Consider the following 56,934-nt stretch of genomic DNA (forward strand, 5'->3'; position numbering starts at 1 on the left):
TATCATGCATTTTCAGCATGTAAATATACATCCACTCAAAAGTTCCGGGCGGATATTTTGTATTTAAATGGAACATTGGTCATAATGAATAAAAGAAAAACTAGCACTTGGCCCTGTCATTCATTCGAAAACGGAGTCCACGTGGCATTAAAGGAGAGATACCATTGGAAAATTTCACATATAAAAATCCTACTAAAATAATTTTCGGGAAAGGTCAGCTTGAAAGCTTAAAAACTGAAATTCCTGCCTATGGCGATAAAGTTTTACTTGTATATGGTGGAGGAAGCATAAAGAAAAATGGCTTATATGAAAAAGTGATCAATGCCTTGAAAGAGATCGATGCAGAGGTGCACGAACTTTCCGGAGTTGAACCGAACCCACGCATCTCAACAGTCCGGAAGGGTGTTGACCTTTGTAAAGAACATGGGATCGACTTTGTCCTTGCGGTTGGAGGGGGAAGTGTTATAGACGCTACAAAGGCCATCGTTGCAGGTGCTAAATATGAGGGGGATCCATGGGATCTTGTCATTAAGAAGGCACCAGTCGAAGAGGCCCTTCCATTCGGAACGGTGCTGACTTTAGCTGCAACAGGCTCTGAGGCGAATTCGGGATCTGTCATAACAAACTGGGAAACGAAAGAGAAATATGGATGGGGAAGTCCATTGGTATTTCCGCAATTCTCCATTTTGGACCCTGAAAATACTTTTTCAGTACCAAAAGACCAGACGGTATACGGAATGGTCGATATGATGTCACATGTATTCGAAACGTACTTCCACCCGGAAACGCATGCACCGCTGCAAGACCGTTTTTGTGAATCGCTGTTATCGACGGTGATTGAAACGGCACCTAAACTATTGGAAGACCTGGAAGATTATGAGCATCGGACCACTATCCTGTATGCCGGAAACCTAGCCTTGAATGGGTCGCTTGGGGTTGGTTACAGCGGTGATTGGGCAACGCATAACATTGAACATGCCGTTTCAGCTGTTTATGATATCCCGCATGCTGGAGGATTGGCCATCTTATTCCCAAATTGGATGAAGCATGTGCTCCATGAAAATGTCGCACGCTTTAAACAAGTTGCAGTCCGTGTATTCCATGTAGATCCGGAAGGTAAAACGGATGAGGAAGCGGCCCTTGAAGGCATTGAAAGACTTAGGTCATTTTGGAGCAGCTTAGGGGCGCCGACCAATCTTTCGGATTATGGCATCGATGACTCACAATTGGAAGTCATGGCTGATAAAGCGATGAGCAGAGGGGAATTTGGACGATTCAAAGTCCTCAACCGTGAAGATGTCCTTGCCATTTTACGGGCTTCCTTATAAACAAGTGATATGATCCGCTCTCCCGCCCTTGCCAGGTGGGAGATTGCTTTATATGCATAATTCGTTATTTACTTGATCGATTTCTTGATTATGAGAATTACATCAGATAAAGTGAAAGGGAAACTAAAGAATTCAAGGAGGAATTTGAATGGCCCATATTCGTTTCGATTATTCAAAAGCCCTGCCGTTTTTCGGGGAGCATGAAATTACCTATCTACAGGATGCTGTAAAAGTGGCACACCATTCCCTGCATGAGCAGACAGGGGCAGGCAATGAATATCTTGGCTGGCTTGATTTACCCGCCAATTATGATAAAGAAGAGTTCTCAAGAATCAAAAAAGCGGCCGCGAAAATAAAAGAAGATTCAGAAGTGCTGCTGGTTATCGGAATCGGTGGATCATATCTTGGAGCACGGGCAGCAGTTGAGATGCTTCAACATAGTTTTTATAACATTCTACCTTCGGATAAAAGGAAAGCACCGCAAATTTTATTTGTCGGTAATAATATAAGCTCTACATATATGCAGGACGTGATGGACCTATTGGAAAATAGGGATTTCTCGATCAACGTCATCTCTAAATCCGGTACGACCACGGAGCCTGCACTGGCCTTCAGGATTTTCAGGAAACTGCTTGAACAAAAATACGGCGTTGAAGAAGCTAAGAGCCGCATTTATGCTACGACTGATAAAGAGAAGGGCGCATTAAAAACGGTAGCAACGGAGGAAGGTTTCCAAACTTTCGTCATTCCTGATGATGTTGGCGGACGTTACTCGGTCTTAACGGCTGTAGGGCTGCTTCCGATTGCTGTCAGCGGGGCGGATATCGATCAAATCATGGAGGGAGCCGAGCGTGCCAGGGCCGACTTCAGTTCTTCCGAGCTAGGGGAGAATCAGGCATACCAATATGCGGCGGTTCGGAATATCCTTTACAATAAAGGGAAAACGATTGAAATGCTGATAAACTATGAGCCTGGACTTCAATACTTCTCTGAGTGGTGGAAACAGTTATTTGGAGAAAGTGAAGGAAAGGATCAAAAAGGGATATTCCCTTCATCGGCTAACTTCTCGACTGACCTGCATTCATTAGGGCAGTATGTCCAGGAAGGACGGCGTGATCTTTTTGAAACGGTCATCAAAGTGGATAAGGCCCGTCATGAAATCGTGATTGAAGAAGCGGCCAATGACTTGGACGGCCTGAATTACCTAGCAGGTGAAACGGTGCAATTCGTGAATAATAAAGCATTTGAGGGTACGCTGTTAGCCCATACGGACGGCGGCGTTCCCAACCTGATCGTAACGGTTCCTCAGCTCGATGCTTATACTTTTGGCTACCTTGTATATTTCTTCGAGAAAGCTTGTGCAATGAGCGGTTACTTACTGGGTGTAAATCCATTTGATCAGCCTGGAGTGGAAGCCTATAAGGTGAACATGTTTGCTCTTTTAGGCAAGCCGGGTTATGAAAAGAAAAAAGCGGAGCTCGAACAGCGCTTATAATATAAAAGGCATCAAGCTGGAATAACATCCGGCTTGATGCCTTTTTTTGTTAAAGAAGGAAACGACGGCTTGGAAGCCAAGTTCCTTATGCCTTTCGAGGGGACAATAGAGTCATTCCAGGTTTTTTTTTAAGCGCTTTGGTTAAGCTAATAGAAAATTAGCGAAAGAGGTTTTATACAATGATTAAAATTTCTTCTCAGTTGGAAGGGAAAACATTCGGGTTGTTCGATCTGGAGACGAAGTTAAAACCGGAAGGATATGCGATAGGCGGAGGATGGGATTATGACCACGGGTCTTTTGATTATAAGATTGATGACAGTGATGGCTACCAATTCTTGCGGGTCCCTTTCAAGGCTGTTGATGGTTCACTCGATCAGGACGGGGTAATGGTCGAACTCTTACAACCGTTTTTGTTATCTCATAAGTACGAGGACGGGATTGACGATGAAGGAAATATCGGAAACCTCTCCGCTTCCTTCAATCAGTTTGCCGAGCCTGAAAATCCGGATGCCGAATTTCCGGAAAACTATATCTCATTAGGAAAAACGCTTGTCCGGGATTTGGAAAAGCTTTTATTACATTAATCATCAATGATGAGTAGAGTGTCATCACGATGGATGACTACATCTCCGGGGGGCTTGATTAAGGTCTTGCCTCCTGAAATGATGCCGACCAATAAAATGTCTTGATCGAATAGCTTAACGTTCAGCTGTTTGAACGTCAATTCCACCCAGTCATCCTGGATGGGCAGCTGTTTGAGGCTCAATCCATCCCGCTCATTTTGTTCCCTGGCTTCCGTTATGATCCCCTTCGATAAGCAATCCTGCATATATTCACTCGCGAATTTATTCGTTTCGACTATACCGTCCGCCCCAGCCCGTAACGCATTTTCCTTTTGTTCATGCGTCAATATTTCCACAAGACAATACACATGCGGATTCAGCCCTTTGACGGCCAGTAACGTTAAAATCGAGAACATATCCGTTTGCAGCTCGTCCTGCTTAAGTTCAGCCGTAATAAGGACGCGTATGGCTTGTTTAATATTGGCTTTCTGCAAAACGGAATCCAATGTAGCTTTTCCTTGGATAAAGTGGATATTCGTTCGTGGAAGCGGGTGCTTTTGCAGTGTATCATCGATAAGGACAATGGATTGATGGTGCTTGCGATCATGAATGTTTTGGATGATTCTCTTGGAACGGCCATTCCAGCCCACAATGATAATATGTCCGCCGCCGCCGAATACTTTCTTTCCTGTTAGAAATTGCTGTTCATTGGATATGGAAATTTTAGCGATGTACGCAAAATAAGAAGTAATCAGGCCGGCCCCTGACAAAATGAGGACCATCCCAATGATTTTGCCAAGATTGGTCACGGGAGTGAAATCTCCATAGCCGACCGTTGACATCGTCACGATTGCCCACCAGATACCATCAAGTAAGGTGGGGAATCTCTCCGGCTCCACAATGTGTATCAAGACCCCGAATGAAAGTAAAAATAATGCGATGATGGAAAGCAATCTGATGAAACGCGGAAATCTGGGAACGATACTGATGTATGGACCGATTCTAATCATTTTTTCACACCCTTTGAGCTGTTCCTTATAGTATGGTCAAAAAAGGCATGGCTCATAAGGGTCCGGACTGACAAACTTTGAATGATGAATATTGGCATATTGCCTGATCGAATTTCGGTAAATGATAAAAGCCCTCCGGAAGATGTCGGAAGGCTTTTAGTGCTGAGTCACGTATCCTGAATGGACTTCATGCTCGATGGTTGATTATATGCCCATTTCAGCTTGGGTATTCCTATATCTTTTGTTAAACCCTTCTCCGTACGTTGAAGTTATCACTGATGAGCAGCCAGTTTTGGGGGAAGGCTAAGCCGAGCTTCCAATAACTCATTCCCCTTAAGTTCAATTCTTTGAGTAAATCGAATTTTGCCTGAATCGATCTGGCATCTTCAAACCACACCTCATGCTGCCTATCCTCAATATCGGTATAATTGAAGTGAGGGGCCTGTGCGGTTTCGTCATACTCGATGGAAACATCATTGTCCGCCGCAATTTGGATGGCCTGCTGCGGACTCACGGCCCTGGCAGTGGTTCCCTGTACAAAAGGCAGGGTCCAATCATAGCCATATAGGTTTTGCCCCATCAGGATCTTGTTGGAAGGAATATCGGTGACGGCATATTCGAGAACTTCCCGAACAGGTCCGATAGGTGACACTGCCATTGGCGGTCCGCCGCTATATCCCCATTCATAAGTCATGATGATGACGAAGTCGACGATTTCACCATGTGCTTTATAGTCATGGGCCTCATACCAACGGCCTTTTTGCTCAGCACTTGTTTTAGGGGCCAGTGCCGTGGAAATGAACCATCCTTCCTTCTTGAAGCGATCCCTGGCTTTTCGGAGAAATTGATTATAGGCTTCTCTGTCGGCCGGCCGTAAATACTCAAAGTCAAAGTGGATATCCCGGAAACCATATTTCTTTGCCGTTGTAACGATATTGTTCAGGAACTTATTCTGAACGGAAGTATTCGTTAAGATGATTCGCCCGAGCTCATCGCTGAATTGGTCATTCTCCTGATTTGTGATCACCATCATCAGGACATTTTTATTTTCCCTGGCGATGGCAGGGAAGTCATTGAGCAATGGCTCTTTTAAGGAGCCGTCTCGCAGCGCCTGGAAGCTGAAAGGGGCTAAGTAGGTTAAATAGGGCGCAGCTTCCCTGGCGGCCGTCTCAAGGGCCGGTGCAACCGTCGTGCCCCTCGGCTCGACATAGCCGTTGAATTCGGCAGTCCTTTTCCTCCGTGCCGGAATATAAAGCCGGTATCCAACGGATAGGATTTGATTTTCGGAAATGCCATTTATATTTGCCAATTCTTGAACAGGGACATCAACCCTTTGGGAAATGGAATAAAGACTATCACCTGGTTGAACGAAATAATAACTGCCGACGATTGGAATGACAAGGGCCTGCCCCGAAACAAGATTATTTGGGTTAGGGATCTTATTGGATTCAACGAGCCTGTCGACGGTTACGCTGTACGTCTGGGCGATGCCATATAACGTCTGGCCTGGCCTAACCACATGTATTTGCAATTCTTTTCCCTCCTACTGAAAGTTTCCTAACAGTTTATGAGCATAAAAAGAATTTCATGATAAAGAGCTTAGGATTGAGAGAAACGCAAACAAAAAAATACAATAAATTGGCAATAATAATTTAAGCTTAAAATGCTAATTAATATTAGTAGGAGGTGAAAACACATGGCAAACAACAATAACAGCAATCAACTTCTAGTATCTGGTGCAGAACAAGCTCTACAACAAATGAAAAATGAAATCGCTAGTGAATTTGGTGTAAACCTAGGTGCTGACACTACTTCTCGCGCTAACGGATCTGTTGGTGGGGAAATCACAAAACGTTTGGTTCAAATGGCTGAACAACAACTAGGCGGTTCAAACTTTTCTCGTTAATTAATTGAATAAATATGGATTTGAAAGAGAAGGAGCATTGCTCCTTCTCTTTCGCATGGTTTAGCCATGTGACTGCCAAGCTTTTAAAATCTTGATTGCCCTTTCAGGAAAATCGGTCATGATGACGTCGACTCCCAACTCTGCCAGCCTGACGATGTCGGCTTCATCATTGGCGACCCAAGGCCGGATTTTATATCCAAGTTTTTTCGCTTTTTCTTTAACCGCAGGAGTCAGGCTGCTTTTATCTGGATGAAAACCCAATTCTTTTTTATCACGTAAGATTTCTTCGAAGTTTTCAGGAAGCCCCTCGAACAATAATGCCCGTTCAAGATCTGGGGCAAGCATCTTCACTTTTTCAATGGATTGATGGTTGAAGGAAGAGAGGATCACCCGGTTTTCCATTCCATATTGACGAATTGAATCAATGATCTTCTGTTCGATTCCTTCATAAGCGAGTTTATCCGTCTTGATTTCGACATTCATCAATAAAGCATTTCCCTTAGCCCAGTCGAAAACATCCACTAAAAAAGGAATCCGCTCCCCAAGGAATTCATTGGAAAATTTGCTCCCGGCATCAGCTGTTTTCAGTTTTTGTGCCGAATGATCTTTTACATAACCGGTAAGGGTGGTCGTTCGATCAAGTGTTTCGTCATGGATGATGACCAGTTCCCCGTCAGAACTGAGGTGGACATCGAACTCGATTCCCTCGGCCCCGATTTCTGCCGCCTTTTGAAAGGCTGCCATGGTATTTTCAGGATGCGTCCCCTTGGACCCTCTATGGGCGAAAATCAGTATGTTTTGCAAAATCATCACTTCCCCTTTAAACTTTATCTTGAACCCTATCATACATGTACGCTTGAATTGTTTCAGCAATGTTTAATAGACAATATTTTAAACAACGAGTAAAATACATATGATATTTCCATAAATAGGTGTTCGAAATATGAGGTGAATAAAATGAATATGTGGGAAATTTTTGTTGCAGTTATCCTTGGTCTTGTAGAAGGATTAACTGAATTTGCTCCTGTATCGTCAACAGGGCATATGATTATCGTTGATGATTTATGGCTGAATTCGAAAGAACTTTTCGGGAGTGAAGTGGCTAATGCCTTCAAGGTGGTCATCCAGCTTGGATCGATACTCGCCGTTGTCGTGCTCTTCTGGGGGCGATTCATGGACTTGCTTGGTTTAAGGAAGCTGAAAGGCACATCCGCTGTGAACGGCCAAAAGCTTAACCTATTGCAGATCATTGTCGGATTGTTGCCGGCGGGCGTTTTAGGTCTATTATTCGAAGATTACATTGATGATCATCTATTTACGATGAAGACGGTTATCGTCGGATTGTTCCTTGGCGCGTTTTTGATGATTGCTGCGGATAAATTCCGTCCAAAGCTGACTGCAGAGACGGTTGACCAAATCACTTATAAACAGGCCTTTGGTGTAGGGTTAATTCAATGTTTGTCACTATGGCCGGGATTTTCCCGTTCAGGTTCAACGATATCAGGCGGTGTGCTATTAGGGATGAGCTACCGGGCTGCTTCCGATTTCACGTTCATCATGGCAGTGCCGATCATGGCTGGTGCCAGTTTGTTAAAAATCGTGAAGTACTGGGATAGCTTCACGCCTGAAGTTCTGCCATTCTTTATTGCAGGTTTCATCAGCGCATTTATCTTTGCGTTATTCTGTATCCGCTTTTTCTTGATTTTAATCAATAAAGTTAAATTGACTCCCTTTGCCATTTACCGGATCGTCTTGGCGGTTGTGCTTCTATTCATTATTTGGTAATACGAAATGAAGCTTGAAAGAGGAGATGGACCACCCCGTTAATTCGGGGTGGTTTTTTTGTGTGTCCGAAAATAAGCGGGATTCCCATAAAATTCTTTACGAATGATAATTGAGTTTAGGTGTTTTTAATTCGTTATTATTGAGTAAAAACTCAATAAATCTTTTTATAATAAAAAAATATTCGGTTTTTAGTGCAGTTCCAGTCATAATTAGTAAAAAAAATATAAATTAAATAAAGCTGCCTGAGCGTAATGATACCAACGTGTTTGGGTATTTTACGGAATATTCAAATGATTACATAAACTATTTCCATATAATTTATATGATATAATTTTAGTATAAATAAAGTACATGTGTACACCTGGGGAGGACAACATGGGAAATGACCAATTGAAGAAAACGATTGGCTTTTGGGTAGGAACATCTATTGTAGTTGGTACAGTTATCGGTTCTGGTATTTTCATGAGACCTGGTGACGTGCTTGAATTGAGCGGTAATTCAACCATGGCCTTGTTAGCTTGGCTGATAGGCGGTCTCATTACCCTTGCAAGCGGGTTGACGATTGCGGAAGTGAGTACACGGATTCCTAAAACGGGCGGCTTATATGTCTATATGGAAGAAGTGTACGGTAAAGCATGGGGATTCCTATGCGGCTGGGTTCAGACATTGGTATACGGACCTGCAGTCATGGGCGCCCTCAGTTTATACTTCGGGTTATTAGTTGCAGGAATATTTAAGATCGCTTCAAGCTACGCTTTGGCGATAGGGATTCTTACGATTGTATTCATAGCAGGCATGAATTTGCTGGGGACAAAATACGGCGGTATCATCCAAACCTTATCGACCGTTGCTAAATTGATCCCGATCATTTTCATAGCGGTGTTCGGTATCGCACAAGGTGATATGCCTGTATTCAATATCGATAGCGAAAGTTCAATGAAAATCAGTATGGCCGGTGCGATTTTGGCTACGCTCTGGGCGTATGATGGCTGGATGAATGTCGGCTTCATGGCAGGGGAAATGAAAAATCCGCAGAAAACGCTGCCGCGGGCAATCATAACGGGATTGGTCGTGGTCATGGTCGCTTACTTGGGTGTGAATCTTGCCATGCTTCATGTATTGGGGGCGGAGGGAGTCATAGCCCATGGTACGAATGCAGCGAATGTTGCAGCAACGCTTCTATTCGGAGAGTTGGGCGGGAAATTGATATCGATCGGAATTGCGATTTCTATCTTCGGTTGCTTGAACGGAAAGCTTTTGACCTTTCCGCGCATTACCTTGGCGATGGCGACTGATAAAATGATGCCAGGCCATAAACAAATCGGAAAAATATCGCCCAAGTTCAAAACGCCTATAAATGCCACGGTATTGCAAGTGATCATTGCAATCATCATGATGGTTGCAACAGACCCTGACAAACTTACCAATATGGCTGTATTCTCTGTCTTCTGTTTTTATGGATTAGCCTTCTTTGCGGTCTTCATCTTACGCAGAAAAGATCCGGATGCACAAACGTATAAAGTGCCGTTTTACCCATTCATCCCCATTGTGGCGATTGCTGGTGCAATATATATTGTTTTAAGCACATTAATCCAAACACCTTTAAATGCCTTGTACTCAGTGATCATCCTTATTATCGGTATGCCAGTGTACTGGTTCCTTAAGAAAAATGAGCGGGATGGTAAACGTTCAAATTAATGAAAAAACCTTCACTGCATGCAGTGAAGGTTTTTTTTAGTTGCTGGAATGAAATTTTCCCGTTTGACAAAAGTGGTGAAATAGACAACTCGGGAAGTTCGTATTAACATAGGGGGAAAGTTAAATAGTGAAGGGTCTGAACAAAAGTGAATTATATCGAGCCTGCTGGTAAATCATTCAGGAAAACGATCTTGGCTTTATTTCTTGGTAGCTTTGTAACGTTTGCGGATCTGTATAGTACCCAACCGGTCATTCCGGTTTTCGCCAAGCAATTCGGAGTCTCTCCTGCAATGGCAAGCCTTACATTATCTTTCGCAACTGGAACGCTTGCACTCTGTTTATTGCTTGTTTCTTTTTTCTCAGAAAATATCGATAGGAAAAAAATAATGGGGACGGCGCTCACTCTGTCTGCATTGTTATCCATATGTGTCAGCTTCATCCAGGATGATCTATACATCCTGATTGCAATACGGGCGATTCAAGGTGCGGTGCTTGCAGGTTTCCCGGCCATTGCGATGGCCTATATCAATGAAGAGTTTCATCCGAAAAGCCTTGGCTATGTGATGGGGATCTATGTGAGTGGTTCGAGTATCGGCGGATTGGCTGGCAGGCTGATTGTCGGGGTGCTGACCGACCATTTCTCATGGAACATAGCGATTGGAAGCCTTGGAGCTTTAAGTTTGATCATCAGTCTGGCTTTTTGGTGGATGCTTCCGCCCTCGCAGCATGCTGTCCGCGTACGGGTCTCATTATCAAGGATCAAAACATCCCTTATCAATAACTTAAGGAATAACAGACTAGTACTCTTATTCGGCATGGCCTTCCTATTAATGGGCTCGTTCGTTACCGTTTATAACTTTGTGGGTATACCTTTAATGGGACCGCCATATCATTTATCACAGACATTGATTGGCTTCATATTCATAATCTATCTTGTGGGGACGTTTAGTTCAACATGGATGGGGAAGCTTGCCGATCAATATAGTCGGAGGGGTGTACTTCTTATCGGAATCGCAATCATGCTGATGGGCGCCCTGTTAACCTTATTGGACTCGCTTTTGCTGAAAATAATGGGGCTTGCCCTGTTTACATTTGGCTTTTTTGGAGCTCATTCCATTGCGAGCAGCTGGGTCGGCAGTTTGGCAGATAAGAGTGAAAAGGCACAAGCATCCGCATTATATCTCCTGTTTTACTATGCAGGATCAAGTATAGTGGGGGCATCTGGCGGTTTATTCCTGATGAAGTTCGGCTGGGGAGGGGTCATCTCGGCTGTATCCATTCTGATCCTCCTTGCTGCCGCTTGTGCGATGATGGTTGAAATGAAAATCGTTAAATAAAATGATCTTTTCTATCATGTTTTTCCGGAATCCTGAATATAATCTAGTGAAATTGGATATTGAATAATAGATTGATAAGAGAAGAGGGTATTAGATAGAGTGAAACGAAAAGCAGTAATTCTCATTGGGTTAATAGCCGTTTTAATTATATTATTCGTTGTATACTTAACAAGTCCTGGCAGATTGCAAAAGGTGCAGATTGTTGAAAAATACTATCCGCATTTCTCCGATGGCAAGGCAGTCGGTTTTAAGACGAACGAAGTCATTGATGTGACGGAAACCGAAGAGGGATCCAATTGCGCAATGAAATTCGACAATGGGAAAACGTTTGAAATTGATTGTGACCGTTATTTAACATACAAAATTGGTGAAACAGTCTATATTACTACTGAAGGGAACCATGTTGAGGAGATCCGGAGAAAAAGGTAGTGGCTTATCGACTTTTAATGACGAAAGAGCTGGGTTTGCTTAATGAACAGCTCAGCTCTTTTATTTGATCCCATTCAAAAAACCCAGGCCATTTTGGACTGGGCTTTTTCATTTTTTATCTTTGCCTTTACTTTTATCCTTTTTATTACGCCGAAGTACATTCAAGATTCTGCGGCTGTTATTTTTACTGTTTATGAGCTCGACTAAATCGCTCATGTTTTCAGATTCGAAGTCTTGTTGATCTTTTTTCATGTTCATCCCTCCAAGTCATATATCATAATACCCTTATCAAGAAAAGGGTAAACGTCTATTATCATATTGGTAATAGAAGGATTTTATATCCTTAACCCTCGATTATTTGCTAAAATATGATAAAAGCCCTGTATGGGAGGTCCATATGGAAGAATTAAGAATGATTGGCGAAAAAATTGAAAAATTTAAATATATCTTAGTGGAGCATATCGAGTTGTTTGAAGAAGAGGAACCGCTCTATGATTTAGAAACCAGTAAAGAGGTACGGTCAAAACTTATTCAAATTCATGCAGATGCCTTGATTCATGGAAAGGCACAAGCGATGGAAAGCATGAAAATAACGGGTATGGAAATAGGTAAGCGCATCGTGGATATGGGCATTCCTTTAGATAAGAATATTGAGGAAGCGCAGCTTGTGCGTAACCTTTTCTGGAGTTTCATTGAAGAAGAGGTGAGCAACCGATATTACTCCATTGAAATTCTGTTAAAGGCAAGCTCAATAATTGATGCAATCCTGGACCAGTTCATACACTGTGTGAGTATCAGTTACGTGAATCATTATAAAGAAATGGCGAGAATGGCAAACGATTCGTTGCAGAAGATAAAAGAAAACCAAGAAGTCATGGAAGAATTGTCCACCCCGATTGTTCAGACCGTATTAAAGGATGTGCTGCTCTTACCTTTGATCGGACGCATTGACGATTGGAGAATGGAGTCGATTCAATCGACGGTGCTGCAAAAATGTGCAGATCTGCATGCGGAAGTATTGATCATGGATTTCTCGGGAATTACCTTTACGAAGGAAAGCGATATGCTCTCCCTGCTGGATCAATTAGTGGGGGCATTGGCCTTGATGGGAACGGAAACGATGTTTGTTGGTTTTACCCCTGATGTCGTGAAAGAGATCGTCAAACTTGATTTTGCAAATCAGGTAAAAGCCTTTCTATCATTCAGGCAGGCCATGGAATATCTGTTTAACCAAAGAGGGCTGGCTCTTCAGCCAGTATGATGGAGGTATCCTTTTTTAGGGTATCTTTTTTTCTATGTCAGGCTAACACTCCTGTTGCTCCCATATTTAATCGCCCATCGATATTTCTCCATGTTATAGTGAAGTGACGTGGACGGACATGTTGTTTTTGATTTAAATTAAATAGGACATGTAAAGCGTGTAAGGAAGGTGGTTGAATAGTGTTTTTCAAGAAAAATGAAGAACCTGAACATTACGAAAAATGGTATTGTGTAGGAATCATGACGGATAATGGGCTGGAGGATGAAGAATATGATGTTTTATCCAAACGCATCCTCGACTCGGTCCAAAATGTCTCGGTCATATCGGACTTGGTAAGGGTGGAATGGGATCGGGACAAATTGCGAGCCTTGAATGAACGTTTTGGGGACCCCTCATTTTCCGACCCATGGTTTATCATTAATGAATTCATACCAGAGGATATAAAAAAGGAAAGAAAACTTCTGGAGAAAACTCATAAATGGAAGAGGATCTTTGGTCTCCTTTCCCCGATTGAATATATGGAAGCCGAGACGAAGGCGGCCCATGACTTTGATAAAGCTCTCTTTTATACAGACGATGCAGATAAAGTGATTGAATACATTATTGCAAATAGCTAGCATTCCCTGCCACATCGATACATTGTATCGGTGTTTTTGCATTTGATTTACTGTTTATCGGAGTAATTTCACGGTAAAAATTCGACCTTGAGCGAGTTGATTCGACCTTGTGTGTAATAATTCGACGTTGCTCGAAATAATCCGTACTTGGACCTTTCTTCCTTCTTGAAATAAAAAGAGAGAATGTGGGGAGGGTGGTAGGAAAGATGGAGTTAAACGCGGAATATCTTAAATAGAAAGAAAGAGAGTTTTAAGGGGAGAGGAAGATGAATCGATGGAAGTTGCCGTACCTCAGCAAAAGCCAAAACGGAAGTGGAGAAAGCGGGCGCTATGGAGTTTTGGAATCCTGATCATACTTTCGCTGTCAGTCTTGATTGCCGCAAATGTATTTCTTTCAAGATCCTTGCCGGAAACAAAGGGGGAAATATCGCTTCCAGGTCTTTTGAAACCGGTTACGGTGGTGAGGGATTTAAGTGGGGTCCCGCATATCAGCGCAGCGAGTGAACATGATTTGTATTTAGCCCAAGGATATATCCAAGCCCAGGACCGTTTATTTCAAATGGATTTAAGCAGGCGTCAGGCGTCAGGTAGATTGAGTGAAGTGATTGGTGAGAAAACCGTCAAAAATGATAAGTATTTCCGCACACTTGGTTTGAGGAGGGCGGCCGAAGCCTCTTATGCTGCATATTCAAGTGACGGAAAAGAAGCCTTGGATATGTTTGCCGAGGGTGTAAATCTTTATATCGATGAATTGAAGGAGAATGGGAAATGGCCGGCGGAGTTCACTCTGCTTGGATACGAACCGGAGCCTTGGACACCCGTCGATTCGCTGACCATCGGTAAATATATGGCCTTTGATTTAGGAGGGAACTGGGAAGATCAGGCGTTTAGGCAGTATTTGCTGCAAACGTTCCCCAAGGAAAAGGCATATGATTTATTTCCTGATTATCCAAAGAACGCTCCATATATCATCAGCAAGGAAGAACTGGATATTGAAAAAAGTTTTGCAGGGGCCGTTATTCCTTATGAATTCAACGGCAGCAATAACTGGGTCGTTTCAGGCAAGAAAACTCAATCCGGTCAGCCGTTATTGGCGGATGATCCCCATCTGGGATTGGCTACACCGTCGGTTTGGTATCAAATGCATTTGGAGGCCCCGTCAGTCAATGTGAGCGGTGTTATTTTTGCCGGGATTCCGGGAATCATACTAGGTCATAACGAAAAGGTCGCTTGGGGTGTGACCAATACCGGTCCGGATGTTCAGGATCTGTATATTGAAAGGAGAAACCCCGAAAACGAGAAAGAATTCTCCTACAAAGGTAAATGGGAAAAAGCTGAAATCTTGGACGAACCCATCAAGGTGAAGGATGGGAAAACACTTGACTATCAAGTGACGGTTACCCGCCATGGACCCGTTGTCTCCGAGTTTGCCGGAAAAAGCGGAAAAGATACCGTGCTTGCCTTAAGGTGGACGGCACTTGATCCATCTGCCGAGCTTGAAGCGGTACTGAATATGAATAAGGCGGGAAGCTGGAAAGAATTCGAAAAGGCCCTCTTGAAATTCGAAACGCCGGCACAGAATTTCGTCTTTGCCTCAGCCGATGGGACCATTGCATACAAGGCGAATGGGAAAATCCCAATCCGGAAAAAAGGTGATAGTATGCTGCCTGTACCTGGATGGACGGATGAATTTGAGTGGAAAGGCTATATTCCCTTTGATGAACTTCCAAAAACGGTGAATCCAAAAGAGGGATTCATTTCGACAGCGAATAATAAAGTCATATCAGATGATTACCCTTACCATATCAGCAATAACTGGGCACAGCCATACCGCCAGATGAGGATACAGGAGTTTTTAAAGGCGAATAAAAAGCTTACGGCTGAGGATATGCAAAGCCTGCAGATGGATAAAGTGAATTTGCAAGCTAAGGAGTTTGTTCCTCGATTCGTGGAGGTATTGAAAGGTCCATCTGGGAAACAGGAAGCCCAGGCACTGACGATTCTGAAGAAATGGAATCATATCGATTCCGCTGATGAAGCGGCACCGATGATTTTTAATGTCTGGATGCGAAATATAGGGGATGTTCTGCTAAAAGAGGAAATACCGGAAGAAACCCTCAACCTTTTTAATGGAAGGCGTTCGGCCGTTGATGAACTGCTAAGGCGGGCACTGGATGGTAAGCCGGGCCCTTGGATTGAAGATGCAGGCGGACTTGAGCAGGTGCTTGCCAAGTCGTTACAGGTGACGTTAACGGAACTGGCAGAATCACAAGGTGACGATATAGCAGATTGGGAATGGGGAGACTATCATCAGGTCAGGTTTAACCACCCGCTATCAAGTGTCGCCCCGTTACATTATTTATTTAACGGCGGCGGCGGCATTCCGGTAGGCGGCAGCAGTGTCACCGTACAGGCGGCGGCATTTTTAGATGACGGAACCGTTAATCACGGTGGCTCCTGGCGATTCGTCATCGACCTAGCCGACATGAATCAAGGATATCACCTTGTTGGTCCGGGTCAATCAGGTAACGTTAAAAGTGAGTGGTATCACGATCAGCTTGATGATTGGGCAGAGGGTACTTATCACAAAACCACGATGGACGATCCAAAAGGGGATAAGCTGACATTGAAACCATCATACTGAGATTCAAAAAAAAGTACCAAGTCCAGCATCTTTCTCTGGACTTGGTACTTTTTCATTGTTTTTGCTTAGTCAGGAATTCTGCAAGGAACTCCTCAAAATTTGGGGCTTCGATTGCTGCGATTTTTTCATATGATTCAATGATCTTGAGTTTAATTTCTTGTTCCAGATCATTCCGGTCTTGATAGTTCGTGTTTTTTAATGATTTTTTTATTTTAGGATTCAAAGAGTCGATTAGGTCCAACAATTCTTCTTTTGACAGTTTTTTATCCACAATGGCTTTTCTCCTTTCTAACATATACCTCATCCATATAGTGCTTTCGAAGTTTTTTTAGAGCTTGTTTACGGATGCTTGAGATATTCTGTGGCGACTCCTGGAAATAGGCAGCGATTTCCTTGTTGGATAGGCCGTAGGAAAAGATCATGGTCAGCACCAGGTTTTGTTTGGCTGTTAACTTCTTCAAGGCTTTTATCATTTCTTCATCACTTATGTGTGAAGCGAGTTCATTCGATTCCCCCATCTTTTCAAGTTGAACATCCAAGGTGCCGATTCGATCGATCAATCCGCCAGTATCCCTTGGTGTCGCATCAAGTACCATTCGATAGCGTTCCCGCTGCTTCCGAGCCCTTTTATCAAAATCAACAGAGAAAAAGTAAATTAAGGAGCACATGTATTTGTATACTTTAGCCCGGTAATAGAAAATTTTGAAAGTCTCGTTGAGATGATCAATGTTGTGGGAAGAAGGGGAGTCAAGAGTTTCAGTGAAAATCTTTAAATGCTCTGGGTTCTGTAGGAATAATTGAATGATCGGTTGTGCAAAGAAAGATGAGTACTGTTGCTGCAGAAACTCCAATGAATGAGAAAAAAAATGAGAAGTTAATTGGTTCATTGTTATCCCTCCTTTTATTAATAAAGTGATAGACAAGGGGAATAAATCAATTATATAGGAACATTCGTTCTTTTTTCCATAAATCAATAGTGCTAGATTGATTTTTTTTGACAAGTTTCACTTTAGATATCAGATACAAGAAAAGGGGTGAAGAGGATGATGATTGAGGATGCTACTATGTGGGTTTCATTAGTTAGCGAATTTGGCTATCCATTCGTCGTTTCTATGTTTTTGCTCTTCCGCTTCGGTAAACAATTAAAAGAACTGACAACGGACGTAGAGAACTTAAAAAAGTCCGCTCATAAAACGAAAAAACGATAACCTCAGGACGTAAGTGCCGGATGGTAAACACCGAATTTCGGATTCTATACTAAAAAGGGTCCGGAATTCGGGTATAAAGAAATGGGTACTATCTGAATTCAAGATTTTGTTAAATCCCTCCCTTAACCTAAAATAAAATAATGATAAACCATTATTTGGAATATAGCACAAAATAGGTAAAAAATAATCGTCATTTGGAATCATTTTACTGCTATAATTCATCCGTCAATGGAATTAGATAGGAAATCCTCCCCTCGTAGGATTTTAGTTTTATGGATTAAAGTGAAAATACTTTTAAAAAAACAACATTCATCAATAAACTTCTGAATAGTATGCGGCACCCAAATAAATGGGTGCTGCTTTTCTTATTTTTTGGTAATAAACTGATAATATGGAAAAGGGGTGGGAATTTGAAAAATGAACAACTGGAAGATATTCGGATCCTGCAGCAAGAATGTGAACGGGAAGGTTTTACGTTAAAACTGAATTGGGAAACGCTTCGCAGTCGAAATGGTGTTAATAAGAATGATTTTCTCCACTATGATGGATTGAAGCTTGTTGGTTTTCTTGGTCTTTACGATTTTGGAAACAAAGCGGAGATGTGCGGGATGGTGCACCCTGACTACCGGAGGCAAGGCATTTTTACTAAGCTGCTGGAAGAGGCGATAAGGAGTGCCGTGGAGCGCAACTATAAGGTGATTCTCTTGAACTCACCTGCTCAATCCCACTCAGGGACAGAATTTTTGAAACAGCTCCCATGTGAGTTTGCTTTCTCAGAGTTTCAAATGAAGTGGTCCGAAACGGAGCTTGGTGATTATGATGATGCAGTCGTTCGCCCTTCACGGAGAGATGATGAGGAAACGGAAATTCAGCTGGATATTCAATGTTTCCATTTTACGAAACAAGAGGCGAAGGATTATTATCAGCGCATCCTATATGAGGATACTCTGAAAACCATGATGATTGAAAAGGGCGGCCGCGCAGTCGGTAAGATCCGGGTTGATCACTCAGGCCGGGAAGCGTGGATTTATGGATTTTCCATTTTGCCAAAATACCAGGGAAAAGGACTTGGAAGAAAGGCATTGAAAAAGGTTGTAGCCGAACAATGCCAGCTGGGATATGATATTTTTCTCGAGGTCGAGGCGACTAATGAGCATGCGTTAAGACTCTATGAATCTTGTGGCTTCAAAACGATTCAAAGACAGGATTATTATCAATACAAAGGCTGAAGGGGATTTGACGACAAAGAGTGTTAGGGGGCTGGGATGGATGTTGACATTATTCAATTATAACTGGCAGGTGAGAAGGGAATGGTTCAAGTGGTGCCGGTCCTTACCGAATGAGGAGCTGAAACGGCAGCGTACGGGAGGGATGGGCAATATATTGCGGACACTTGCCCATATTATCGATGTCGAATGCAGCTGGATCAGGGCCATACAAGGGAGGCCTGATGTCGCGATCGATTTGGACGCTTATGATACGATCGGAAAAGTGGAAGATTTATCTAACCAATATCACTCAGAGGTCATGGATTATTTCAACTCGCATGCAATTGAAGAAGAGAATGGAATGGTTCAGCCATCCTGGATGGATGGGACATATGAAAAAGGCAGGATACTGCGCCATCTCATAGCGCACGAAATTCACCATATAGGCCAGCTGTCCATCTGGTCGAGGGAGATGGACATCGAACCGGTATCCGCCAGTTTAATAGATCGGGATATATAGGTTCACCGTTTTCAAAGGGTTTCCCTGAAAAAAGAGCGTAAGGAACGATCTTTAAAATCCATACGATGTTAGCAGGCTGGTTCATTTTCATGGGCCAGCTTTCTCTATCGGGGGGGCATTATCCCTAAGGATTCAAAGGGATTCTATGATGATTCATTTACATGATTGAAGGTATATCGAGCTAGGCGCTTTGGATGGGAATGAGTAAAAAGTACCATTTATTCAAAATTAGTAATATTAAGGTAAATTTTGGCGATAATTCGACAAAATCATGATATATTATTCTAGCATTTTACAAAACTAGAAGGGTTGTGAAGTATGTCATACAAGATTCATGTTAAGAAGATGCTCGCCCCGATTCTTGCTGTGAGTTTGATTACAGCGCCATTTACCGTACCGGGGGAGGCATCCGCCAAAGAGTCTAATAAGAAACCGGCCACGACTGAACCATTTATCATTTCAGCTCCTACTGTTCATTACTCAAAAGGCACCAAAGCGACTGTAACGGTCACACCGAAAAAGGGGAACAAAGGAAATGAAACCGTTGTCTTTCAATTAATGAATGGGACGAAGGTCATTTCACAATCAGCCGTTGAGGCGGATATTAAATCGGCCCAAAAGTTCTCGGCGTACTTCAACTCGTACAAATCGGGTTATTGGGTTAACGTATCGGTTGTCTCCAATTATAACGGCCATACGAGTGACTTCGGCAAAAGCCTGGCAGCCTCCGTTTCGGATGCCCCATTCGAACTAAGGGTCATGGAAACGACTGATATACACACTAATCTGATGAGCTATGATTATTATAAGGATGCCGTATCGGACTCCGTCGGCTTTTCCCGCACGGCATCTTTAATCAAACAGGCACGAAAAGAAGTGAAAAATAGCGTTTTAGTGGATAACGGCGACCTTATTCAAGGGACCCCCCTAGGTACGTACAAAGCAAAAATAGCGCCACTGAAAAAGGGTGAAGTCCATCCCGTTTATAAAGCGATGAACTTGCTTGACTATGATGTGGCCACATTCGGCAATCATGAATTCAATTATGGTTTATCTTATTTGGACGAGGCCATCAACGATGCGAACTTCCCTTACGTCAATGCCAATGTTTATAAAAAGGATAAAGACAATAATCCAAAGAATGATAAAAATAAATATGCTCCTTATAAAATCGTCACGAAGAAAGTGAAGGACATCAATGGAAAAGAAAAATCAGTAAAAATAGGATACATTGGATTTGCCCCTCCGCAAATCATGGATTGGGATAAAGCGAATCTAGACGGTAAGGTCATGACAAAGGAAATCGTCACGACTGCAAAAAAATATGTACCTGAAATGAAGAAAAAAGGCGCGGATGTCATCGTGGCCCTCACGCATTCCGGGTTTAATGGCGATACCAAGAATACCGAGGATGTCATCTATTCATTAAGCGAGGTATCCGGCATCGATGCCATCACGTTCTCACACACACATAAAGTCTTCCCGGCACAAGATGAGGCTTCTTTAGACAGCCTATTCAAAGATAGCCAAGGAAAAGTCCTTGAAGGCGTTGATAATAAAAAGGGTACCATCAATGGTGTACCAGCCGTTCAAGCAGGATATGGCGGCAGTAATCTCGGGATCATCGATCTTGATATCCAAAATATCAAGGGAAAATGGAAAGTCGTCAATTCCGATTCATCAACACGGGCAATCAACGACAAAATAACAGGAAAAAAAGCGGCTGAAGATGCAGCTGTCGTCAAAGCCGTGAAGAAGGATCACGAAGGAACGATCAAGTATGTTAACACGCCAATCGGAACGACTACAGCTCCAATTCATAGTTATTTCGCCCTTGTTCAAGACGATCCTTCCGTACAGGTCGTGACGAGCGCACAGAAATGGTATGTAGAAAAATACATTCAAAGCAACCGCCCTGAATACAAAGACTTGCCCATCCTCTCTGTAGGAGCCCCATTCAAAGCGGGTCGCAATGGCGTCGAGGAATTCACGGAAATCAAGGAAGGCGGACTGACCATTCGCAGCGCCGGTGATTTATATTTATACGATAATACCTTGAAGGCAATCAAGATCAAAGGGTCCGTAGTTAAAGAGTGGCTTGAGATGTCAGCCGGGAAATATAATACGATCGATCCTGCCAAGTCTGAGGAACAGGAGCTGCTTAATGGAAAGTTTGCCGTCTATAATTTTGATGTGATTGACGGTGTCACGTACCAAATCGATGTCACCAAGGCTCCGCGCTATGATGAAAAAGGGATAAAAGTGTCGGATTCAAGCAGGATTGCAGATTTGAAATATAATGGTGAACCAGTGGACCCGAACCAAGATTTCATCGTCGTGACGAATAATTACCGTGCTTCGGGCGGGGGGAACTTCCCGGGAGTCAAGGGCAGCGAATATGTGGTTGACTCTGCGGATGAAAATCGCCAGATCTTGATGGATTACATCACACAAGAGGGTGAGATCAATCCAACCGCTGATAATAACTGGTCGATAGCCCCGATTTCAGGCAAGGTGAACGTTACTTTCACCTCATCGCCAAAAGGTGCGGAATATTTAAAGGAAGATAGCCCGATTTCCTATACAGGCAAAAAGGATGATAAAGGCTTTGGCATTTACAAATACAATTTGGGCAAAGAAAACGTTAAGGTGCAACTGCTCGGGATCAATGATCTTCACGGCCAGCTTGATACCACCTCCGATTTCGGCGGCATCAAACAAGGGCGTGCCGATTATTTAGCCGCACACTTGAAGCAGCGGAAAGCTGAAAACCCTGAAAATACACTTTTACTTTCGGCAGGGGATGCCGTTGGGGCAAGTGCACCCGTTTCTTCTTTGATCCAGGATAAACCGACGCTTCAGTTTTTGAATAATATGAAATTCGATGTCGGGACTGTCGGGAACCATGAGTTCGACAAAGGGGTAGAAACCTTGATGGCTCAGATCAATGGCGGAAAGTCGCCAACATCCGATGTGGTATTCGATAAATTGAACTTTCCATATGTAGTGGCCAATGTCGTATATAAAGACACGAAAAAACCGATTTTGGACCCTTACGTCATAAAAAAGGTCGGAGGGGTTGATATTGGGTTCATAGGTGTAGTTACGAATGCCACACCTCAAAAAGTAAGTCCGGATGGCATTAAGAATGTGGAATTCATAGAACAGGCACCTGCCGTAAATAAGGCGGTAAATGAGTTGAAAGGTAAAGGCGTCAAATCGATCGTGATCATCTCACATGACCCAGGCACGGAAAAGGAAGGGGTCATCACAGGCGAAGTGGCTGATCTTGCTAATGCCGTGGATGATGAAGTGGATGTGATCTTAGCAGGAGATAATCATGCAAAGGTCAATAACTATGTCGATAATAAATTGATCGTACAAGCTTACTCTTATGGAACGGCTTTTGAAGATGTGGATTTGGAAATCGATCCAAGCACAAAGGATATTGTTAAAAAGTCAGCTGAGATTGTTACGGTTACACAAGATGGCATCACACCGGATGCCGGGACGACGAAATTCATCAACGACTACCTGGACATGTTCCCCGAGCTGAAAGCTCCGCTTGGGACAACGGATGAGAAAATTTTAAGAACCAATGCCTATACGCAGGAAACGGGCCTTGGGAATTTAATTGCCGATTCAATGAAGGCCGATTTGAACTCCGATTTTGCCTTCATGAATCCAGGCGGAATCCGTGCAGATATTCCCAAGGGGGAAGTCACTTTTTCCGATTTAGCGAAAATCCAGCCGTTCGGAAACGTATTGGTTAAGCTGGAACTGACTGGAGCCGAAGTGAAGACGCTGCTTCAACAGCAATGGATCGTGGAAGGATCTCCGAAAACTTTGCAAATTTCTGGACTGAGCTATACAGCCGACTTCAGTAAGCCTGTCACGGAACGTGTCACCTTATTGAAGAAAGCGGACGGAACACCGATCAAGGATACCGAAACATACACGGTGGCCGTCAATGATTTCATGGCAAGCGGCGGTGATAACTATACCGTCCTGAAAGGAAAAGAGCGTGTGTTTGGACATGCAGACCTGGAAGCATTCGTTAACTATGTGAAAGAAACTTTTAAAGGCGGAAAGATCACGGCAGAAATTGAAGGCAGAATTACGAATATCAATAATTAGTTGGGTTTACTCGTGAAAATTGAGAAATTACTCGTGAGTTTTCAACTTTTACTCGTGAAACTCTAAAAGGGAGCGCTCCTTAATATAAGGGGCGCTCTTTTTTGTGATTAATTGTTTCTGAAAATGGAAAAGTTCAATCCCAATGCAAAGGTGACCCATGCGATATAGGGAATCATTGCTAAACCTGATGTACGGTCTATTTTATAAAACTCGAATGCCGTCAATGTAATCAAGGTCAGTAGTGCAGCCATTTCAATAAAGGCTGTTCCGCGCAAGCCCCATTTGAAGAATAAAAAAGACCATAAGAAATTCAACCCTAGTTGAGTATCATAGAGGAGTTCAGCGGACTTCGATTCTTTTTCTTTGGATGCAATGCGATATTTCGCTATTCCCATGATTGTATAAAGGCTGGTCCAAGCAACGGGGAAAGTCCAGGAAGGAGGAGCAAAAGCAGGTTTCTTGAGTTTGTCATAAATTTCTTTTGAATTCCTTGTGGCGAATATCCCCACAAGTGAACCTCCGACGACAGGTACCAATACACTTTTAGCCAATTTTCCGTAGTTCATAATGCAATCCTCTTCTTTCTTCATTATTTGTATGTTCTTATACCTTTACCTTCGCACCTGAAAATAAAACATCCCCTTTAATCAAGAAGTGTAACTTTCTTCCAAACTTTACGTCGGTACTAGTAAGAAAAGGGGGGGAATACCGATGAACCGTAAAACAATGATGCTCATGTTCAGTTTGTTCCTTTTACTTGCTGGATGCAGCAGTAACGAAAAAGATGATTCAGCATCGGAATCACAGGATGAAAAGGCTGAAAGTAAAATGGACGCTTCCATTTCCGGGAATAAGGTGCAGGAAGAAGCGGCGGAAAAGGAAGGGATGACGGATGAAAGAAAGGTCATCCATCAGGCCCAGCTTGAGTTGAAGGTGAAGAACCTTGAAAAGGCACAAATGAAGATTGAGAATAAGGTGGCTGAATATGGCGGATATGTTGTTGAGTCCAATGTATACAGGGAAGATGAAGAACTGGTGGAAGGAACGATCACTGTTCGGGTCCCTGAAGCCCATTTTCAGGATTTTCTAACCGATAGCGAGGGCGAGGCTTCAGAAGTGGTCGGAAGGAATGTGACAGGACAGGATGTAACGGAGCAATATGTGGATTTAAAAGCAAGGTTGAAGTCAAAGAGGGCAGTGGAGGAAAGGTTGCTTGCATTCATGAAGGATGCTGAGAAGACGGAAGATTTGCTGAAAATATCATCCGATCTTGCCGTGGTGCAAGAAGAAATAGAGCAGCTGACCGGGCAAATCAAGTATCTTGAAAACCAGACTTCGTATTCGACCGTCACCATCACGTTATCACAGGACAGGATAGTTGTGCCGGGCATTGATAATAAGGAATTGAATACATGGGAGAGGACGAAGAAACAACTTGCAACGAGTGCGAATCTATTACTTAAAGCGGGTTCAGGAATCATTGTTTTTATAATAGGAAACTTGCCGATCCTCATTATTTTAGGAGGAGCTGGTGCGGTGGTCCATTGGGTGATCAAAAGAAGGGGTAAAAGGTGAAGGAATGAAATAGAGGGTGCCAATTAGACTGGGCACCCTCTGCTATTTATCTTTTCCGTTTATGCAAGCCGGTCACATAATACAGGGCTACCAACAGTAGAATCCAAATCGGACCAACGATTAGAGCGATTCTTGTATCTGCTGAAAAACCGAGTACTATCATTACGAATACCAAAAAGGCTAAAGTGAAATAAGAAGTGAATGGGAAAAGAGGCATCTTGTAAGATAAGCCTTGTTTTTCTCCCTGACTCATTTTTCGTCTAGACATAATCTGTGTGACAAGTATCGTTCCCCATGTCCAGAGGGCGCCGAATGTAGCGACACTTGTGACGTAAGTGAAAACTTTATCGGCTTCCATGTAGTTAAGGTAAACGCCGAAAAGAAGTACGATAGCCGAAACGATAATGGCAACGCCAGGAACGCCTGACTTTGTTGTACGTTCGAAACTTTTTGGTGATTCACCTTGCTGTGCCAGGTTGAATAACATTCTTCCTGTACTGAAGATCCCGCTGTTACAAGATGAAAGGGCTGCTGTCAGTACGACAAACTGAATGATTCCGGCTGCGCCTGGTATACCGATTTTATCAAACATCATAACGAATGGGCTGTTTTCTCCATTCATTTCATCCCATGGAGTGATCGATAAAATGACCGTCAGAGCTAAAACGTAAAAAAGTAAAATCCGATAAAAAACGGTATCGATGGCTCTTTTTAAAGATTTTTCAGGGTTTTTAACTTCACCTGCGGTTACACCGAGCATTTCAATTCCCAAATAGGCGAACATGACCATTTGGAACGAGAGGATGACTCCAGAAATCCCATTAGGGAAAAATCCGCCATTTTCAACAAGGTTGCCGAAACCGACCGCGATTCCGCCGTTCCCCAAACCAAAGATGATCATTCCGAAGCCAAGGACAATCATCAGGATGATCGTTACGATTTTAATAAGGGCGAACCAGAACTCCAATTCACCGTAAGCTTTTACAGCAAGAAAGTTAATCGTTGTCATGATGGCAAGTGCGGCTAATGCCCAAGCCCATTGCGGAGTATCAGGGAACCAAAATTGCATGTAGATTCCGACTGCCGTAATTTCAGCCATACAGGTGGCGATCCAAACGAACCAGTAATTCCATCCGGTTATATATCCGGCTAGAGGACCGACAAATTCGCTTGCGTAACGGCTGAAGGAGCCTGCGACTGGATTTTTTATTGCCATTTCACCTAGTGCACGCATGATAAGATAGATCATAAGTCCGCCAATGGCATAAGAAATGATGATTGCTGGACCGGCTAATTTAATCGCAGATGCCGAGCCGAGAAATAAACCGACTCCAATGGCTGCGCCAAGAGACATTAATGCGATATGTCTTTCTTCCAAACCTCTATGTAGTTGAGATTCTTTGGAGTTTTGCATAATTTTCCCCTTTTCTATGTTGGAGTTTAATTTTCTCTATCTAGCATTTTATCACTAGTAGAGGTGAATACATATTATTTATTGATTTTTCACATAATATTACAATTAAATAATATATTTTAATAGTTAGAATGTAAAGAAAAATATGAAAACGCTTACTAAGAAAGTGTTCCTAAGATTTTTCATCGTAATATAATCTTTCGAAACTAATTATAATGCTATACAAACAAAATATAATTATGTGATTTTTCTAAAAATTTAGACATTTAAAAGTGAAAAAAAGCTGTCCCGAAGATAAGCAACAGCTTGATTCGTTTCATCATTGCCAGATGGCGGAGGCCCATTCAGGATGATCAATGAAAGGGTTGCGATTATGCTGATATTGATTATAAATGATCTCATTTCGGTTACGCTCGAAGGCATCTACAGGATCCTGTTCATTCCACTCCAGTAAGACAGCCAATTTACCATGATAAGGGGCGGTTCCATTATTCACTTGATTATTCAGCTCTAAATTGACTTCCCCTGCATCACCCTCGTAACGAACCGCCATATAAAACAGCATCCGGGCGACATCACCTTTGACGCTATCGCGAGGTTCCCACGAATCAGAATCATAGTAATTTCCTGTCGCTTCGGTATGTTCAGAACCTCCATCATCAAAGTCCAGGTTGTTTCTTGTACTGTTGACGGAGGCATCAGTAGGCCGAAGGTGATGCAGGTCGGTGCCGGGTCCTAAAGTGGTACCAAAATCACCATGTGATTTTGCCCATACATGCTCACGATTCCAATCATTAACACCTGATCCGTTCAGCGTTTTTCCTTGGGAACGCCCAGTATAAAGTAGAATGACATTATTGGCGTTATTCGGGTCCTCATCGGTTATCCGTAAAGCTTCCCAGACATTTGAATACGATATTTCCGTATGGTCATCGATGACTTCATGGAGGGCTTTCTTTAATGACGCCCCTGATTTGCCGCTGGCTGAATCATAGTATGAGCCAACCCCCGGTGTCTCCTGTTCTGGTGAATCATTCCCTGAAAACATGGCAGATACATCTTTTAAGCCTGGATGGGTGAAATAGGCACTCAGTGTACCGATGACGGTGACTTTTTTCCCTTTTAATGCAGGATTTGTTTTTAACCCAAATTCTGAGCGGAAGGAGGATGGAATCTGAACATAAACCATATTGGCAATGTTTGTTTCCGATGAGCTGTCTGCAAGTGCTATGGCATAATCATTCGGATAGCTGCTCGTAATGACGGTATTGGCTGACATGGGCTGTCCTGCCACATATCCACTGACCGTTTTAATCGTGCTGTCTTGATTCGTAATGGCTTGGGAAACGGAGTAAGGAGATGACGAGCTGCCATCGCCAGCTGCGGCTAGTGATGGAGTAATGAAAAGAGCGGGAATAAGGAAAGCGAGCACGAGTACAATGGACAGGGCAAATCTTGATTCATGTTTTGTGAACATGTGATTCCTCCATAATTCGATTCATACCCATTTCCAGAGAAATTGGCAAGTATATGTAAAGTTATGGATATAGCCGCTTTTTCCTTCTGGATTGTCAAAAATGAGAGAAAACAGCTAGAGATGCTTAGCGGAATTTAGTGAAATAGCCCGGGAAATATCGAATGCTGTCATGGAAATGACATGAAAAACCGTCAGCATGCTACTGACGTTTTTTTTTACTCTGTTTTATAAGAAGACTTTGAATGAAACTCAATAACAATGATCCGATTAAAGCCCCCCAAAAAGAATCTATTACAAAGCCACTGACAACATAGGAAGTGATTTGGAATGTGAAGGCATTGATAATGAAAGAAAACAACCCGAACGTCAGGATGGTGATCGGCAATGTGATAAGTTGGAGGATGGGTCTAACCAGCAAGTTCATGATCGATAATATAAAAACCGCCAACAAGGCAGTTCCGTAAGATTTGATCGTGATGGAGTCGAGAAGCCAGTCAATAACGAGCAATACCAGCCCGTTGATAAGAAAACGCATGATTATGTTCATGAAAAACTCCTCCTGAAGTCACTTTCTACAAGTCATTATACTAAAATTTGATGAATTTCAGTTATATGTTTGCAGAATTGTCACAAAAAAAGAGGATACGATATGCATTCCTCCAGAATGGAAAGAACCCTTTTAAGGGTCATAAAAGAGTTCTTCTTTAAAAAACAGTCCAGTTGATTGGAACGGAAGGTACGAGACTCCTGCGGAAAAAGCGCGTCACGGGAGACCCCACAGGCGCTTGCGCCGAGGAGGCTCCCGGACCGCCCGCGGAAAGCGAGTGCCTGTAGTGGAAATCAACGTTTCTTTTTACAAACCCTCAAAAAGGACGTTTCAGCTAGTTTTCTTCAATCCGTTGCGGATTTTATAAAACAGTAAAAAACCATGAAGGATAACTTGGTTTTTTGTAAAATTATGGTTGGTGATAAGGCCATTCCGAACCCTATTTGTCTACAAAGTAGGATTCATTAGGTTCTCTTTAGTTGTTGGCAATGATCTTTTCGAATTCACTTAATTCCAAAGTGTTTTTTAATTTGGGATTGGTGTTTAAGGAAAGAAGGGCACTTTCAATAAGAAAGGTTCGCGGTTCAACGTTTTGTAATAATTCCTCTTGGATAAAGTGAATCAATTTTAAGTTTTTAACCCGTTCCGCTTCATCATCTTGGCAAAGCCTCAAGATCATCTTTTTTAGGTCATTTGCAGAGTGCAGGAGTGCTGTATGAAAATCCTGCTGGTTATGGAAGCACTCAGGCAGCCATTGCTTGATGAGATCGGGTTCCAAAAGCTGTGCATTTGACTTGCTGACATCTTCGAAAATCGATTTAATCCTATCGACACAATAACGGATAATTTCAGTAGGGTTGAACTCAGGCTCTTTAGCCAAGGCATTAAAATGAATCGTTTGATGCATCATTCCCGAGTAAAGAATGGCACAGTCCAAAATATAAGGTTTTTTATCAGCACCGAAAATGTCCAGAAACCGTTTTGATAACCAATGGATATGCTGGAATTTAGCATGTGTTATGAAGTTCTTAAGTTCGCTATCATTTGAAATCATTACTTCTTCATATAAGAAAAAGATTTTGTTGTTTTTGTTTGAGTGCATTTGTAATTCTGATTGTTTGATGAATATTTCAATATCTGCAAGGTTTTGCCCAATCAGCAATTCATTCCGCTCTTTTTCGAATTTTTCTTGCGAAGTTAGGAAGACTGCCTTAAGCAATTCGCTTTTAGAAGAAAAATAGTTATAAAATGTTCCTTTTGAAATGCCGCTATAATCTAAAATATCCTGAATGGAAGTTGCTTGGTAACCCTTTTCAATAAATAATTGGTGCGCATATTTAACTACCAGTTGTTTGCGCTCATTCATATATATCACCCTTACTCTTATTGGACGGTCATTTTAACGTAATAGTATCTTATTTTCTATATGAACACAAACCAGTATGTTTACAAATTCTCTAGCAAAATAAGGGGGATGGCCTTTTGTTTCAGCGGATTCAGGAAGGGTTCTGCTGAAAGATAGGGTTCACAAAAGCAATGAAAAATTCAGTTTCTATGCATCAAGCTATTCGTCATTCTGTAAATAAAGGCTGACGAAGTGAACAAAGTCACAGGAGAACACTTCGGTTTGTTATAAGATGAATAGAAGAAAAGGGTGAAGTAGCGCAAAGTATCTATGATTATTCGTTAACCATTCTCGATTGCTATCCCATTGGTAGGAGAAATGATAAAATCACTCGTCATGAAGGAAAATCGCCTATAAGGGTCGTATACCATTATTAGGAATACAATTATGTGAATTGGCTGTTCCACCAGCGTTTGTACCTTTTGAACTATCCATATTATGGATGTGTTTGGAGTTATATCATCAGTGAGTGAATAATGAATTGATTATTATATTAAAATTATTATAAATAAGTATTGATTTTTTTCTGAGAAGCTTTATCATTATATACATAAATAATAATGAAAAGGTGGTTCAATTATGTCGAATAAGAAAAACCTTACTACAAGCTGGGGAGCCCCAGTTGGAGACAATCAAAACTCTATCACTGCCGGCGAACGCGGCCCTGTGCTCATTCAAGATGTACACTTATTGGAAAAGCTAGCTCACTTCAACCGTGAACGTGTCCCTGAACGTGTGGTTCATGCGAAGGGTGCCGGTGCATACGGTACTTTCGAAGTAACGAACGACCTTTCTCAGTACACGAAAGCAAAGCTTTTCAATGGTGTGGGCAAGAAGACAGATCTTTTTATCCGTTTCTCCACAGTTGCAGGTGAATTGGGTTCTGCAGATACAGTCCGTGACCCGCGCGGATTTGCCGTTAAATTCTACACCGAAGAAGGAAACTACGATATCGTCGGTAATAATACGCCAGTATTCTTTATTCGCGATGCGATTAAATTCCCCGACTTCATCCATACACAAAAGAGAGATCCTAAAACACATTTGAAAAACCCTACGGCTGTTTGGGATTTCTGGTCACATTCACCGGAATCTCTGCACCAAGTGACGATCCTGATGTCCGATCGGGGCATTCCTGCTACACTTCGTCATACACATGGTTTCGGTAGCCACACATTTAAATGGGTGAATGCAGAAGGAAAAGGCGTTTGGGTGAAATACCACTTCAAAACAGAACAGGGCATCAAAAACCTTGATGTGGATCTTGCTGCAAAACTAGCAGGTGAAAACCCTGATTACCATACGGAAGATCTTTTCAATGCGATTGAAAAAGGGGACTTCCCTGCCTGGAAATTATATGTTCAAATCATGCCTCTGGAAGATGCAGATACATACCGTTTCGATCCATTCGATGTGACGAAGGTATGGTCTCAAAAAGATTATCCGCTGATTGAGCTTGGCCGTATGGAATTGAACAGAAATCCTGAAAACTACTTTGCTGAAGTAGAGCAAGCTACATTCTCACCGGGAACATTCGTACCGGGAATTGAGGCTTCCCCGGACAAGATGCTTCAAGGGCGTCTATTCGCATACGGAGATGCACACCGTTACCGTGTGGGCTCGAATCATAACCAGCTTCCGGTTAACCGTCCGAAAGTGGAAGCGAACAACTATCAGCGTGACGGCTTCATGCGTGCAGATGACAATGGCAAGGGATCTGTTTATTATGAGCCGAATAGTTTTGGCGGCCCTGCCGAATCAGCGGAAAATAAAGTCACTCCTTTCGAGGTGACCGGGAAAGCTGCACAAGTTGGTCATAATAGTGATGATCACTACACTCAAGCAGGTGACTTATACCGTCTATTGAGTGCCGAAGAGAAAACGCGCCTTGTTGACACGATCGTGGGCGCAATGAAACCTGTGGAATTAGAGGAAATCAAGCTTCGTCAAATCGGTCATTTTTATAAAGCCGATCCGGAATACGGAACGCGCATAGCCGAAGGTTTAGGTTTATCTGTACCGCAAGAAGTGTAAAATATGAAACTCCCAATCTAGTAAATGCAAACAGGCATCCATTCATGAATGGATGCCTGTTTTGTGTACACAGGACGCCGTTTTTAAATGACACCCGACAAGTTCGGTAAGAATATATAGTTATAAATGTCTTCAGGGAAAGTCTTGCAGTCAGATTAATTGGGGGCCAGTCAAGATTAACAGTAAAGGGTGGTATTAATGACCAGTAAAAAGGTTCGGGTGTTAGTGGGCAGTCCAATTTACCAAAAACCACATATTTTACAAAAGTTCCTGCTTTCACTCAAACGGTTGGATGCGGAGGGGAAGGAACTTGTCTATTTCTTCATTGATGACAATGAAGATGAGCGATCAAGCAAGATGCTCGAAGATTTCAGTCAGGAGCAGAACAATGTCAAATTACTGGCATCCACTCAAAGCGATATTTATGTGTGTAATGGCACTACCCATTACTGGAATGAAAATCTGGTATGGAAGGTCGCGGATTTCAAAAATATGATAATCGAACATGCGATTAAAGAACAATATGATTATTTATTTCTAATCGATTCAGACCATCAACCAGCTTATTTCTGCAAATAAGGATATCACCTCTAACATCTTCTGGACAAAATGGCAGCCTGATGCTGAAGAGCGGCCTCAAGTATGGTTATATGATGAATATACCCAATGGGAGATATCACGCGGTCAGGCGTTGACGGACTCGGAGATCAACACACGTTATCAGACGTTCATCCGACAGATGCGAACACCTGGTGTTCATAAAGTTGGGGGACTGGGTGCCTGTACACTCATCAGCCAAAAAGCTTTGAAAGCTGGGGTGAATTTTAATAGAATCGAGAATCTGTCATTTTGGGGTGAAGACCGGATTTTTGCATCCGTGCAGCAGCTTTAGGGATTTCGATGTATGTTGATACCCACTTACCCGCTTATCATATATACAGGGATTCGGATTTGGAAGGTGCGATGGAATTCCTTGATCGAACGGATATGGGGGAAGGTTCAGAGGCATCACGTCCTAAATTAACGCTGAGCAAGGTCATGAAAAATGAAAGCGAGCGCTATCTAAGGAGGGTTTTAGAGGAAATTCGTGATTATATTGATGAAGCCGTGATTATTGATGACGGCAGCACGGACAATTCCGCAGAGGTTTGTTTAGAGGTATTGAAAGGGATGCCGGTGCGTATCATCAGGAATGATATCTCCAAGTTCTCCAATGAAATTGAACTTCGTAAAATGCAATGGAAAGAGACGGTGAAGTCAAATCCCGACTGGATATTAAATCTTGACGCCGATGAAGTGTTTGAAAATAGATTCAAAGAGGAAGTCAGGCAGCTGATAAGCGATCAAGAAGTGGATGTATACTGCTTCCGGTTATATGACTTTTGGAATGAAACCCATTACAGGGAGGATGAACACTGGTGCGCTCACCAGTATTACCGGCCGTTCCTGATCAGATATCGGGAGGGGTTTGAATGCAAATGGAACGATAGGCCGCAGCATTGCGGTAGATTTGCGGAAAATGTCTTTGAATTGCCTCACAAGTTATCCGACATACGATTGAAGCATCTGGGCTGGGTCAAAAAAGAAGATCGGATGGCGAAATTCAAAAGATATCGGGAATTAGACCCTGATGGTACGTATGGAAGTACTGAGCAATATCAAAGCATTCTCGATGAAAACCCCAATTTGGTTCGTTTTGAGGAGTGACTTTTGCTTTGGCAATAATTGAATCGTATTTGCATACATTTGGTTAAGAGGAGGTGCAGTATGGACGTTTTTGTGCGGCAAAATGATTCCTTGTGGTATTATAGCCAATTATTCAAGGTGAATTACCAACTTATCATTGATTCCAATAGTGGGATTGATCCACTTGCACTTATGATTGGCCAACAAATCAAAATACCTGGCTTTACGACGACCGGCTATAGTATAAAGCAAGGTGATTCGTTATGGGCAATTGCCAGGTCACGCAATCTTTCATTGGATGCCTTATTTTTAGTTAATCCCAATCTCAATCCGAATGCCTTGCAAGTCGGTCAGACAATTTCTGTGCCATTAAGGATTACGTGGAGGCTCATTCAAGGTAACCGAGAATATGATTATGGGACGATGATGACCGATGTTAGGCGTTTGAAAACAATCTATCCATTTATAAAAAACTCCCCCATCGGGGACTCGGTGCTTGAAAGGGATATCCCCGAAGTTCTGATTGGAAATGGCAACAAACGAGTTCACTATAATGGTTCCTTTCATGCGAATGAGTGGATAACGACGCCTGTGATCATGACCTTTTTAAATGATTATTTACTCGCAATCACGAATCAGGCCGACATCCGCGGTCTAGATATGTTTCCCTTTTATCAACAGACGATGCTGTCGATCGTCCCAATGGTGAATCCGGACGGAGTGGAGTTGGTTTTGAAAGGACCGCCTGCAGATGAGACATTGAGAGGACGGCTCATCGAATGGAATAATGGCAGCGAAGACTTCTCTGGCTGGAAAGCCAATATCAATGGTGTGGATCTGAATGATCAATTTCCCGCCGAATGGGAACTGGAACAAGCCCGTAATAATGTAACGGAGCCAGGTCCGGCTAATTATCCAGGGGAAGGGCCGCTTACACAGCCAGAGGCCATTGCAATGTCAGAGTTGACAAAAAAACGTGATTTTGGCAAAGTCCTTGCGTTCCACACCCAAGGAGAGGTGATTTTTTGGGGGTTTGAAGGTTTGGAACCACCCGAGTCGGAAACGATAGTCAATGAGTTTGCGAGGGTCAGTGGATATGAGCCTGTTAAATCCGCCAATAGTTATGCAGGGTATAAGGATTGGTTCATTCAGGATTGGCGCAGGCCGGGATTTACCGTGGAGCTGGGCAAAGGAACGAATCCCCTTCCCATATCACAGTTCGATGAGATTTATCAGAAGTCGCTTGGGATTTTCTTGGCAGGGTTATATATGTGAAATCTGACCAAATGAAAAAGCTCAACTCCGTTTCCATGGGGTAGAGCTTTTTAGTCTTATAAACTATCAGACTTGAAACGATGAGGGCTGCTGCAAAAAATAAGTAAAGTTATGCTTTACTTATCGATTGCATGATTAAATTGCTTTTTAGCTTGAAATGAACGGACATTTTCCATGCCCCGGTTATATTGCAGCCCCTACCAAAAGGAAATCTAATAGTTTTACGGTAAAGAAGCTTACCTTCCTTAGCGCTAGTATTGGCCCCACCTACGCCAGATACTGTGACGGCCACGCATGCCATCCAACCTAATTTTATTATAATAGAAAGCGCTTACATTTTCAAAAGTAATCGTATTGCAAATTTCGACATTCGTATAAGTGTCCCTTACCAGTAGGTGGAGAATGGGCATATTACTGATAAGGGCCCTATAAGATTCAGGTTAATCTGCAATGAATTCCTGTAGCTTTTGCCTTAGGCCACCATTGCCGAATTTAATGAACTTTGTCTTTCCGGCTTCCTGTTCCGAGGTAGAAGCGAAATCCAAAAAGGCTAAAAGGTTGATCCTGCGGTGAAGAATATGGACAATGCCGTATTCATAGAACCAATGATCGATCGTGTTGTAAACCCCTCTATTCAGTCGATATTTCTGCTGGCACCAGTGGAAAAATAGTCTGTCAGGAAGATTAAGGTACTCCATGTCTTCTAAGCCCCCATTTTTCTTCTCATTCATGACAGGGGAAATGGTCCTTAGCAATTCCTTTTGCATAGTAAACTCCTCCCTCATTGATAAAAACGAAAAAACCCCCTATTCCTGTTGAATAGAGAGCCTCCAGTAGACTAGTCAGCTTATATATAATCCTTATATAAAAGCAGTATAAAGTGTATTAATCCTATTTGTCAAGTTGGTATTTGATAACGGGAAATAAATATATTCATTTCCTGTTTTCAGTGTGATTTTAAATGAAAATACGAATAAATATTTATGTTTATTCGTTTATAGTTCGTATATAATGTTTTTGAGGAATTAAGGAGGAGAGACTGAATGTATAAATCGAAAAAGATTTTATTATTGGGCTCGGGTGAATTGGGGAAAGAGGTCATACTTGAAGCTCAGCGACTTGGTGTGGAGACCGTTGCTGTAGACCGCTATGAACATGCCCCTGCCATGCAAGTCGCTCATCGCAGTTATGTGATCGATATGCTGGATGCGGAACAACTAAGGGGAGTTGTAGAGAAAGAACAACCCGATTTGATTGTACCGGAGATAGAAGCCATCGCTACATCCGAATTAGTCAAGTTGGAAGAGGAAGGCTTTCAAGTCATTCCGACAGCAAGAGCCGCTAAATTGACGATGGATCGTGAAGGGATCAGGAGGCTGGCTTCAGAAACTCTGGAGATTCCGACAGCAGCCTACAAATTCGCAAACACCTATGAAGAATTTGTCCAAGCTGCCAAGGAAGTTGGGTTTCCCAATGTCGTCAAACCTCTGATGAGTTCTTCAGGTAAAGGGCAAAGTGTGTGCCGCACGGAAGGTGACCTGGAGGATTGCTGGAAAATCGCGATGGAAGGCGGCCGGGTTCAAAATGGACGGGTGATCATTGAAGAATTTATCCGTTTTGATTCGGAAATCACGCTGCTTACTGTCCGGACCGTAAATGGTACCATGTTTTGTGCTCCCATCGGTCACATTCAGCAGGGCGGGGATTATATTGAATCCTGGCAGCCGCATAATATGACAGAAGCACAAATAATGAAAGCGAAAAGAATTGCCCATTCCATTACGGATGAACTTGGCGGGTACGGATTATTCGGAGTAGAGCTTTTCCTCTCAGGGGATAAAGTCTATTTCAGTGAAGTTTCCCCACGTCCGCACGATACGGGGCTAGTGACATTGGTGACTCAGAATTTGTCCGAGTTTGCCCTTCATATTCGGGCGATTCTAGGATTCCCCATCCCGGAAATCAAGCTGATCAGTCCGGGTGCCAGCCGTCCATTAAAAGCGCAAGATGAGTTATCGGAATATTCAATAGTCGGTGTTGAACAGGCTTTGGCTTTACCTAATACACAAGTGCGTCTTTTCGGAAAACCTGTTACAAAGGCAGGTAGAAGGGTTGCGGTCGCCCTGTCGTCTGCCGATTCCATCGAGGTGGCGAGAGTGAATGCGGCCCGTGCTTTGGAATGTTTAGTTGTAGAGAAAGAATAGTGAAAAAAGCGCTCTTTGAATGGAGCGCTTCAGCTTGCAGACAAGAGGGAGCGGATTTCTTAAATCAAATGGAACATGATCTTCACTCCAGGTACTCGCTTTCCGCGGGCTGTCCGGAAGCCTCCTCGGCGCCATTTGCGCCTGTGGAGTCTCCCTTGGACACGTTTTTCCCGCAGGAGTTTCGTACCTTCCATTCCAATCAACTGGACTGGTTTTTAAAGTAAAACGTAGGCTGGTCTCATCGAACGGTTTAAGAATAGTTTGTGCTTCATGATTTTCCTGCCGAATAACTGGCTAGCCGAGACTCCGCTAGATGCTTACGACAGGAGGTTTGTCTGTCAGTCGGCGAAAAAAAGCGGATTTTCGAAAGAAATGTAACGTTTCTCAAAGATGACTTTGTCTGCTGTCTTACTCTAAAGCATCCTTATTCGGATGCTTTATTTTTTTTCTCCATTAATAGCATATTAAACTCCTAACAACCACCGGATTTGAAGACGTTGAATGGCCTGTAATATACCCCAGCTACTGATGATTTCCCTGAATAACCAATTCCGCATGCTGTCTTTACTTTGTCTTAACAATTATCCTGTCGCTTTTTTACATAGCCTTGACATTGAGTTCATTTTCTTCACCTATAGTTAAATTAAATAGATAACATTACGGGAGGTCATTCATTTGAATCGCACTTGGAGGAAAAAGGTTTTACCCATCACGCTCGTTTCTGCATTGGCATTTGGAAGTTTATCATGGTCCGGTGCGGATCGTGTTTCGGCAAAGGGGAACCCAAATAAAGAACCGGAAATCAAGAACGTTATTTTCCTGATCGGTGACGGCATGGGTGTTTCCTATACCTCCGCTTACCGGTATTTAAAAGATAATCCTGGTACGAAGGTGGCAGAGCGGACAGAGTTTGATAAATACTTGGTTGGCCAGCAGATGACTTACCCAGAAGACTCTGCACAAAATATAACGGATTCAGCTTCAGCCGCTACGGCAATGTCTGCAGGAGTGAAGACTTATAACGCTGCCATTGCAGTGGATAATGATAAATCCGAAGTCAAAACCGTATTGGAAGCAGCAAAGGAAAAAGGAAAAGCGACGGGATTGGTTGCCACTTCGGAAATCACTCATGCTACGCCTGCATCTTTTGGCGCCCATGATGAAAATCGGAAAAACATGAATTCAATCGCAGACGATTATTATAACGAATTAATCAAAGGCAAACATAAAATTGACGTCCTATTGGGCGGTGGGAAGTCCAATTTTGTCCGGCCTGATGTCAATTTGGCGAAAGCCTTCGAAAAAGACGGTTACAGTTATGTGACGGATAAAAATCAAATGCTAAAGGACAAAAATGAGCAGGTCCTTGGTTTATTCGCTTCTAAAGGACTTCCGAAAATGATTGACCGCCCAAGTGAAACGCCTTCTTTGGCAGACATGACAAGTTCGGCGATCCAGCGCTTGAATAAAGATAAAGATGGATTCTTCCTTATGGTCGAGGGAAGCCAGGTCGATTGGGCAGGACATGATAATGATATCGTAGGTGCAATGAGTGAAATGGAAGACTTTGAAAAAGCATACAAAGCGGCCATAGAATTTGCGAAGAAAGACAAACATACCTTAGTGGTGGCTACGGCGGATCACTCTACAGGAGGATTCTCGATCGGAGCAAAAGGAATATATAACTGGTACGGTGAGCCAATCAAGGCAGCCAAACGCACTCCTGACTTCATGGCGGATGCCATCGTCAAAGGCGCTGATGTCGAAAAGACGTTAAAGCAATATATTAACCAAAATGTAGTGAAGCTAACTGACGGTGAAATCAAAACGGTAACTGAAGCTGCCAAATCAAAAAATGTGACGAATGTCGATAATGCCATCGAATCCATATTCGATAACCGTACCAATACTGCCTGGACTACTGGCGGACATACGGGTGAAGATGTTCCGGTCTACGCATACGGGCCATATAAAGAACGTTTTGCCGGGCAAGTCGATAACACGGATCAAGCCAAAATCATTTTTGAGCTATTAAAGAAATAATGACTTCAGGGAGGGATTCAATGAACAGACTGATGATCGGTGCCCTGTTATTAACGGCATTTGGTGCTCTTAATACCCAACCAGCATACGAAGAAGAAACGACAGCTAAAGAAAAAACAGAGGAAATTGCACGACCACTGGAAAAAAAGGATGTCTATGTTCCGAATCCGCAGCTTCCTGATGATATAAACTTGAACCAGATTGGACAGAACGTTTCCGATGCCAAAGGCGAATTAACTTTGAAGGCCTATAAAAAAGTGAATGAAACGTTGAATGTTGGCCCGGTCGAGGTTAAAGTCAAAGAAATGAAAGTGATGCATGCCACTCCGGATTACAGCATGATCGATTTCTTCCACGGCTATACGCATGATGAAGATTTCGATATCGTAAAAGTGAACGTGGAAATCAAAAACAATTCGGATAAAGAAATTAAGTTTTCGCCAGTTGCTTTCCTTGAAACGGACAGAGGAGAACATCTGACATGGGAAGATGAGATCTATTTGGAAGAACTTACTGGTGAAATAGAAGGAAACGGTTCAAAAAGCGGAAACATTGGTTTCATTCTAAATGATGGAAACATAAAAGGCATATCCGTCATGTCAAGTGATGCGGTGGATGACGATGGGAAAGTCCTTGCAAAAGGCAAGTCAGCTGAATTCGCTTTTTAAAGAATATGTATAAATGGCTTGGAAAAATAAAATACTAGAACAAGTGATGGGGATTACTATCACTGAACGGAATATCCAAATCCTAATGATGAGGTGACACAGAATGAGCTATAAAGATCAATTAGATCCACATTCTCAAAAGTTTCACCATAATTGGACAAGACCTAAGCGTTCAAAATCTCAAGTTAATGGCCATACGCAAGAATCACAAACAAACATTATACTAAGAAGCAATGCAAAGGCTCACAGGTGGTAACGGATATTTCCGATAAAGAAGAAGGCTCCCAGCGAGTCTTCTTCTTTATATTTAGAATCATCTTAAACCAATCAAGGCATACATGGCTTTTCATTCATAATTATGATACCATTTATCTTTAAGATTGAAGTGATTGGCTTGCGTGAAACCGTATTTTGATTCCGATTGAAAGTTTCACCTTATACAAATAGAGGACGTGAATTGTAATGATTAAAATTGAAATCCCTGCAGCGGATATAAGCATCAAACAAAGAAAGCAAGTGATTGAAGGAGACGAAGCTGTCATTCCTGAAATTTACGGGTTTATCGATTTTCATTTGATTCCCCGTGATAAAGGCGGCATCATCTTGTTTTACAATGAGAATGATGAACTGATTTTTGTCGGTAAAGCCCGTAAATTAAGACCAAGGGTCAAGAAGCATTTTGAGGATAAAGTTTCTCCGATTAAAGAGCATCGTAATGAAGTCAAGAAAATTGACATTCTTTTAGTCGAAGACGCTATGGAACGTGAAATCTATGAAACGTATATGATCAATAAGCTTCATGCTAAATACAACGTCGATAAAGTTTTCTATAAATAAGAAACACCTATGAAAAGCTGACTGCATATGCACTCAGCTTTTTTGTGTTTATATATGTACAGAAATAATTTCGTACATTTACAGCAGCTACATGTTAGGTTAACAATGTTGGTTTATATTTAGAGTATTCCAATACATTCTCAGGAGGAAGCTATTGAAGAAAATATTTTGTAAAAAGGTGTTAGTTATCTCGATCGGGACAGTGATTGCCTTTGGGAATTTAACGTGGTCCGTATCACAAGCTTCTAAGTTGGCGAAACAGAAAGAGATTGAAACTTTTGAACAAAAGACAGTAACATCTTCAGGGTGGGAAATGGCGGAATAAGCACAATGGCCAATAATTTTTTTCTCGATTTGCAACAAAGAAAAAGAAAAATGTATTGGATAATGAAACGTTGTTAATGATCAGCTGCTTGTAAATATAGAAGTACATGAAAATGATAAAACTGCAATGGAGGTTCCATACACATGATGTAATGTGTGATTGGGCTTCCATTTAATTTTTTTGTTTTATAGTCAGCACCTTTCATTTATCCGTGTGTCGGAGCAAGCGTGATTACATGGGTTTGGGAGAAGTATTCGGAGGAAATTTTGAAAAAAACTTGCAAATAGTAATGATTACGTTTTATTATTAGAGAGTGTTTTACATGGGTGATGGCTTCGGTTTTTAAATCGTAATGATTTTGATTTACTTGCAGCAAAGAAATCAGGTAAAGGAGTGGTAAGGGATGGAGATGAAGAAAATTCCGGTTACGGTATTGAGTGGATACCTTGGTGCGGGAAAGACGACGCTTTTGAATCATATTCTTGAAAATCGGGATGATCTGAAGGTTGCTGTCATCGTTAATGATATGAGTGAAATCAATATTGATGCTTCGCTGGTCAAACAGGGAGGGTTTACCCGGACAGATGAAAAACTAGTGGAAATGCAGAATGGCTGCATTTGCTGTACGCTTCGTGAGGATTTGATGATTGAAGTGGAGAAATTGGCGAAACAAGGGGACATCGATTATATCGTGATTGAATCGACTGGGATAAGCGAACCGGTACCTGTAGCCCAAACCTTCTCCTATGTTGATGAAAGCATGGGAATTGATTTATCGGAATCTTGCCGGCTTGATACGATGGTCACCGTTGTTGATGGGTATAATTTTTGGCAAGACTTCACTTCCGGAGAAACGCTTATTGACAGGATGCAGGCAACAGATGCTGCGGATGGCAGGGAAGTGGTCGATCTACTAATAGATCAGATAGAGTTCGCCAATGTCATCCTGTTAAATAAAATCGATCTGATGGATGCTGATGCCGTTGCGGAATTGAAGGCGGTTCTTCATAAAGTGAATGCCGATGCGAGAATTATCGAAACAAACCATTCCAAGGTGCCGCTAAAGGATGTATTGAATACACATTTATTTGATTTTGAAGAGGCAAGCCAAGGAGCGGGCTGGATAAAGGAATTGAATGAAGAGCATATCCCGGAGACCTTGGAGTATGGGATTTCTTCCTTCGTTTACAGAAGGGGGGTACCCTTTCATCCCGAACGGCTGATGGAGTGGTTGGAAAACTGGCCCGTACAAGTGGTGAGGGCGAAGGGATTCCTTTGGCTGGCATCGAGAAATGATACGGCAGGCTTGCTTTCACAGGCAGGACCGTCATTGACTTTACAAGCAGCCGGTAAATGGATTGCAGCTTACCCTGAAGAAGAACAGCGCCAAATTTTAAAGGAAGCACCTGAATTATTGGAACGGTGGAATGCAGTATACGGTGACAGGATGACGGAGCTTGTGATGATTGGCATTCAAATGGATCAACAGGAAATCGAAACTGAATTAGATCAATGCTTATTGACGGAAATGGAGATGCAGCAGGATTGGTCTCTTTATGAAGATCGATTGCCTGCATTTACGGAAATCGTTCATTAAAAAACTTTAGGAGGAAATAGAAATGAGAGTAAACATTACGTTAGCATGCACAGAATCAGGGGACCGAAATTATATTACAACGAAAAACAAGCGGAATAACCCGGACAGGATCGAATTGAAAAAGTACTGCCCGCGATTGAAGAAACACACGCTTCACCGTGAAACGAAGTAGTTTTAAGGTTTAAATCGTAATGATTATGTTTTATCGAAGAGAATGGATGTAAAAGGAGGGAAGTTCATGTTGGAATGGATCATTGTTGGCGGAGGCATTCAAGGTATGACGATGGCTGCATTTTTACTTAAGTCAGGAAAAACGACGGTGGACCAGCTGGCGATTGTCGATAGAAATGAAGAACCATTGGCAAGATGGAAGCAGTGTACGGAAGTCATTTCAATGCCATATTTACGTTCTCCATCCGTACACCATCTGGATGTGAATCCCTTCAGCCTGCAGAAATATGTGGAGAAGGCAGACTGGAAAAATAACTTTTACGGCCAATATAAGCGGCCATCACTAAAATCGTTCAATGAACATTGTGTTCACTTGGCTGATGATTTAACCATTAAGCAGGCATGGGTGCAAGGGGAAGTCATCTCTGCCTGCAAAACGGGACAAGGCTGGGAAATCCAATTGCAAAACAAGCGACGGCTTGAGGGACAAAAACTTGTAATTTCAATTGGTATTGGCGAACAGCCTTATTGGCCAGAATGGGCACGGCAATTCAAACAAGAGCATGGGGGTCCCGTTTACCACATATTCGATGAAAATATTCCGGAGCTGACACAATTACAAGGACCCATCACGATCATTGGGGGCGGCATATCTTCTGTCCATCTCGCTTTAAAGCTGAGTAAAATCTATCCACATGATGTAACGGTTCTGAAGCGGCATCCTTTTAGAATTCATGATTTCGACAGTGATCCTGGTTGGTTGGGGCCGAAAAAACAGCGACCTTTCCGTGCTATATCCAGCTTTCAAAAAAGACGAGAGACCATTATCCAGGCCCGTAATAAAGGATCCATCCCACCTGACTTACATAAAGCGCTGATGAATCAGGTTAAACATGGATTATTGCGTGTCATGGATGTTGAGGTGAAAAGCGCTGTGTGGAAGGATGGGCATATCAGCCTCAGGGATAAAAACGAAAAGGTCATTCAACAAACAGGGACGATCCTTTTAGCGACCGGCTTTAAGTCATCATTGCCAGGGAAGGATTGGCTGACGCCAGTCATCCGGTCGCATGATTTACGCTGCGCGGAATGTGGTTATCCAATTGTATCGCAGTCGTTGCAGTGGGGACCTGGCTTATATGTCACGGGTGCACTGGCTGAACTTGAAATGGGACCGATATCCAGGAATATATCGGGAGCAAGACAGGCAGCGGAACGAATTGTGAATAGTTTATAGATTTTTCATACATTCAAGATCTTAAAAAAGGAGAATATCAATGGCGAAAAAATCCAAGGTGATAAAAGCGCAAAAACAGTTGGCAATGGTGGAAAAGTATGCAGAACTTAGAAAGGAATTGAAGGAGAAAGGGGATTATGCCGCATTGGCCAAACTCCCTCGTGATTCCTCGCCGACTAGGGTTCACAATCGTTGTGGAGTAACGGGGAGGCCCCGTGGATATATGCGCAAATTCAACATGTCGCGTATCGTTTTTAGGGAACTTGCTCATAAAGGGCAACTGCCGGGTGTCAAAAAGTCAAGCTGGTGAAGCGGGGAGTTCTAAATCATTCATAAGAAAAGGAGCCCTTGTTAAAGAAGGGCTCCTCAGTTTGGCGACAAAAGGGGTATGGAGTCCGAATAAGGGCAATGTAGTGCTTGTTTATACGGACGAAACCTCATTAGATTGAATAAAATTGCGACACTCCTGCCAAAAAACTGGCTAGCCGAGACCCCACAGCCGCTTGCGGTGAGGAGGCTTGGCAGACAGTCGGCGGAAAGGGAGCGGAATCTGAAATCAGCTGGAATGTTTTCTGGAAAAAACTGTAGGCTGATCGCACACCGAATTATGTTTAGGACTAGTTTATCCTTTAAGTTTTTCACCTGTAATCCTCATTAGATTGAAGAAAATTGCGACACTCCTGCCGAAAAACTGGCTAGCCGAGACCCCACAGCCGCTGCGGTGAGGAGGCTTGGCAGACAGTCGGCGGAAAGGGAGCGGATTTCTGAAATCAACTGGAATGTTTTCTGGAAAAAACTGAAGGCTGGTCTCATCCCAACTTATATTTAAAACTAGTTTATCCTTTAAGTTTTTCACCTGTAATCCTCATTAGATTGAAGAAAATTGCTCCTGCCAAAAAACTGGCTAGCCGAGACCCCACAGCCGCTTGCGGTGAGAAGGCTTGGCAGACAGTCGGTGGAAAGGGAGCGGATTTCTGAAACCAACTGGGACAATAATTAATTTGTTTACAGTCTGAGGAGCCCTTGTTAAAAACAAGGGCTCCTTCCCATTCAAAAATGGTGCTTACTTGACTGCCTTTAATGCTTGTTCAGATATATAAAAGTCTTTTCCGTTGTAAACGGTGATCGCATTAATTTCTTTTTGTTTAGTGGATGTAGGAGTCTTGCTGATAACGATATTCTTATTTGCAGGCAACTCCACTTTTTGCTGCCCCTTTTTTGCTACGAAAACCGGGTTATTCGGGTCTGTAACATCAATGCGGGTTGAATATCCTTTTTTCTCAAAGGAATCTTTAGCATTCATGTATAGTTTGTTCGATAATTTTTGTAAATCAAAGCCCATGAATTCGGCCATTTTTTTAGCGAGGTCTGTATTCTCCACTAATCCAGTCGGTTTTGAAGGGCCATAAGAATACAGGAATACGTCTTCACCTGTATGACCGCCAGTTGTAAAGCCAATGTTGGCACGGTTAGCAAGCAGCTTTGTCATTTCAGCACCTACGTTTTTAGAAGAGGTAAGTTTTGCTGTTTCTTCAGAAGTCAGATTATCCAGTCCATACAGTGCTGCAACTTCTTTCAGATTGGAATGATCTGGTTTTAGCTTACTTAAGGCCCCTTCAACTGTCATTTTCGCTTTCTTTAATGGATCGATATAAGCTGATACGGGTGTTTCCGGGTAGGAGGAGTTCGTGTTTACGTTACCCATTGTAATTCCGCTGTTCCCATGGTCCGTTACAGCAATGACCATCGTGTTTCCGTCATTTTTTGCAAACGTAAGGGCTTCGTTCACGGCATCATCAAAAGCTAAAGTATCACTAATCATTCCGATCGTGTCGTTTCCGTGAGCAGCCCAGTCAATCTTGCTTCCTTCAACAAATAAGAAGAAGCCATCTTTATCTTTTTTCAAGGTTTTAAGGGCTTTATTGGTCATTTCAGCTAAAGTGGGTTCACTTGGCTTTGTTGTTTTACGATCTAAATCATATGCCAGGGCGCTTGGTGCAAAGCTTCCCCAAATTTTATTCGATTTGGATTTTAACAGCTCGTCACGGGTTTCAACAAAATCATATTTGTCTTCATCGAGCACTTCCAAAAGGTTTTCTCCATCAATTCTTGCATTTTTTGTTTTACCTGGTAAAAGGGATTCTTTGCCCCCTCCCAAAACGACGTCAATCCCCTGATAAACCTGCTGTTCCGCAATATCACCATAATTGCTTCGATGTGTCACGTGAGCGGAGAAGCCTGCGGGTGTAGCATGCTGGATTTCAGATGTAGAAATGATGCCAGTAGCCTTTCCGGCTTGTTTTGCCCCCTCCAAAACGTTAGCGACTGGTTTATGGGTATTTTTCGGATTAACCGGATCGAGCCCTGGAGAATTAACGATGGTTGGCAGGACACCGACAAATTTATCATTTGATTTATTTCCTGTCGCAAGCGCTGTTGCTGCAGGAGCTGAGTCGGTAATGGCCGATTCAGCCGAATATGTACGCATGCCGCCAGACAGCATTTCGTCCATGGCTAGATTATCGCCTTTATACCACCGTGAAAGGGTTGTGGCTCCTGTGCTTGTTCCATCCATCACCATCATGATGACGTTGGTTGGTTCTTTTTTCTTGTCTTTAGCCTGGACATCTTCCTTCATTGTTGAAATACCAAGTGATGATATGGCCACCGCACCCGCTAAAGTAATTCCTGCTACCTTTTTGCTCATTTTCCCCAAAATGCATACCTCCAAAAATATGATTACTTTTAGGATAAATGTAGTATATTAAGAAATTACTTCAAGTAAGTTAAGAAAGGTTTTTCATCTGTAAATTTTGTTTGAAGAATAGAGTGAACGTTAAAAAAAGCAGAAGTCTATAAGACTCTGCCTTTTTAGGATGGTTTTTACCTTTGGAAAAATTCAATCCACTCTTTTTCCGGTCCATATACGTAGAAATAGCGATAACCATTCGGAAGGGTGACGATCTCTTCATCAATCAGTTCGGTGTTATCCAAGCTTTTGATCCGGTCATATTCTTCTTCGATATCATCCACGGTAATGGCAAAATGGTGGATCGTTGCTTCGGAGGGAAGTGTGTCGCTATATCCCTGAATCAATTCTATTTCTGTTTCGTCCGACTCTTCGTAACCGAGGAATGCCAGTTCGATCACTCCATTAGTATGAGTCATGCGTGCCTTTAATTTTAAATCCAACACATCTTGATAAAAGGCGATGGATTTTTCAAGATCTTTTACAACAACGCCAATGTGATCGACCCTTTTTACAGCCAAGAAATCTTCCTCCTTCATTAAATCCGTATGCAACTTGCTAATAGTAGTATATATAAGATTATTCGGAATTAAATTACTTTTTTATAGCCGTTTTTAGATAATTTTTAAAATGATGTTAATAAAGGGAAAGTATATGAAAAATGACAAATGGCTTATGGGATAATACTTTTCTTCCATAGTATCTCTTGATAGATTCTTTTCTTGGAAAGAAATGTATTCATCATTTTCCAGGGCAAAAATTTGTTTCTAAATGGAATAGTCGATATACTATGGAAACAACTCCATTATTAATGGATAGGAGAGGAGAGGTAGTATGGGAAAAATTCGTGAAGGTGAAGTTTTCACTCTTACTGATGACAGTGATGAAGGCCATGAAGTTGAGGTTTTAGGTTCCTTGGATGTAGAAGGAACGGAATATGTTGCAGTAGGCTTGCTTGAAGATATTGAAGAGGATACGGATGAAGATATCGATATTTTCTTTTTCAGGGTCGAAGGCGAAGGTGAACTGCTCGATATCGAATCGGATGAAGAATTCGAAAAGGTATCATTGGCGTTTGAAGCGGCATTTGAAGCGAAAGAATGACAAGATAAAAGACGGCACAATGTGTGCCGCCTTTTTTATATGTATAAGGAAAGTATCGGCCCCGCCTTCGCCAAATACCATGATAGCCACGCGTGCTATCCAGCCTTACTTAAGTATAGGGTTGTATTATTGATAGGACGTGTACTCCATATGAAGATTTTGTTAATAAACGGAGTATTTTTCCATATCAAAGGCATAGGATAAAAACGTGGAGGTGATGGGATGGCCGTTGTAAAGCACACTGATGCCGATATTGCCTTATTGGCAAGATTGCTTAGGGCGGAAGGCGAGGGTGAAGGTGATCAAGGCATGTTGATGATCGGTAATGTAGGGATCAATCGGATTAGGTCGAATTGTTCCGATTTCAAAGGGCTGAGGACGATTCCAGACATGATTTATCAGGAGCATGCCTTTGAGGCTGTACAGAAGGGGTATTTTTATCAGCGGGCAAGAGACAGGGAAAAGAGGCTTGCACGCCGCAGTGTAAATGGTGAAAGGATATGGCCTTCGAAATTTAGCCTATGGTACTTCAGGCCACCGGGAGATTGCCCGGCAACCTGGTATAATCAGCCCCTTGTTGGGCGTTTCAAGCTCCATTGCTTTTATGAACCAACAGGTACAGAATGTCCCAATATTTATAATACATTTTAAGGAAATGGCTGAACCTTATGGGGGTTTGGCCTCTTTGTGCATCAATCCTTAACTTGGAAAAACATATGATAAAACTGGCAAATGATTTACTGATACTGTAAAATTGAGACTGTAAATTTCCGGATAAGAAAGGAATAAAAAATTGATGAGTAAAAGGCTTATTGATTATGGACAAGGGCAAATGGGAGAACAGCCGGAGGATAGTACCGAGAAATTCAAGTCTTTCATGGAGAACAACCCGGACGCCATTTCCATTGTTGATCTGGAAGGAAAGACCCTTCAGGTGAATGCAGCTTTTGAAGAGTTTTTCGGATGGACGAATGAGGAGCTCATTGGCATGCCGTTTCCAATTATTCCTGATTTCTTGAAGGAGTCAGTCAATGAATTGCATGACCAAATTAAGGCAGGGGTACAAAAGAAAGGCTTTGAAACGGTCAGGTTAAGGAAGGATGGCCAGTTAATCGATGTAAGCATCTCCCTGTTTAATATCCGCGATAATGAAAATGAGCCGTGCGCATTGGTTTTCGTTTATCGGGATATTACGAATCAAAAACTTGCTGAAGCTGCCTTGAAGGAAAGTGAACAAAGGTATCGCAGTTTAGTGGAGGTGTCACCTGAAGCGATTTTTGTACATCGCAATGGGATCATCGAGTATATGAATCCCATGGGGGCAAAAATGCTTGGGATGGATAGTGTGGAAGATATTATCGGTAAATCGGTTTTTCAGTTCGTCCACCTGGAGTCCCGGGAAAGTGTACAAAGAAGAATCGAAATCATGAGGGACGATCATCAGGCGGTTGGTTTACTGGAACAAAAGTTCATTCGGCTTGACGGACAAGAATTTTATGGAGAAACACTCGGTCTTCCGATTATTTATAAAGGGCAACCAGCCATACAGGTATTCTGTAGGGATATTACGGAGCGTAAAAAGACCGAAGAGCTGCTCTGTAAATCCAATATGTTATCGGCGGTAGGACAGATGGCTGCAGGCATCGCACATGAAATAAGAAATCCATTAACTACGGTCAAAGGGTTTTTGCAATTATTAAGGGAAGACCCTGAGCAAAAGGACTATCTTGAAATGACGGTCAGTGAAGTTGAAAAAATCGAAATCCTGGCCAATGAGTTTTTAAGTTTAGCAGAGCCTGAAGCGAAGGTTTGTGAACTCATTCAGCTTAACGAGATATTGGACAGTGTGATTACGTTAGCCGAGTTTCAAGCGATATTGAATGATGTCGAAATCATCAAGGAATATAATACGGATTCGGCATCTGTCTTTGGCGAACCGAATCAGTTAAAACAAGTATTCACGAATGTCGTCAATAATGCGATAGAAGCCATGCCGAATGGCGGCAAACTTCAAATACAGTTAAACCATGAAGGTGAATCTGCGATGATCCGTTTCATTGATCAAGGCTGCGGAATCTCAAATGAGCGCATGAAGCATCTAGGGCAGCCTTTTTATAGTACATCTGAAAAAGGAACAGGGTTTGGGCTCATGGTCAGCACCAAAATCATCCATGAACATAACGGGGAAATTCATTTCACCAGCGAAGTGGGAGAAGGGACGATTGTAGATATCAGTCTCCCTATCTATGAAAGTTCACAATGAAAAGTGACGAGAAGCCATGCTCTCGTCACTTTTTGGTTCATAGTTTAACGATCGTCCTGCCTCTTGCTTCCCCTTTTAGTAGGGTAGGAAGGACGTCAGGCAATTCTTTAAGTGTAATTTCCTGTTGAACGAGCTGTTCCAAATCCTCTAGTTTAAAGTCGGTGGCAAGGCGGTGCCAAACTTTCAATCTTGTATCCATCGGGCAATTGACCGAATCGATCCCAAGTAGATTAACACCTCTTAGGATGAATGGAAAGACGGTGGCAGGAAGGCTTGTCCCAGCTGTCAATCCGCTGACCGCCACAGCTCCGCCATACTTGATTTGGCTAAGGACCGAAGCTAACGGTTCACCGCCGACGGGATCTATCGCCCCGCTCCACTTCTGTTTGCCCAGAGCCCGAAGCTTGCCATCATATACATCTTCACGCGATACAATGGTCGACGCACCGATTGCCTTCAAATATCCATGTTCCGATTCCTTTCCAGTACTCGCCTCAACGGAATAGCCAAGTTTGGAAAGGATCGAGACGGCAAAACTGCCGACCCCGCCAGTTGCACCAGTGACAAGAACGCTCCCTTGCTCAGGTGTGAGGTTATTTTCTTCCAGCCGCAGTACCGATAGTGCTGCAGTGAAACCGGCCGTTCCGATGATCATCGCCTCTTTCATTGTTAGGCCATCAGGAAGCGGGACGATCCACTCTGCAGGAACACGGGCAAATTGACTATAGCCCCCTGATTGGGAAACGCCAATTCCGTAGGAGGTCGCAATGACTTCGTCTCCTTCTTTAAAGCGGGAATCCTCAGATGAAACGACAACACCAGCCATATCAATTCCCGGAACGATCGGATAGCTGCTGACAATGTTTCCATTTGGAATGGCTGCAAGGCTATCTTTATAGTTCACACCGGAATAATGAACACGGATGAGCACTTCGCCTTGAGGTAAATCATCAAGTGATAGCTGCTGAATGTTAACGGTGAATTGATCATCTTGCTTGTTCACGACTAATGCATCAAATTGCTGTATCATGGTTTGTTCCCCCTTATAATAATGAATCTACCCTATTATAAAAGAAAAAATAGAGGAATGTATAATGATTCAATTCGAAATAAGTAGCGCTTCCTTTTCTTTCTGCTTCTAAAAATGGTACTATTAGATTTGATTCAGTTCATATTAAAGGAGATGTTTAACATGGCTAAAAAAGGATACATACTTATGGAAAATGGAGAAAAAATCGAATTCGATCTTTTCCCGAACGAAGCACCTAACACAGTGGCTAACTTCGAAAACTTGGCAAACACAGGATTTTATAATGGCGTAGTCTTTCACCGTGTAATCCCTGGTTTCGTAAGCCAAGGAGGAGATCCGACAGGTACAGGCGCAGGCGGAAGCGGCACACAAATCAAATGTGAAACAGAAGGAAACCCTCACAAACATGAGGCTGGAAGCCTATCTATGGCACATGCTGGAAAAGACACTGGCTCAAGCCAATTCTTTATCGTGCATGAACCACAACCGCATCTTAACGGTGTTCACACAGTATTCGGTAAAGTGACTTCTGGACTTGAAACAGCCAAAGCTATGAAAAATGGCGACAAAATGGAAAAAGTCGAAGTTTTTGACGCTGAATGATGGAAGCGAAAAGAGGGGGCATTATGCTCCCTCTTTCTTTTTGCACTGTTCATGAGCGAAGACAGGGAAATATAGAGTCATTTTGCGTCATGCTTTCAGTGAAACGATATTTGACCTCTGTCAAGGTTTCTGAAATATCCCATAATCTTTTCGACGTTTCTTCATTATATAAGGTATCGATGACCTCGTCTTTTCTGGGAAAGCCTTTTCTGCCCTTCTTTCCATCGGGTCCGATATACTCCCCGCCTGTCAATGAAGGTTCCGTTGCGGCATAAAGGGTAGGCAATGCCCCCATACTTGCCGGCTGGGTGATGGTTTTGGAAAGAAAGTGCACGAATCTATTTATGGGTTTGCCAGAACCGCGTGACATGAGATTAGTATGGGAAAGGCCCGGATGACAGGCAACACTGATAGGGCTTGCACCATGCTGGTTGAATTTATTCTGTAATTCGCGGGCGAAGAGTAGATTGGCTAGCTTGCTTTGCCCATAGTATTTCATTGGTTTATAACCGTTTTCACCATTTAGATTTTCGAAGTCTATATATCCATTGATGGCGGCCAAGCTACTCAATGTGACCACACGCGATTTTGGTGTAGTAAGGATACGTGGAAGAAGGAGACCTGTCAAAGCAAAATGACCGAGATGATTGCTGCCGAATTGCAGCTCGAAACCATCCTTCGTCTTACTGTATGGCGGAATCATCACACCTGCATTATTGATGAGGACGGAGAGTGAGTCATAGTTTTCCTGAAAGGAATCAGCAAAATGACGAATGCTGCTTAAGTCACTTAAATCCAACTGCATCACACGTACATTTGCCTTAGGGTGGACCGATAAGATTCTATCGACCGCCTTTTCTCTCTTTGAAGCATTCCGGACAGCAAGGATGATTTCTGCCCCCTTACCAGCCAGTGCAAAAGCCGTTTCGAAGCCAAGCCCACTATTGGCACCAGTAATCACAATGGTTTGCCCTGATACATCTGCCATTTCTTCGCCATTCCACTTTTCAACCATCCAATCACACCTTTCCACACAGTCTTTACCTATCATATACCCAAATAATTCCTATATGTCACATTCTGTGCGGGGAACGATGTGCTGTCGTCTATTTTTTTAAAAGATTAGCCGCCCATTATATAATCCAATATATTTTTCATGATCAGAATGACGGTTACGATGATAAATAATACTCTTACATATGCCACCCCTTTCTTAATGGCAAATTTAGAACCGGCCAACGCTCCTGCTATCATGGAGATCCCCATTGGAATTCCATAGGAAAAGTTGACGGTATCAAGGAATATGAACATGATCAGTGCCGCCAAATTACTTCCGAAGTTCAAAAATTTGGCATTTCCTGCAGAGTTCAAAAAATCAAAGCCAATCATTAAAAAGGCAAACAAAATGAAGGATCCCGTTCCAGCGCCCAAAAAGCCATCATAAAAACCAATGGCAAATATAGCGAACGCAAATAGTCCAGCCTTTTGCCATGTGAGTGTATGGTAAGTCGATTTCTGGCCCCAGTCCTTTTTAAAAAAGGTATAAATGGCAATAGCTATTAATAGAACCAAGATCATTGGCTTTAATAATTCAGGCGAGACGAAATTGACAATCCAAGCTCCTAGCAGGGAACCTATGAAAATCAATGGGAAAAGTTTTGAAACCAATTTGAAATCAACCTTACCTGAGCGAATGAAGGCAATGGTGCTTGTTAAAGACCCCATGGAACTTGCTAACTTATTCGTAGCGATTGCTGCTGACGGGGAAAGTCCTGAAAATAATAAAGCGGGTATCGAAATCAGGCCGCCGCCGCCGACCACGGAATCAATGAATGCTGCCAAAAATCCGAAAAACATCAGCAGCAAAAGTGTTGAAATTTGTATATCTTCCATCCAAGAAGCCTCCGTATCAATGGCATTATGGCTGAAATGCTTGTTTTGCTGGAGCCATAATCCACGCGTTCATATTAGTCACTATTTAGATAGTAACTAATATGAACCATTCTGTAAATAAGAATATTTGAGCCATACTGTTTGAAATCGAATAGATTTCGATAAGAGATTTGGTATGATAGGCATATAACTTACCAAAGCACTAGGAGGTACTATGCAAGATATCATTCAAAAACTACAATCTCTCGGGTTTAGTCAATATGAAGCAAAGGCTTATGTTTCTTTGGTTCGCCAAGGCCCAACCAGTGCCTATCAAGTAAGCAAAGAGTCAGGGATTCCAAGGGCCCGCATCTATGAAATATTAAATGGGCTGCAAGAAGAAGGAATCGTCTTAAAAGAGGAAATCAATGACTCGATAAAATATTCACCGCTGCCAGTCGATGTTTTTTTGGAATCGGTTCAGTCAAAATGGAACAATACCTATCAATCCATCAGCCATACATTAAAGCAATTCGAGAAAAACGAACCGATGTCCGACAATCGTGTAATGACGCTTAAAGGTGAAGGGCACATCCTATCCTTCTGCCGTACCTTGATTCAAAAAGCCGAGAAAAGGGTGGTGGTTTCCCTATGGGACGAGATGTATGGAAAACTTGAACAAGAGCTAATAGGGGCCGCTGCGCATTGCACGCTCAAGGGGATTGCATTTCAGGTTGAAAACCCATTATCGGGTATAGATATACATCGCCAAACAAGCTATGTGGAAAATATCGGGGAAAACAAATGGTTCATCTTATCCATTGATGGCAAGGAGACGATTTACGGCCCTTCGCCCGAAACGAGAGAAACGGCGTTCTACACAGATGATCCCATTCATATCAATTTTCTCGAAAATTACATTTGGCATGATATCCTCGTTAACCGCTTGGTTAAAAAGGATGAAGAAGATGCCGAGAAATGGATTTCAAGTGAAAGAGACCGTTTTTTCTCCCTATAATATTTGAAAAAAAGCTGATAACCCCATATGCAGGGGATATCAGCTTTTTTATTTTTGTACCAGAGTCATTCGGATAAAAGGGTTTTAGGAAATTTAATGGCCGTGGGCAAGCTGGATTTATCTCGATAAGACCTGTAAGACACAATCGTATGATTATGCGCTTGAACATCCAACTGGAGAACCTGTGAGCTTTTCATTTCCAAATAGTACGTAACGTCTTCTATTTGTAAATGGTAAAAGGAAAAAGGTATCCCTAAAAGGTCTTTCCTGATTAGTTTTGTTTCGGGCTGATTGATGATATGCTCACTCAATTCCGCTATCGTAACAGAAGTTGTTCCTGTAATGGCTGTTATTTTTTCTTTTGCATAATCGACTGCATGACCGAAAGTGACGGCAATGTTCTTCAAGATTCCGTTCATGGGTGCATCTCCTTTGGAATTAGGCTATGTATGTAGTATTAGACGCGGCTAATGGTTTATGCAAAAAAATCCGCAATGATGATATAGAATCGTTACTTTATGAACATGATTAAGAAGTGTGCAACAAAATCAATAAAAGGGCAAACAAGAAAGGACAGAAGGTCAAAGTATGAGGAATAAAAAAATATTTATGGGCCTGCTTTTCATCGCAATCCTCGCTTTTTCAGCCGTGTTCATTCAGTTGAATATGGGTGTCGATTCCAGAGCGGAAAAAGGGAAAGACGACGATGCAGATCATCATGAGAGAATAGAGAAATTGCTGAATAAAATGACGCTTGAAGAAAAAATCGGACAGCTTATGATGGTCGGTTTCAAGGGGACTGAAAAGAGCGATGAAATTACGGAGCTCATCGAACAAAAACATATAGGAGGCGTCATTTATTTTGACCGGAATATGAAATCACCTAAACAAGTGGCCAGGTTATCCAACTCGCTTCAGCAAACGGCCAATCAAAGTGCACATTCGCTTCCGTTGATGGTGGCCATCGATCAGGAAGGCGGGGACATCATCAGGATGAAGGAAAGGGTATCGCCCCTCCCTGCGCAACAGGATCTTGGAAAAAATGCCTCTATTGAAGACATGTACAAGGTGGCCAAATTGAATGGGACAGAACTGGGCTCCATGGGGATTAACATTAATTTTGCCCCTGTACTTGATCTATCGAAAACGGATAAACGTTCATTGGGGCAAGATCCGGAAAAGGTCTATCAATACGGAAAGAAAGCCATTCAAGGCTTGAATGATGTATCGATAACTGGTGCATTGAAGCACTTTCCTGGAAACGGACGCAGCGAAATCGATCCGCATGTCGAAACATCTTCCGTGGAGGCAAACCAACTTGATCTGGAAAATTCGGATATCTATCCCTTCAAGCAAATCATAAGTGAAATGGATAACCAAAAGTTTTTCGTGATGGTGACCCACATTAAATATCCAGCCTATGATAAAGAAAAACCAGCAAGCCTTTCTAAAATCATCATAGAAGACCTGCTTCGGGGGAAACTCAAATATGAGGGACTTGTCGTTACCGACGATTTGGAAATGGGGGCTGTGAACAAGTATTACTCCTATGATGAGATGGGGAAGCAGGCAATCCTCGCAGGAGCCGACTTATTACTTGTCTGTCATGAATATTCCCATGAGCTTGAGGTATATAACGGTTTACTGCAAGCAGTAAAAGCAGGGGAAGTTCCAATGGATAGAATTAACGAGTCAGTGAAAAGAGTGCTGACATATAAACTTAACAACATGAAGCAAACGAAAGCTGCCCCGGATCAAGCGGAAAAAATCGTGAAAAATCCCGAAAGCATAAAGTTCATCGAAAGCCTGAGCGAGGATGAATAAAAGCGAAACCGCTCTCTCGAAAGGATGCTTTTGTTTAAATCAGCTGATAGAGGGAACACTAAATAGGACTAACTTGAAGGAGGAAACGAACATGCCATCAAACAAAATGCTTGGAACCGTCCTGATAGGAGCAGCCGCATTTTTAATGCGCAATAAGAAAACCCGTGAAAAAACCATGGGTCAAATAAGATCTCTAGCCACCCCAGAAACCATTGACAAGGTGAAGAGCCAATTCCAATCAATAACCAAAACAAAATCTAGTAACCCATCCGTACGTTAAGGTGAATTGACCCCATTAAGTTAATCTTAATGGGGCTTTTTTTATTATTCATCATGCCGGTAAAAGGAAAAGCACTCGTTCCTTTCGAAGGCCATGGACAGGCATTCAAAAGTACAAGTGCTTTCATGAAGGATCAATGATCATTCAGCTTCATCTTCGCCGTCATTTTCTTTATTGAACCAAAGCGGATCCTCATTATCGACTTCACCATTATAATTAATCAGGATTTCCTCTCCTGCTTTTATGTCGGTGTAAGCAAAGAAATCAAACGTATGATTCTTGAAGTTTATGTCATACGTAGCGTTGGGTGTATAAGAATGATTAAACAGCATGCCATAGCCTAAAAGCATGGCAGTATGGTTAATTCCATATTCAAACGCATAATCAGCCAGCAATGTCTTCTCAATGAAAACATGCTCCTCGTTCGGATATGCAATGACAGGTGCCTCATGCAAAAGCTCACCTTTTTTAATATCTCGTGTTGCGAATACGCCTCTATTGAACTCGCCATCACTGAGTGTGGAAGTTTTAACTTCAATCATGTTCGTCA

58 protein-coding genes are annotated in these 56,934 nt (G+C 42.5%); 38 read left to right on the plus strand and 20 right to left on the minus strand.

Annotated features, from left to right (window positions below; all coding sequences use genetic code 11):
* The first annotated feature begins 164 nt into the window (after nucleotides 1–164).
* The 3 genes from ACZ9AO_RS15805 to ACZ9AO_RS15815 all read left to right on the plus strand — a co-directional run bounded on the left by ACZ9AO_RS15805 (nucleotide 165) and on the right by ACZ9AO_RS15815 (nucleotide 3,407).
* The gene (locus ACZ9AO_RS15805; protein WP_476109416.1) at nucleotides 165–1,328 is read left to right on the plus strand and encodes an iron-containing alcohol dehydrogenase; all 1,164 of its coding nucleotides are present in this window, start codon (nucleotides 165–167) and stop codon (nucleotides 1,326–1,328) included.
* A gap of 148 nt (nucleotides 1,329–1,476) precedes the next feature.
* On the plus strand, nucleotides 1,477–2,823 hold the full coding sequence (locus tag ACZ9AO_RS15810) for a glucose-6-phosphate isomerase (protein ID WP_048678018.1): 1,347 nt from the start codon (nucleotides 1,477–1,479) through the stop codon (nucleotides 2,821–2,823).
* Nucleotides 2,824–3,002: 179 nt separating this feature from the next.
* On the plus strand, nucleotides 3,003–3,407 hold the full coding sequence (locus ACZ9AO_RS15815; protein WP_048678017.1) for a YugN-like family protein: 405 nt from the start codon (nucleotides 3,003–3,005) through the stop codon (nucleotides 3,405–3,407).
* Here ACZ9AO_RS15815 and ACZ9AO_RS15820 read toward each other — a convergent pair.
* Together ACZ9AO_RS15820 and ACZ9AO_RS15825 are read right to left on the minus strand one after the other, a co-directional pair.
* On the minus strand, nucleotides 3,404–4,396 hold the full coding sequence (locus tag ACZ9AO_RS15820; protein ID WP_476109417.1) for a potassium channel family protein: 993 nt from the start codon (nucleotides 4,394–4,396) through the stop codon (nucleotides 3,404–3,406). The genes ACZ9AO_RS15815 and ACZ9AO_RS15820 overlap by 4 nt on opposite strands.
* A gap of 244 nt (nucleotides 4,397–4,640) precedes the next feature.
* Complete coding sequence (locus tag ACZ9AO_RS15825) at nucleotides 4,641–5,927, minus strand: glycoside hydrolase family 18 protein (RefSeq protein ID WP_476109418.1); 1,287 nt, start codon at nucleotides 5,925–5,927, stop codon at nucleotides 4,641–4,643.
* Between the two features lie 165 nt (nucleotides 5,928–6,092).
* On the opposite strand from ACZ9AO_RS15825, the gene ACZ9AO_RS15830 reads away from it, so the two are divergent.
* Nucleotides 6,093–6,302 (plus strand): alpha/beta-type small acid-soluble spore protein, encoded by a 210-nt coding sequence (locus ACZ9AO_RS15830; RefSeq protein WP_034310322.1) that lies wholly within the window; start codon nucleotides 6,093–6,095, stop codon nucleotides 6,300–6,302.
* Nucleotides 6,303–6,362: 60 nt separating this feature from the next.
* Here the strand turns inward: ACZ9AO_RS15830 and ACZ9AO_RS15835 are convergent, their stop codons facing one another.
* Nucleotides 6,363–7,112, minus strand: a complete 750-nt coding sequence (locus ACZ9AO_RS15835) for a glycerophosphodiester phosphodiesterase (protein ID WP_476109419.1) — start codon at nucleotides 7,110–7,112, stop codon at nucleotides 6,363–6,365.
* A gap of 147 nt (nucleotides 7,113–7,259) precedes the next feature.
* Here ACZ9AO_RS15835 and ACZ9AO_RS15840 point away from each other — a divergent pair, with 147 nt between their 5' ends.
* The 4 genes from ACZ9AO_RS15840 to ACZ9AO_RS15855 all read left to right on the plus strand — a co-directional run bounded on the left by ACZ9AO_RS15840 (nucleotide 7,260) and on the right by ACZ9AO_RS15855 (nucleotide 11,551).
* Complete coding sequence (locus tag ACZ9AO_RS15840; protein WP_275452462.1) at nucleotides 7,260–8,087, plus strand: undecaprenyl-diphosphate phosphatase; 828 nt, start codon at nucleotides 7,260–7,262, stop codon at nucleotides 8,085–8,087.
* Between the two features lie 375 nt (nucleotides 8,088–8,462).
* Nucleotides 8,463–9,785, plus strand: a complete 1,323-nt coding sequence (locus tag ACZ9AO_RS15845) for an APC family permease (protein WP_476109420.1) — start codon at nucleotides 8,463–8,465, stop codon at nucleotides 9,783–9,785.
* A gap of 146 nt (nucleotides 9,786–9,931) precedes the next feature.
* Nucleotides 9,932–11,122 carry an MFS transporter gene (locus tag ACZ9AO_RS15850; RefSeq protein ID WP_476109421.1) on the plus strand — a complete coding sequence of 397 codons (1,191 nt, stop codon included), beginning with the start codon at nucleotides 9,932–9,934 and terminating at the stop codon, nucleotides 11,120–11,122.
* A gap of 99 nt (nucleotides 11,123–11,221) precedes the next feature.
* Complete coding sequence (locus ACZ9AO_RS15855) at nucleotides 11,222–11,551, plus strand: hypothetical protein (RefSeq protein WP_476109422.1); 330 nt, start codon at nucleotides 11,222–11,224, stop codon at nucleotides 11,549–11,551.
* A 108-nt stretch (nucleotides 11,552–11,659) separates the two neighbouring features.
* Here the strand turns inward: ACZ9AO_RS15855 and ACZ9AO_RS15860 are convergent, their stop codons facing one another.
* The gene (locus ACZ9AO_RS15860; protein ID WP_153246076.1) at nucleotides 11,660–11,803 is read right to left on the minus strand and encodes a hypothetical protein; all 144 of its coding nucleotides are present in this window, start codon (nucleotides 11,801–11,803) and stop codon (nucleotides 11,660–11,662) included.
* A 145-nt stretch (nucleotides 11,804–11,948) separates the two neighbouring features.
* On the opposite strand from ACZ9AO_RS15860, the gene ACZ9AO_RS15865 reads away from it, so the two are divergent.
* From ACZ9AO_RS15865 to ACZ9AO_RS15875, 3 genes are all read left to right on the plus strand, one after another.
* On the plus strand, nucleotides 11,949–12,812 hold the full coding sequence (locus tag ACZ9AO_RS15865) for an STAS domain-containing protein (protein WP_251540323.1): 864 nt from the start codon (nucleotides 11,949–11,951) through the stop codon (nucleotides 12,810–12,812).
* A 179-nt stretch (nucleotides 12,813–12,991) separates the two neighbouring features.
* The gene (locus ACZ9AO_RS15870) at nucleotides 12,992–13,429 is read left to right on the plus strand and encodes a hypothetical protein (protein WP_063595874.1); all 438 of its coding nucleotides are present in this window, start codon (nucleotides 12,992–12,994) and stop codon (nucleotides 13,427–13,429) included.
* A 274-nt stretch (nucleotides 13,430–13,703) separates the two neighbouring features.
* Nucleotides 13,704–16,073 (plus strand): penicillin acylase family protein, encoded by a 2,370-nt coding sequence (locus ACZ9AO_RS15875; protein WP_476109423.1) that lies wholly within the window; start codon nucleotides 13,704–13,706, stop codon nucleotides 16,071–16,073.
* Nucleotides 16,074–16,125: 52 nt separating this feature from the next.
* Here the strand turns inward: ACZ9AO_RS15875 and ACZ9AO_RS15880 are convergent, their stop codons facing one another.
* Nucleotides 16,126–16,344, minus strand: a complete 219-nt coding sequence (locus ACZ9AO_RS15880; RefSeq protein ID WP_048678007.1) for a hypothetical protein — start codon at nucleotides 16,342–16,344, stop codon at nucleotides 16,126–16,128.
* Nucleotides 16,337–16,960, minus strand: a complete 624-nt coding sequence (locus ACZ9AO_RS15885) for a sigma-70 family RNA polymerase sigma factor (protein WP_127777746.1) — start codon at nucleotides 16,958–16,960, stop codon at nucleotides 16,337–16,339. The genes ACZ9AO_RS15880 and ACZ9AO_RS15885 overlap by 8 nt, the downstream gene beginning before the upstream one ends.
* A 159-nt stretch (nucleotides 16,961–17,119) precedes the next feature.
* Between ACZ9AO_RS15885 and ACZ9AO_RS15890 the strand changes: the two genes are divergently transcribed.
* The 4 genes from ACZ9AO_RS15890 to ACZ9AO_RS15905 all read left to right on the plus strand — a co-directional run bounded on the left by ACZ9AO_RS15890 (nucleotide 17,120) and on the right by ACZ9AO_RS15905 (nucleotide 23,146).
* Nucleotides 17,120–17,281 (plus strand): YvrJ family protein, encoded by a 162-nt coding sequence (locus ACZ9AO_RS15890; protein ID WP_176526338.1) that lies wholly within the window; start codon nucleotides 17,120–17,122, stop codon nucleotides 17,279–17,281.
* Nucleotides 17,282–17,691: 410 nt separating this feature from the next.
* Nucleotides 17,692–18,510 (plus strand): GNAT family N-acetyltransferase, encoded by an 819-nt coding sequence (locus tag ACZ9AO_RS15895; RefSeq protein ID WP_476109424.1) that lies wholly within the window; start codon nucleotides 17,692–17,694, stop codon nucleotides 18,508–18,510.
* 40 nt (nucleotides 18,511–18,550) lie between these two features.
* Nucleotides 18,551–19,009: a DinB family protein gene (locus tag ACZ9AO_RS15900; protein WP_251540315.1), complete on the plus strand. Its 459-nt coding sequence runs from the start codon at nucleotides 18,551–18,553 to the stop codon at nucleotides 19,007–19,009.
* Nucleotides 19,010–19,327: 318 nt separating this feature from the next.
* Nucleotides 19,328–23,146 (plus strand): bifunctional 2',3'-cyclic-nucleotide 2'-phosphodiesterase/3'-nucleotidase, encoded by a 3,819-nt coding sequence (locus tag ACZ9AO_RS15905; RefSeq protein ID WP_476109425.1) that lies wholly within the window; start codon nucleotides 19,328–19,330, stop codon nucleotides 23,144–23,146.
* Nucleotides 23,147–23,253: 107 nt separating this feature from the next.
* On the opposite strand, the gene ACZ9AO_RS15910 is transcribed toward ACZ9AO_RS15905, so the two are convergent.
* Nucleotides 23,254–23,712 (minus strand): TspO/MBR family protein, encoded by a 459-nt coding sequence (locus ACZ9AO_RS15910; protein WP_249594403.1) that lies wholly within the window; start codon nucleotides 23,710–23,712, stop codon nucleotides 23,254–23,256.
* Nucleotides 23,713–23,857: 145 nt separating this feature from the next.
* Here ACZ9AO_RS15910 and ACZ9AO_RS15915 point away from each other — a divergent pair, with 145 nt between their 5' ends.
* Nucleotides 23,858–24,721: a DUF4349 domain-containing protein gene (locus ACZ9AO_RS15915; protein ID WP_318291901.1), complete on the plus strand. Its 864-nt coding sequence runs from the start codon at nucleotides 23,858–23,860 to the stop codon at nucleotides 24,719–24,721.
* Between the two features lie 46 nt (nucleotides 24,722–24,767).
* On the opposite strand, the gene ACZ9AO_RS15920 is transcribed toward ACZ9AO_RS15915, so the two are convergent.
* The 4 genes from ACZ9AO_RS15920 to ACZ9AO_RS15935 form a co-directional block, all read right to left on the minus strand.
* Nucleotides 24,768–26,135 (minus strand): amino acid permease, encoded by a 1,368-nt coding sequence (locus ACZ9AO_RS15920; RefSeq protein WP_048685272.1) that lies wholly within the window; start codon nucleotides 26,133–26,135, stop codon nucleotides 24,768–24,770.
* A 319-nt stretch (nucleotides 26,136–26,454) separates the two neighbouring features.
* Nucleotides 26,455–27,612 carry an endonuclease gene (locus ACZ9AO_RS15925; RefSeq protein WP_476109426.1) on the minus strand — a complete coding sequence of 386 codons (1,158 nt, stop codon included), beginning with the start codon at nucleotides 27,610–27,612 and terminating at the stop codon, nucleotides 26,455–26,457.
* 199 nt (nucleotides 27,613–27,811) lie between these two features.
* Nucleotides 27,812–28,159, minus strand: a complete 348-nt coding sequence (locus ACZ9AO_RS15930; RefSeq protein WP_476109427.1) for a phage holin family protein — start codon at nucleotides 28,157–28,159, stop codon at nucleotides 27,812–27,814.
* A 475-nt stretch (nucleotides 28,160–28,634) separates the two neighbouring features.
* Nucleotides 28,635–29,525, minus strand: a complete 891-nt coding sequence (locus ACZ9AO_RS15935) for a TetR/AcrR family transcriptional regulator (RefSeq protein WP_048685277.1) — start codon at nucleotides 29,523–29,525, stop codon at nucleotides 28,635–28,637.
* Between the two features lie 618 nt (nucleotides 29,526–30,143).
* Between ACZ9AO_RS15935 and katA the strand changes: the two genes are divergently transcribed.
* The 5 genes from katA (at nucleotide 30,144) to ACZ9AO_RS15960 (ending at nucleotide 34,559) form a co-directional block, all read left to right on the plus strand.
* On the plus strand, nucleotides 30,144–31,598 hold the full coding sequence (gene katA / locus ACZ9AO_RS15940) for a catalase KatA (protein ID WP_063595885.1): 1,455 nt from the start codon (nucleotides 30,144–30,146) through the stop codon (nucleotides 31,596–31,598).
* Between the two features lie 198 nt (nucleotides 31,599–31,796).
* Entirely contained in the window at nucleotides 31,797–32,177 is a 381-nt protein-coding gene (locus tag ACZ9AO_RS15945) for a glycosyltransferase family protein (protein ID WP_476109428.1), read from the plus strand.
* A gap of 112 nt (nucleotides 32,178–32,289) precedes the next feature.
* Nucleotides 32,290–32,490: a hypothetical protein gene (locus tag ACZ9AO_RS15950; protein ID WP_476109429.1), complete on the plus strand. Its 201-nt coding sequence runs from the start codon at nucleotides 32,290–32,292 to the stop codon at nucleotides 32,488–32,490.
* An 8-nt stretch (nucleotides 32,491–32,498) separates the two neighbouring features.
* Entirely contained in the window at nucleotides 32,499–33,305 is an 807-nt protein-coding gene (locus tag ACZ9AO_RS15955) for a glycosyltransferase (RefSeq protein ID WP_476109430.1), read from the plus strand.
* A 60-nt stretch (nucleotides 33,306–33,365) separates the two neighbouring features.
* The gene (locus ACZ9AO_RS15960; protein WP_251540296.1) at nucleotides 33,366–34,559 is read left to right on the plus strand and encodes a M14 family metallopeptidase; all 1,194 of its coding nucleotides are present in this window, start codon (nucleotides 33,366–33,368) and stop codon (nucleotides 34,557–34,559) included.
* A gap of 440 nt (nucleotides 34,560–34,999) precedes the next feature.
* Here ACZ9AO_RS15960 and ACZ9AO_RS15965 read toward each other — a convergent pair whose 3' ends face one another.
* Nucleotides 35,000–35,326 carry a hypothetical protein gene (locus ACZ9AO_RS15965; protein ID WP_226990476.1) on the minus strand — a complete coding sequence of 109 codons (327 nt, stop codon included), beginning with the start codon at nucleotides 35,324–35,326 and terminating at the stop codon, nucleotides 35,000–35,002.
* Nucleotides 35,327–35,602: 276 nt separating this feature from the next.
* Between ACZ9AO_RS15965 and purT the strand changes: the two genes are divergently transcribed.
* The 10 genes from purT to rpsN all read left to right on the plus strand — a co-directional run bounded on the left by purT (nucleotide 35,603) and on the right by rpsN (nucleotide 43,951).
* A complete protein-coding gene (purT, locus tag ACZ9AO_RS15970) occupies nucleotides 35,603–36,763 on the plus strand; it encodes a phosphoribosylglycinamide formyltransferase 2 (protein ID WP_476109431.1) in 1,161 nt (386 codons plus the stop codon).
* Between the two features lie 675 nt (nucleotides 36,764–37,438).
* Nucleotides 37,439–38,806, plus strand: coding sequence for an alkaline phosphatase (locus ACZ9AO_RS15975; protein ID WP_476109432.1), 1,368 nt, complete (start codon nucleotides 37,439–37,441; stop codon nucleotides 38,804–38,806).
* 20 nt (nucleotides 38,807–38,826) lie between these two features.
* Nucleotides 38,827–39,474 (plus strand): DUF4352 domain-containing protein, encoded by a 648-nt coding sequence (locus tag ACZ9AO_RS15980; protein WP_323596065.1) that lies wholly within the window; start codon nucleotides 38,827–38,829, stop codon nucleotides 39,472–39,474.
* A gap of 103 nt (nucleotides 39,475–39,577) precedes the next feature.
* Nucleotides 39,578–39,730, plus strand: a complete 153-nt coding sequence (locus ACZ9AO_RS15985; RefSeq protein WP_072272311.1) for a YpzG family protein — start codon at nucleotides 39,578–39,580, stop codon at nucleotides 39,728–39,730.
* A 200-nt stretch (nucleotides 39,731–39,930) separates the two neighbouring features.
* Nucleotides 39,931–40,311, plus strand: a complete 381-nt coding sequence (locus ACZ9AO_RS15990; RefSeq protein ID WP_476109468.1) for a nucleotide excision repair endonuclease — start codon at nucleotides 39,931–39,933, stop codon at nucleotides 40,309–40,311.
* A 154-nt stretch (nucleotides 40,312–40,465) separates the two neighbouring features.
* Nucleotides 40,466–40,636: a hypothetical protein gene (locus tag ACZ9AO_RS15995; protein WP_476109433.1), complete on the plus strand. Its 171-nt coding sequence runs from the start codon at nucleotides 40,466–40,468 to the stop codon at nucleotides 40,634–40,636.
* A gap of 403 nt (nucleotides 40,637–41,039) precedes the next feature.
* Nucleotides 41,040–42,233, plus strand: a complete 1,194-nt coding sequence (locus ACZ9AO_RS16000; RefSeq protein ID WP_285856512.1) for a GTP-binding protein — start codon at nucleotides 41,040–41,042, stop codon at nucleotides 42,231–42,233.
* Between the two features lie 22 nt (nucleotides 42,234–42,255).
* On the plus strand, nucleotides 42,256–42,405 hold the full coding sequence (gene rpmG, locus ACZ9AO_RS16005; protein ID WP_034310390.1) for a 50S ribosomal protein L33: 150 nt from the start codon (nucleotides 42,256–42,258) through the stop codon (nucleotides 42,403–42,405).
* A 66-nt stretch (nucleotides 42,406–42,471) separates the two neighbouring features.
* A complete protein-coding gene (locus ACZ9AO_RS16010) occupies nucleotides 42,472–43,641 on the plus strand; it encodes an NAD(P)-binding domain-containing protein (protein WP_476109434.1) in 1,170 nt (389 codons plus the stop codon).
* Nucleotides 43,642–43,681: 40 nt separating this feature from the next.
* Nucleotides 43,682–43,951: a 30S ribosomal protein S14 gene (gene rpsN / locus ACZ9AO_RS16015; RefSeq protein WP_034310392.1), complete on the plus strand. Its 270-nt coding sequence runs from the start codon at nucleotides 43,682–43,684 to the stop codon at nucleotides 43,949–43,951.
* A gap of 312 nt (nucleotides 43,952–44,263) precedes the next feature.
* Here the strand turns inward: rpsN and ACZ9AO_RS16020 are convergent, their stop codons facing one another.
* From ACZ9AO_RS16020 to ACZ9AO_RS16030, 3 genes are all read right to left on the minus strand, one after another.
* Nucleotides 44,264–44,497 carry a hypothetical protein gene (locus ACZ9AO_RS16020; RefSeq protein WP_476109435.1) on the minus strand — a complete coding sequence of 78 codons (234 nt, stop codon included), beginning with the start codon at nucleotides 44,495–44,497 and terminating at the stop codon, nucleotides 44,264–44,266.
* A gap of 207 nt (nucleotides 44,498–44,704) precedes the next feature.
* Nucleotides 44,705–46,348: an alkaline phosphatase gene (locus ACZ9AO_RS16025; protein ID WP_476109469.1), complete on the minus strand. Its 1,644-nt coding sequence runs from the start codon at nucleotides 46,346–46,348 to the stop codon at nucleotides 44,705–44,707.
* Nucleotides 46,349–46,524: 176 nt separating this feature from the next.
* Nucleotides 46,525–46,911 (minus strand): VOC family protein, encoded by a 387-nt coding sequence (locus ACZ9AO_RS16030; protein ID WP_055348503.1) that lies wholly within the window; start codon nucleotides 46,909–46,911, stop codon nucleotides 46,525–46,527.
* 313 nt (nucleotides 46,912–47,224) lie between these two features.
* Here ACZ9AO_RS16030 and ACZ9AO_RS16035 point away from each other — a divergent pair, with 313 nt between their 5' ends.
* The 3 genes from ACZ9AO_RS16035 to ACZ9AO_RS16045 all read left to right on the plus strand — a co-directional run bounded on the left by ACZ9AO_RS16035 (nucleotide 47,225) and on the right by ACZ9AO_RS16045 (nucleotide 49,757).
* The gene (locus tag ACZ9AO_RS16035) at nucleotides 47,225–47,494 is read left to right on the plus strand and encodes a DUF1292 domain-containing protein (RefSeq protein ID WP_034310405.1); all 270 of its coding nucleotides are present in this window, start codon (nucleotides 47,225–47,227) and stop codon (nucleotides 47,492–47,494) included.
* Nucleotides 47,495–47,716: 222 nt separating this feature from the next.
* Nucleotides 47,717–48,145, plus strand: coding sequence for a cell wall hydrolase (locus ACZ9AO_RS16040; RefSeq protein ID WP_137020264.1), 429 nt, complete (start codon nucleotides 47,717–47,719; stop codon nucleotides 48,143–48,145).
* A 145-nt stretch (nucleotides 48,146–48,290) separates the two neighbouring features.
* Nucleotides 48,291–49,757 (plus strand): PAS domain-containing sensor histidine kinase, encoded by a 1,467-nt coding sequence (locus ACZ9AO_RS16045; protein ID WP_476109436.1) that lies wholly within the window; start codon nucleotides 48,291–48,293, stop codon nucleotides 49,755–49,757.
* Nucleotides 49,758–49,794: 37 nt separating this feature from the next.
* Here ACZ9AO_RS16045 and ACZ9AO_RS16050 read toward each other — a convergent pair whose 3' ends face one another.
* Complete coding sequence (locus ACZ9AO_RS16050) at nucleotides 49,795–50,787, minus strand: NADPH:quinone oxidoreductase family protein (RefSeq protein WP_251540278.1); 993 nt, start codon at nucleotides 50,785–50,787, stop codon at nucleotides 49,795–49,797.
* A gap of 162 nt (nucleotides 50,788–50,949) precedes the next feature.
* On the opposite strand from ACZ9AO_RS16050, the gene ACZ9AO_RS16055 reads away from it, so the two are divergent.
* Nucleotides 50,950–51,390 (plus strand): peptidylprolyl isomerase, encoded by a 441-nt coding sequence (locus tag ACZ9AO_RS16055; protein ID WP_034310415.1) that lies wholly within the window; start codon nucleotides 50,950–50,952, stop codon nucleotides 51,388–51,390.
* Between the two features lie 49 nt (nucleotides 51,391–51,439).
* Here the strand turns inward: ACZ9AO_RS16055 and ACZ9AO_RS16060 are convergent, their stop codons facing one another.
* Nucleotides 51,440–52,405, minus strand: a complete 966-nt coding sequence (locus tag ACZ9AO_RS16060; RefSeq protein WP_476109437.1) for an oxidoreductase — start codon at nucleotides 52,403–52,405, stop codon at nucleotides 51,440–51,442.
* A 107-nt stretch (nucleotides 52,406–52,512) separates the two neighbouring features.
* A complete protein-coding gene (locus tag ACZ9AO_RS16065; protein ID WP_063595895.1) occupies nucleotides 52,513–53,283 on the minus strand; it encodes a TSUP family transporter in 771 nt (256 codons plus the stop codon).
* 214 nt (nucleotides 53,284–53,497) lie between these two features.
* On the opposite strand from ACZ9AO_RS16065, the gene ACZ9AO_RS16070 reads away from it, so the two are divergent.
* Nucleotides 53,498–54,280, plus strand: coding sequence for a TrmB family transcriptional regulator (locus ACZ9AO_RS16070; RefSeq protein ID WP_034310422.1), 783 nt, complete (start codon nucleotides 53,498–53,500; stop codon nucleotides 54,278–54,280).
* Nucleotides 54,281–54,345: 65 nt separating this feature from the next.
* Here the strand turns inward: ACZ9AO_RS16070 and ACZ9AO_RS16075 are convergent, their stop codons facing one another.
* A complete protein-coding gene (locus tag ACZ9AO_RS16075) occupies nucleotides 54,346–54,699 on the minus strand; it encodes a hypothetical protein (RefSeq protein WP_063595897.1) in 354 nt (117 codons plus the stop codon).
* Between the two features lie 169 nt (nucleotides 54,700–54,868).
* On the opposite strand from ACZ9AO_RS16075, the gene nagZ reads away from it, so the two are divergent.
* The gene (gene nagZ, locus ACZ9AO_RS16080; protein WP_476109438.1) at nucleotides 54,869–56,104 is read left to right on the plus strand and encodes a beta-N-acetylhexosaminidase; all 1,236 of its coding nucleotides are present in this window, start codon (nucleotides 54,869–54,871) and stop codon (nucleotides 56,102–56,104) included.
* Nucleotides 56,105–56,195: 91 nt separating this feature from the next.
* Entirely contained in the window at nucleotides 56,196–56,384 is a 189-nt protein-coding gene (locus ACZ9AO_RS16085; protein ID WP_063234131.1) for a hypothetical protein, read from the plus strand.
* A 140-nt stretch (nucleotides 56,385–56,524) separates the two neighbouring features.
* On the opposite strand, the gene ACZ9AO_RS16090 is transcribed toward ACZ9AO_RS16085, so the two are convergent.
* On the minus strand, nucleotides 56,525–56,926 hold the full coding sequence (locus ACZ9AO_RS16090; protein WP_034310428.1) for an SET domain-containing protein: 402 nt from the start codon (nucleotides 56,924–56,926) through the stop codon (nucleotides 56,525–56,527).
* Nucleotides 56,927–56,934: the final 8 nt, after the last annotated feature.

The sequence above is a fragment of the Peribacillus sp. TE19612 genome, from assembly GCF_056279465.1.

What these genes read in the sequence shown, in the direction of transcription:
- ACZ9AO_RS16010 (WP_476109434.1), top strand. Translation starts at nt 42,472, where the DNA reads ATGTTGGAATGGATCATTGTTGGCGGAGGCATTCAAGGTATGACGATG.
- ACZ9AO_RS15835 (WP_476109419.1), bottom strand. Translation starts at nt 7,112, where the DNA reads ATGATTTTGCAAAACATACTGATTTTCGCCCATAGAGGGTCCAAGGGG.
- katA (WP_063595885.1), top strand. Translation starts at nt 30,144, where the DNA reads ATGTCGAATAAGAAAAACCTTACTACAAGCTGGGGAGCCCCAGTTGGA.
- ACZ9AO_RS15815 (WP_048678017.1), top strand. Translation starts at nt 3,003, where the DNA reads ATGATTAAAATTTCTTCTCAGTTGGAAGGGAAAACATTCGGGTTGTTC.
- ACZ9AO_RS15840 (WP_275452462.1), top strand. Translation starts at nt 7,260, where the DNA reads ATGAATATGTGGGAAATTTTTGTTGCAGTTATCCTTGGTCTTGTAGAA.
- ACZ9AO_RS16045 (WP_476109436.1), top strand. Translation starts at nt 48,291, where the DNA reads ATGAGTAAAAGGCTTATTGATTATGGACAAGGGCAAATGGGAGAACAG.
- ACZ9AO_RS15910 (WP_249594403.1), bottom strand. Translation starts at nt 23,712, where the DNA reads ATGAACTACGGAAAATTGGCTAAAAGTGTATTGGTACCTGTCGTCGGA.
- ACZ9AO_RS15945 (WP_476109428.1), top strand. Translation starts at nt 31,797, where the DNA reads ATGACCAGTAAAAAGGTTCGGGTGTTAGTGGGCAGTCCAATTTACCAA.
- ACZ9AO_RS16055 (WP_034310415.1), top strand. Translation starts at nt 50,950, where the DNA reads ATGGCTAAAAAAGGATACATACTTATGGAAAATGGAGAAAAAATCGAA.
- ACZ9AO_RS15845 (WP_476109420.1), top strand. Translation starts at nt 8,463, where the DNA reads ATGGGAAATGACCAATTGAAGAAAACGATTGGCTTTTGGGTAGGAACA.
- ACZ9AO_RS15885 (WP_127777746.1), bottom strand. Translation starts at nt 16,960, where the DNA reads ATGAACCAATTAACTTCTCATTTTTTTTCTCATTCATTGGAGTTTCTG.
- ACZ9AO_RS16025 (WP_476109469.1), bottom strand. Translation starts at nt 46,348, where the DNA reads ATGAGCAAAAAGGTAGCAGGAATTACTTTAGCGGGTGCGGTGGCCATA.
- ACZ9AO_RS15810 (WP_048678018.1), top strand. Translation starts at nt 1,477, where the DNA reads ATGGCCCATATTCGTTTCGATTATTCAAAAGCCCTGCCGTTTTTCGGG.
- ACZ9AO_RS16075 (WP_063595897.1), bottom strand. Translation starts at nt 54,699, where the DNA reads ATGAACGGAATCTTGAAGAACATTGCCGTCACTTTCGGTCATGCAGTC.
- ACZ9AO_RS15960 (WP_251540296.1), top strand. Translation starts at nt 33,366, where the DNA reads ATGGACGTTTTTGTGCGGCAAAATGATTCCTTGTGGTATTATAGCCAA.
- ACZ9AO_RS15935 (WP_048685277.1), bottom strand. Translation starts at nt 29,525, where the DNA reads ATGAATGAGCGCAAACAACTGGTAGTTAAATATGCGCACCAATTATTT.
- ACZ9AO_RS15980 (WP_323596065.1), top strand. Translation starts at nt 38,827, where the DNA reads ATGAACAGACTGATGATCGGTGCCCTGTTATTAACGGCATTTGGTGCT.
- ACZ9AO_RS16065 (WP_063595895.1), bottom strand. Translation starts at nt 53,283, where the DNA reads ATGGAAGATATACAAATTTCAACACTTTTGCTGCTGATGTTTTTCGGA.
- ACZ9AO_RS15955 (WP_476109430.1), top strand. Translation starts at nt 32,499, where the DNA reads ATGTATGTTGATACCCACTTACCCGCTTATCATATATACAGGGATTCG.
- ACZ9AO_RS15925 (WP_476109426.1), bottom strand. Translation starts at nt 27,612, where the DNA reads ATGTTCACAAAACATGAATCAAGATTTGCCCTGTCCATTGTACTCGTG.
- ACZ9AO_RS15930 (WP_476109427.1), bottom strand. Translation starts at nt 28,159, where the DNA reads ATGAACATAATCATGCGTTTTCTTATCAACGGGCTGGTATTGCTCGTT.
- ACZ9AO_RS15920 (WP_048685272.1), bottom strand. Translation starts at nt 26,135, where the DNA reads ATGCAAAACTCCAAAGAATCTCAACTACATAGAGGTTTGGAAGAAAGA.
- ACZ9AO_RS15985 (WP_072272311.1), top strand. Translation starts at nt 39,578, where the DNA reads ATGAGCTATAAAGATCAATTAGATCCACATTCTCAAAAGTTTCACCAT.
- ACZ9AO_RS16060 (WP_476109437.1), bottom strand. Translation starts at nt 52,405, where the DNA reads ATGGTTGAAAAGTGGAATGGCGAAGAAATGGCAGATGTATCAGGGCAA.
- ACZ9AO_RS15965 (WP_226990476.1), bottom strand. Translation starts at nt 35,326, where the DNA reads ATGCAAAAGGAATTGCTAAGGACCATTTCCCCTGTCATGAATGAGAAG.
- ACZ9AO_RS16040 (WP_137020264.1), top strand. Translation starts at nt 47,717, where the DNA reads ATGGCCGTTGTAAAGCACACTGATGCCGATATTGCCTTATTGGCAAGA.
- ACZ9AO_RS16070 (WP_034310422.1), top strand. Translation starts at nt 53,498, where the DNA reads ATGCAAGATATCATTCAAAAACTACAATCTCTCGGGTTTAGTCAATAT.
- nagZ (WP_476109438.1), top strand. Translation starts at nt 54,869, where the DNA reads ATGAGGAATAAAAAAATATTTATGGGCCTGCTTTTCATCGCAATCCTC.
- ACZ9AO_RS15820 (WP_476109417.1), bottom strand. Translation starts at nt 4,396, where the DNA reads ATGATTAGAATCGGTCCATACATCAGTATCGTTCCCAGATTTCCGCGT.
- ACZ9AO_RS16090 (WP_034310428.1), bottom strand. Translation starts at nt 56,926, where the DNA reads ATGATTGAAGTTAAAACTTCCACACTCAGTGATGGCGAGTTCAATAGA.
- ACZ9AO_RS15900 (WP_251540315.1), top strand. Translation starts at nt 18,551, where the DNA reads ATGTTGACATTATTCAATTATAACTGGCAGGTGAGAAGGGAATGGTTC.
- ACZ9AO_RS15890 (WP_176526338.1), top strand. Translation starts at nt 17,120, where the DNA reads ATGATTGAGGATGCTACTATGTGGGTTTCATTAGTTAGCGAATTTGGC.
- ACZ9AO_RS15830 (WP_034310322.1), top strand. Translation starts at nt 6,093, where the DNA reads ATGGCAAACAACAATAACAGCAATCAACTTCTAGTATCTGGTGCAGAA.
- ACZ9AO_RS15875 (WP_476109423.1), top strand. Translation starts at nt 13,704, where the DNA reads ATGGAAGTTGCCGTACCTCAGCAAAAGCCAAAACGGAAGTGGAGAAAG.
- ACZ9AO_RS15865 (WP_251540323.1), top strand. Translation starts at nt 11,949, where the DNA reads ATGGAAGAATTAAGAATGATTGGCGAAAAAATTGAAAAATTTAAATAT.
- ACZ9AO_RS16000 (WP_285856512.1), top strand. Translation starts at nt 41,040, where the DNA reads ATGGAGATGAAGAAAATTCCGGTTACGGTATTGAGTGGATACCTTGGT.
- ACZ9AO_RS15915 (WP_318291901.1), top strand. Translation starts at nt 23,858, where the DNA reads ATGAACCGTAAAACAATGATGCTCATGTTCAGTTTGTTCCTTTTACTT.
- rpmG (WP_034310390.1), top strand. Translation starts at nt 42,256, where the DNA reads ATGAGAGTAAACATTACGTTAGCATGCACAGAATCAGGGGACCGAAAT.
- rpsN (WP_034310392.1), top strand. Translation starts at nt 43,682, where the DNA reads ATGGCGAAAAAATCCAAGGTGATAAAAGCGCAAAAACAGTTGGCAATG.
- ACZ9AO_RS15905 (WP_476109425.1), top strand. Translation starts at nt 19,328, where the DNA reads ATGTCATACAAGATTCATGTTAAGAAGATGCTCGCCCCGATTCTTGCT.
- purT (WP_476109431.1), top strand. Translation starts at nt 35,603, where the DNA reads ATGTATAAATCGAAAAAGATTTTATTATTGGGCTCGGGTGAATTGGGG.
- ACZ9AO_RS15860 (WP_153246076.1), bottom strand. Translation starts at nt 11,803, where the DNA reads ATGAAAAAAGATCAACAAGACTTCGAATCTGAAAACATGAGCGATTTA.
- ACZ9AO_RS16050 (WP_251540278.1), bottom strand. Translation starts at nt 50,787, where the DNA reads ATGATACAGCAATTTGATGCATTAGTCGTGAACAAGCAAGATGATCAA.
- ACZ9AO_RS16035 (WP_034310405.1), top strand. Translation starts at nt 47,225, where the DNA reads ATGGGAAAAATTCGTGAAGGTGAAGTTTTCACTCTTACTGATGACAGT.
- ACZ9AO_RS16085 (WP_063234131.1), top strand. Translation starts at nt 56,196, where the DNA reads ATGCCATCAAACAAAATGCTTGGAACCGTCCTGATAGGAGCAGCCGCA.